This window comes from Mesorhizobium shangrilense (assembly GCF_028826155.1).
In the GTDB taxonomy this organism is placed as follows: domain Bacteria; phylum Pseudomonadota; class Alphaproteobacteria; order Rhizobiales; family Rhizobiaceae; genus Arvimicrobium; species Arvimicrobium flavum.
Genome location: NZ_JAQGPN010000002.1, coordinates 1 through 55,912 on the forward strand (window position 1 = coordinate 1; position 55,912 = coordinate 55,912).

Below are 55,912 nucleotides of genomic sequence, written 5' to 3' on the forward strand. Positions count from 1 at the left end.
ATGATGGATGAGATGCAGCACAGGCGGATTGCGGATGAGTTCAGCGAAGTCGTCGTTCACCTGAAGGGCGGGCCTTCGCTTCTCGGCCTGGTCGGGCTTTGGCGGGATGGTGATCTGTCGGATGGCGAGCTGGCCGATCTGCTGAACGTCTGGAACCAAGCCGTGCGGCGGCGTGATCCTGTGGCATGGATTAAATATGAGCGCGCCAAGGCGGTGTATTTTGAGCGGCGCGACTGGCACTCGGAATAGGGCGAGCATGCACGATTTTTCCGTTGCCCGAGATCATGTATCCGCTGGTCATCGATACGCTCGGCATACATCTGGCGCTTGGCTACGGCATTCACGCCTATTGTGAGACGCAGGGCGGCAGGCGCAATGCCAGGGTGAACCTCGTCCGCTTGGGGCGGCGGGTCGGGCGCGACTACGAGCTGAGCAGCGAGAATCTGCAGAAGCATCTGGCCTGCGCGGCGTGTCGGTGGGCCGGTCGCGACGCGAACAATGTGAGCTTTCGGCTGCACGGCTGTACGCTGCCGTACAGCGATGTCGCCAGCCGCGCCTCTTTCCTTGCCGGGCAGCGCTAATCGTCGCGGCTCGGACCGCCGCGGCCGAGGCCTTTGTCGCCGCGGTCGACTTTGAAGTCATCGGCAGTGTCGGGCTTTTGGCCGTCGTCGCTCTTGGTCGTGCTCTGGCCTTTGTCGGGATGGCCGTAGATGTTGGGATCATCGGTGGGTGTGACCTCCGGCGCCGGCTTGTTTTCGGGTTGGGCGGCGGGGTCTTTGTTGGCGGGTGATGCGGACTCGTCGGGGGAACGCTGGCGCTCGCCGATGCGGTCGAGGAAGCTGCGCTCGGGCTCTTTTTTCGGACCGACGCCCTTGGCCGCCTGATCGAATTCGAATGCGGAACGGTCTTTGCCTTGACGGGTGATGCGCGCCTGGTCGTCGCGCTGCTGTTGTTGGGTCCGGGTCTGCTCCTGTCGTGGGGCGAGCTGGCGAACGGCGAGTTCCTTGCGCGCCTGATCGTGCCGGGCCTTCAGCGGCGCGCTTGGCGGCAGCAGGTGGTCAGGCATCGAGGTGGCGAGGAAGAGCAGGCCGATTTCGTCGCGCGCGATGCCGGCAGCCTCGAGCGCCATCTCGCCGTCCTTGGCCGCGAGTTCCGACAGTGTGTCGCTTGGCTCTGCCCAGAAGCGCGAACGGATACCGGTGCGGCCTTCGATCCAGCCGGCCTTAAGACCGAGATTCGCCTCGATCTCGTCGTTGTCTACCCTGCGGCTCGGGACATGATGGCCGAAGCCGCTATGCGCGCGGTGCGGCTCATCCGGTGCCCGCCAATTCGGCGGCCTCATCGACAGCATCGTAGAGCCGGTCGAGTTCGCCTGATGTCACGCAGTAGAGCGGCAATACATAGATGACGTTGCCGAGCGGCCTGACCAGCAGCCCGCGTTCGAGGAAGAACGCCCTCAACTTCGGGCCAACTTCGGCGAGATAGCCTGATTTGCCGACGCGCAGGTCGAGCGCGGCGATGGTGCCCGCGGTGCGCAGATTCTCGAAGGGTGGATCGTCGCGGAACCGAGCGACCTTTTGCGCTTACATCCGCGACAGTGCCGCCATGCGCCCGGCCACCGGTTTGTCGCGCCAGATCGCGACATTGGCGAGCGCGGCCGCACAGGCGATACGATTCGCCGTGTAGGAGCTCGAATGGAAGAAGGCTTGGCGCGGTCGCTGGAGAAATACGCGCGGAATACCGCGTCGGGTGCCAGCGTCGCCGCCAGCGGCATCGAGCCGCCGGTCAGGTCCTTCTACGTGCAGAGGATGTCCGGTGATATCCCTGCCTGTTCCCAGGCGAACATCGTCCCGATGCGCCCCAGCCGGTCATCACCTCGTCGGCTATGAGCAGCGTTCCCGATTTCTCGGCGATGCGTTTGAGCTCGATCAGGACCCAGGTCGGGTACATCAGCATGCCGCCGGCGCCGAGCACCAGCGGCTCGATGATCAGTGCCGCGGCGTTTTCGTCGCGCGTCAACGCCTCGAAGCTGTCGAGCGTTTCCTGCTCGCGTCCCGCCGCGGGGAACGGGATGGTGTCGACCTCGAAGAGCAGCGGGTCGTAGGCGGCGTTGAACCCCGCGCGCGCCGACGCTCATCGTGCCAATGGTGTCGCCGTGGTAGCTGTGCTCCATGACGACGACGCGCGAGCGTGGCAACCCATTGTTGCGGTGGAAGCCGAGCCATCTTCAGCGCCACCTCGACGCTAGTCGAGCCGCTGTCGGAATAGAACACGCAGTCGAGGCCAGCAGGCGCCATCTCGACCAGCGCCGTCGCCAGCTGCTCTGCCGGCTCGTGGGTCAGGCCGGCGAAGATCACCTGGTCGAGCGTTTCGGTGGGGTCACGGATCGCCTCGACGATTTGCGGATGCCTGTGGCCGTGGGTGATGACCCACCAGGACGAGATCGCATCGAGGGTGCGCTTGCCGTCAGACGTCCCGACATAAGAACCCTCGGTGCGCGCGATCATGGGTGGCACAGACTCGGTGGCATGCTGGATGAAGGGATGCCATGCCATTTATCGGCAAAGCCGCTGGCGGATCGACGACGAATGCGCCGTTCATATTCTCGCCCGAACTTGGAGGCCTACTCCGACACCGTCTGGAACGAGACATCGATCCCGCGTTCGGCGAGCAACTTCGACATGGCGCAGGCTGAGCGGAAACCGGAAATTCAGCCACACCGCATACGAAATGATCTCGGCCGGTGGCGCCTGTAGTGCAGGGCAGCGAGGTCATTTGCGGCTATGCTCATGCCGATTACCGAAGGCAACTTCATGAGTCCTAAGGCGACGCTATCTTGGATCGAACCCACTGAAATCGTGGGGTTTTCGCTATCACATTTCGCGACGACTGGCAAAGTCGGCTTTTCCGCTCGAACGTGTTGCCTGCCTAGTAGGAGACGATTCGTCCTTACGAGGTATGAGTTTGTATTGGATGCTTAGAAAATTCGCCGGTTGATTGTCACTCGTTAGCGTCGGTCAAACTGGAATCGACATTTGTCGTCACCCGCAGCCAATGTGGTGGGTCGTGTGAAGTCCAGATTGTACCGCTTATGGGTCACCTCCTGTGCCCACACTATGTCCATAGCGCAAAAGACAGGGATGACCTGCGGGTATCCAGCTGCTCTCAATAGGTCGTTGAATAGGCAGCGTGTTATGCCGAAATGCGCGCGTTTGTCGTCCGCCACGTCAACCTGATAGCGAAACTGGCTGCCAAAACGCGCTTCTCCTCGCGTCTTGAAATTCGCCCGTGCGTTTTCGAATGCTTGGTCGGGCTGATCTCGCCTAATGCCCAGCCGCGCCTCGGCGTAGCTTTCTGCGTTCTCACGAACCCAGATCGAAAGCGCGCCCACTAGCGCGTCGCGCACAGCACCATCATCCAGACCTTTATCTTTCAGAGCCAACCAGCTTCCCAAAACCTCGCCGACATACTCGACAATTCCCGCGGAGGCCTGATCGGCTCCAAAGCCGGAGTGCTTCTCGGCGAACTGAACAGCCATCTTGTCGATGGCTGCGTCGAATGCCCCGGAATCGACTTCAGATCGAAATCCGGCTCCGGATGCAAACTCTCGAACTTCCCTGCGGAGAATCCGGGAACGCTCTTCGGGCGTGTCACTACTCATGAGGCGAGTTCCTTGTCGCGCAGAATGGTATTGAAGGCCTCGGCGTAGGCGAATACCCCTGGAATGCCTCCCGTGTGAACGAACACGATGGTGCCATCGTTATCGTGCCGTCCCTCCGCAATGCGGGCTAAAAGGCAGTGCATCGCCTTGCCTGTGTACACCGGATCAAGAAGGGTTCCGGTCTGCCTTGCAAAGTGGGCTATTGTCTCAAGCATGGCGTCGTAGGTCAGTCCATAGCCTGCACCCACAAACCGATCGTCGCATTCTAGCCGCGGGTGGTTTCCGGCGATTCCAAGTGCCTGGAACGCTTGAGCACAAAGGGGTGCAACGATTTCCCTCAAGTTTGGACTCCGGTGCAAAATGCTGACGCCTACAACGGTGGTCGTCGCTGAGCTCATCGCACTTCCGACAACCAGGCCGGCCTGCGTCGAGCCGCTTCCACTAGCTGTAATGATCGAGCCGGGAGAAATCTCCTGCGCGCCCAACTGCTTGTGGATTTCCACTGCTACGCGTGCAATCCCTATCGCGCCGTCTCGGTCTGAGCCGCCAAAGGGGATAATGCGCACATTCCGGCCGGAATCTCGCAATCGTAGGGATAGCTGCTCGCTGTATGCCAGCACATCGAGGCCAGCGTCGAGACGATGTATCGTGGCACCGAAAAGTTCCGCGAGTAGCAAATTGCCGCTGATCTCATACGAAGGGCCCTGCCCAGTTACACGCTCGGAGAGTATGAGTTCGCACCTTAGTCCTAGCTTCGCGGCTGCCGCGGCGGTCAGCCTTGCATGATTGGATTGAAGGGCACCGAAAGTAACAACGGTATCAACGCCCGCATTTCGCGCGGATGCCAGCGCAACCTCCAGCTTACGAAGTTTGTTGCCTCCTCCCCCGAGAGGACCAAGGTCTTCTCTCTTGAGAAAAAGCCGCAGGCCACGCCTACCCAACTCAGGCAAGGAAACTTCTATCAGTGGGGTCGGCGCTTCGACAAACTCAATCCTGTCGAACTTGTCCAGCCGACCCATTGCATCGGTCGTCGACATCATTTTCTGAGGTCTCCGAGCGCGACTGAATCAAACATGTCGTTCAGGGCATCCATGACGACACGTTCTGAGTTCTGGAGCTGACGGAGCGCGATCTCTGCCGCCTTTTCGCCGTCACCATCGGTCAGCGCTGCGATCAGATCCCGGTGTCCGTGCTGCCAGTTTCTGCTCCAGTTGGTGTAGCGCATGCCAACTCGCAAAATGCGCTGGCTTTCATCATGGAGCTTCTCTATCAGCATGGCGGCCCGTGCATTGCCGGCCGCGCGCGCAATGGCAACGTGAAGTTTCGCGTTCGCCTTGAAGAACTCCGCTTCTTCCGAAGGATCGTTGGGGTTGTAGTTGCCGGCCGTCTGATCATCCAATTGGTTTAGCAGATCGGCGTCGACTCGGCCTGCAGCGCGTCTGGCCGCCTCGGGTTCAAGCTGCATTCTCAGATCAAACACTTCGCGTACGTCGCGCAGGGTGATGGGACGTACGACAATTCTGCGTCTGGACTGAGCCACCAGCCAGCCCTCCTGAACGAGACGCGAAACTGCCGCGCGTGCCGGAGCACGTGTCAGTCCAAAACGCTCGACCAATTCGATTTCGACGACCGACGTACCAGGTTGGAGTTCTCCACCAAGAATCGCAGCATGCAACCGAGCAAAAGCCCGATCGGTGAGCCCCTCCGCGACAGCCGGCCCACTTTCACCATCCAAATTTTCCATCCTTGACATTTTCTTTTGACACCTCGTCGCATTTGGATATGTTGTAATGGATAAATGTAGAGAAGTCACATGTCAATTGGAGTGGTTGCATGCGAATAGCCATCGGTGGATTTATCCACGAAACCAATACCTTCGCGCCGGCTCCGACGGTATTCGAGGACTTCGGTGATTGGCTTGGCAACGGAATTCCCGTTGGCAAAGAGATATTCGAGCGCACTCCGAAGACCATAGCGCTGAGAGGCGTAAGCGCGCGGGCCCGAGATGACGGGCATGAGCTTGTCCCGCTGATTCATGCGCCGGCTTCGCCAGCGAACAAGCTCACTGAGGATTGCTTCGAACGCATTTCGGCGATGCTAATCGAGCGGATTGGGGATCCTACGCGCCTCGATGGAGTCATCCTGGATCTTCACGGTGCGATGGTTGCTAAGCATCACTCTGATGCCGACGCGGAGATTCTTCGTCGCGTACGAAGTCATGTCGGTCCGAATGTACCCGTGGTTGCATCCCTCGATCTGCACGGCAACGTAACCCCGGAAATGATCACGATTGCTGACGGTCTGGTCGGCTACCGGACCTATCCACACGTCGACATGTACCAGACAGGCGAACGGGCATACGAACTATTCCTGGCACTAAAGTCGGACGCTCCTCCCAAGGCGCGCGGCTTCAGGAGCATTCCCTTTCTAATGCCGATCCACCGTCAGACCACGATGAATTCCCCCTGCAGCGAGCTTTATGCCAGCCTCGCGCGCCACGAGGCCGAGTGTGGCGACGGTGCGAAGCTCTCCTTCATGATGGGTTTCACGTTAGCTGATGTGAACCAGTGCAGGCCGAGCCTGTATGGCTTTGGAGCCGACCAACAAAAACTCGACCGTGCTCTTGATGCGATGCTCGAGGAGATTCTTGACTGCGAAGCAGAGTTTCACGCAGCCCTCCCGAGCGCTGACGAAGCTGTGGCCGAAGCACTGAGGCAGCCGGAGGGCGTTACTGTTCTCGCCGACGTTCAAGACAATGCGGGCGGAGGCGGGACATCCGACACCATTTGGGTTTTGGAGAGCCTCCTGAAGGCAAAGGCTAAGGACGCCGTGGTTGGGCTTATGTTCGACCCTGAAGCCGCCAAGGCGGCTCACGCTGCAGGCCTTGGAGCTGACATTGAGATACCGCTCGGTGGCAAAGGCATGCCTGGACACGCGCCATTGGTGCGGTCGTTCCGTGTGGCCGGCCTTCACGATGGGGTCTTTCGGCTCAAAGGTCCCATGATGGCGGGCTCCGATCAAAACCTCGGCAAAATGGCCTGGCTCGTCTGCGACGGCGTTGGCGTGGTCGTGACCAGCGTTCGGACTTGGTACGTCGAGCGTGAGAGCTTTGCAATTACTGGCGCGGTGCCCGAAGAGCACCGCATCGTATCGGTCAAAAGCACAAACCACTACCGCGCCGACTTCACGGAACTGTCTTCACGGATCATCGAACTGGGGGCCCCAGGCGCTGTCACGCTCGACCCTTCGAAGCTTTCCTACAAAAACCTGCAGCCCGGAACGCGTTTGTACGGAACCGGCCCGGCATTTCAGCCGGCAAAGGTGTAACGTCATGAAACTAGCAAGAATGGGAGACCATGCCGCAGCGATTGGCGTGGTCGCCGGGATCGCGGCAACGCAGTCGCAAGCCGCGGAGAGGTCGGGCTTTGTGGAACGCGACGGCTATCGGCTCAATTTCAGCGTCGAGGGTGAAGGTGACATCCGTCTGCTCATCATCGGTAGTATTCCCTACTATCAGCGAACTTTCGCACCCGAATTGCGGAAGAAAATGCAAATCGCCTTCATCGACCATCGTGGTTTTGTCGAGGCGCCCGCCGGTCAAACTGTCGATGATGTGAAGCTGGCAAAAGTACTCGGAGATATCGAGGCCTTGCGCACCGAAATCGGCTGGGAAGCGCCCATTGTGTTGGGGCATTCGGGCCACGGATTCATGGCAATCGAATACGCGAAGCTCCACGCTGACAACGTTTCCGGTGTCGTGTTGATGAATCACGGCCCGAGCAATAGCGAAGAAGATCGGGCTGTAACGGAACGTAATTGGTCGGAACTAGTTGCGCCGGCACGCCAGGCCATCGAGGCCGGCCAAATGGCTCAGCTCGGAATGAGAATTGAGAAGAATCCGCAGGATCGCTTCCTCCTCTTCACGCTTGCGATGGGAGCACGAAGCTGGGCCGATGCGAGCTATGACGCGAGGCCGCTCTGGGAAGGTGTGCCTATCAACCTTCCGGCAATCGATCAGATGTGGGGTATCGAATTCGCGGAACTGAATATCGCGGCCGGCCTTGGTTCGTTCGACAGGCCGGTGCTCATGCTTGCAGGCAAGTGGGACTATCTCGTCCCCGCACTGTCCACCTGGGATCGCGTTCGCGGAGACTTCAGAGATTTAACTGTCCGGGTCTTCGCCAACAGCGGACACACGCCGATGCTCGAAGAGCCCGAAGCATTTGAACAGGTACTTTTCAGTTGGATCAGCGAGAAGGTCGGCAACTGAGACAAGATAGCTTCTGACAGGCCCCTTGTTCTGAGACCCCGAAAGATTGAGTCCATGGTCGCATCCGCAGTTCTTAAGCCCGACTTGTCCGAGCCCATACTGACGCTCGATGGCGTCAGCATAGGTCTGGTGATCGGTGGACATACAAAACGTCTCGTCGAAGACATCTCTCTGACGCTTCACAGAAACGAAATTCTGTGTCTGGTTGGTGAGTCAGGATCGGGCAAAACCCTCACCGCGCGCGCGCCAATTGCACTGTATTCGTCGCAGGCGCTCTCCGTCACCGGCGGCCGCATACTCTACGACGGGGAAGAGCTTACTCGACTCACAAAAGGCCGCATGCGCTCGATCCGCGGCGCAAAAATCGCAATGATTTTTCAGGAGCCAATGACCGCGCTCAATCCGCTAATGCGAGTTGGCGAACAGGTCGAAGAGATAATGATCGCTCACGGCCGAGGTTCGCAGGGTGAACGCAGGAAGCGGGTCCTTGAACTGTTCGAGGAGGTTCGGCTACCAAATCCCGAAAAGGCACTCGACGCCTTTCCGCACCAGCTTTCCGGTGGTCAGCGTCAGCGTGTCATGATCGCGATGGCGTTGGCATTGGACCCCGATGTGCTGCTGGCTGATGAACCAACGACGGCGCTCGATGTGACGACGCAGAAGCAGATTCTCTCGCTGATCAAGTCCCTGCAGGCGCGACACGGGACGGGGATACTGTTCATTACGCACGACTTCGGCGTTGTCTCCGAAATCGCCGATCGTGTGATCGTCATGCAGCACGGCAAACTGATTGAGCAAGGGGCATGTGATCAGGTTCTGAAAGCGCCGACGCATGCCTACACGAGACACCTCATCGCTGCGATACCACATGCGCACGGGGCCGGCAAGGAGCGCCCGTCGGGACCGAGCATTCTTGAGGCCAGCAATATTAGAAAGACGTATGTGTCGCAAGGAACGTTCTCGAACAAGTCTATCGAAAAACATGTCCTGTTCGATGTCTCCACGGAGGTGCGACAGGGGGAAACCTTTGGAATTGTCGGAGAATCCGGCTCTGGTAAGACGACGCTCGGGCGCATACTGGCCGGCCTCCTGCCGCATGATGCCGGGCAGGTTTTGTTTTGCGGCAAGGAGATCGGCACATCTAATGCTGAACGACGCGAGTTCAGGAAGAAGGTTCAGATCATCTTCCAGGATCCATATGGATCGTTGAACCCACGACGTCGCGCTTGCGAACTGATCGCCGCCGGACCTGTTGCGATGGGCGCAAGTCGTGACGAGGGTCGCAACATCGCGACCCGAATGCTCGACATGGTCGGGTTGCCGCCGGAGGCGATCGATCGCTGGCCGCACGAGTTTTCAGGGGGGCAGCGGCAGCGCATTGCCATAGCGCGTGCTTTGGCCATGAAGCCCGAGCTCATCATCGCAGATGAAGCGACTTCGGCACTTGATGTCTCGGTACAGGCGCAAGTTCTTGAGCTTCTAAAAGACCTGAAGAAACAGCTGGGCCTGACACTTGTGCTCATAACTCACGACTTGCGGCTCGCAGCCGGCATCTGCGAAGGCGTCGCCGTCATGAAGGACGGACGCATTGTCGAACAGGGCAGCATAGCGTCCGTATTCGGAAACCCGGAGCATGCCTACACCCGGGAACTTCTGTCGGCGGTGCCGGGCAGGGATAGGCCGCTCAGATCCACAATCCAAAGACAAGACGATTAGGAGGAGAAACCGATGACTTACAGAATTGCCAGAAGATCACTTTTGCTGGGCGCTTCCTCGATCGCCACGCTGACTGCCTTCGGCTCACGCCCGTCCCTCGCAAGGCTGGGCGGGGAGATTACCGTTGTACACAACATCGAACCGCGCTCACTGGTCGGTGCGCTGGGCGGCGGCTCGACCGTGGCAGAACATTCGGCCAAGTTGCACGATTCACTTTTTTTTCACAACGGCACCGACATCGAGCCGCGCCTCGGAACCGAGGTGAGAAACACTGCAGACGCCTTGGAGTTCACCGTCAGACTCCAAGAAGGCGTGACTTGGCATGATGGTCAGCCCTTTACGTCGGCCGATGTTGCATTCACGGCTTTGGAAATCTGGAAGCCCCTGTCGGGCAATGTCGCGTACCGGCGGATCGCATCGGTTGAAACACCTGACGATCTGACGGTGGTGTTCAAGATGAGCGAACCCGTTTCGCCGGAGTTTTTCATGAACTCCATTAGCTCCGGCTTTGGTCAGGTAATACCCAAGCACATCTATGAAGGAACCGACTATCATGCCAATCCGGCAAATAAGGCGCCGGTCGGTACCGGGCCGTTTATGTTCAAGGAGTGGAAAGCCGGCCAGTACCTAATATATGAACGTAATCCGAGATATTACCGCGACGGATTCCCCTACGCCGACCGTATTCTCTATCGTTTCGAGAAGAGTGAAGCCAACGTCGCCGCCGTTCTGGAAAGTGGCGAAGCAGATGTCTCGGTGCGCAATGCGGTACCGTTGAGCGACATCGAGCGGCTTAAGACCATGGAAGGGCTTTCGGTCACGTCTGAAGGAAACGATGCGGTCGCCGGGTTCTTGCACATGGAGTTGAACACCCGCCGAGAGGCGACCGGGAAATCGGAGGTGCGCCAGGCCATCGCACATGCGCTCGACATGCGGGCGCTAATCGACATTGTCTATCTCGGCTATGCTCGGCCAGTATCAGGCCCACTGCCCAATGGCTCGGTCTATCGCAAGCGTGGGCTGCCGGCCTATGAGTTCGACCCGGCCAAGGCCGAGGCAATGCTCGACGTGGCCGGTTATCCGCGCGGTGCCAACGGCATACGGTTAACGCTCGATTTCGTATGCGCCACCTGGTACCCGGCGACGCGCCAGGCCGGCGATGTCGTACGCCAGCAGCTGTCCGACGTCGGTATCGAGACAAATCTCGTGACACCAGATTTTGGCGGCATGGTTACACGTGTTTACAAGGACTACGACTACGACATCGCGTTGTCGAATTCGGCACATTTTTCTGACCCCGGTCTCACAACCTTCGATTGGTACTGGTCAAAGGCCGCCATCCCTGGCGTACCTTTCCGCAATACGATGGGATACATGAACCCGGAGCTAGATGCAGCGATTGAAACCGCGCTATCGACGGGAGATGCAGATGCCCGCCGGGCAGCGATCGACAAGTTCCAGGATCTAGCCGTGCAGGATCTGCCGCTGATTCCGCTCGCGGAAACGACGATCTTCACCGTATACCGCTCGGACCTGCAGAATGTTGCAGACAACCCGCAGTGGAGCCAAACGAGCTGGGACAACGTTGGCCGCGACATCTAGCTGAGGACAGACAATACGCGCGGATGGAGAGCTTTGCTCCACCGTGCACTTTCTGAAAAACCAACATGATCCGAATCGTAAATGCACTTTTATTGCGCGTTTTCAACGCGCTCCCGGTACTTATCGGTGTGGTTACACTGACCTTTTTCCTGCTGCAGCTCGCTCCAGGCGACATTGTCGACGTTTATGCAGCTGAGACCAATCTTGCGGACCCAGGTGAGCTTGAACGCCTGCGCAGGGAATACGGTCTGTATCAACCCATCTGGCTGCAGTATTTATCATATCTGGCTGGAAGCCTGACGTTCGACTTCGGTTTCTCGCTCCGCGAAGGTGCGCCCGTAATCGAGATGATTCTTGATCGCCTTCCGGCCACCTTGCTGCTGAATTTCCTGGCCCTGACTTTCGCCTTCATAGTTGGCGTGACGCTGGGCACTCTGGCGGCATTGCGCGTTGGTACCTGGGCTGACGCTGCTCTGTCCGTCCTCATGATAGTGTTTTTTGCAGCGCCGAGCTTCTGGGTCGGCCTGATGTTCATCGTTGTCTTTTCGGTCAACTTTGGCTGGCTCCCGGTTTCAGGGATGGTCACCGTTGGCGCGGAGTATGGCATGCTCGGCTATTTGTGCGACGTGGCGCTTCACCTCATCCTTCCGACTCTCGCGCTGGGGCTATTCTATGCATCGATGTTTGCTCGCGTAATGCGAGCATCAGTTCTCGAAGTGCACGGAATGGACTTCGTGCAGACCGCAGAGGCGAAAGGACTACGCGGCGGGCGGATTGTGCTGAAGCACATCCTGCCGAATGCGATCCTGCCAGTCGTCACGCTGTTGGGTTTGAATGTGGGCACCGCACTCGCGGGCTCGGTCGTGATCGAAAGCGTATTCTCATGGCCAGGCATCGGATCAATGCTGTTCAGTGCCGTTCAGGCGCGCGACATACCGATCGTTACCGGCATCCTGTTCCTTTCAACATTCCTCGTCATCGTAGCCAACATTCTGGTCGATCTTTTCTATGTCTGGATCGATCCCAGGATCGAAGTCTGAAAGAGCGCGAACGAAATGAACCAACTGTTCCTCGCCTTCTCCAGAAACCGCGCCGCACTATTCGGGTGCGGCATCGTAGCGCTCGTTGTCGTGACCGCGCTGCTTGCGCCGGTGATTTATCCCAGCGATCCCCTTCGCATCGTCACCCGGCCGGGCCTTTGGCCATTCACGGATCCGCGCTATCCGCTCGGAAGTGACGCGCTTGGCCGGGACATCGCTGCCGTCATGGCCTACGGGGCACAAAATGTACTCTTCATTTCGATGGGTGCGAGCCTGCTGGCGACGCTCATTGGTGTGGTGATAGGGGCAATTGCAGGCTACAATGGCGGTGTGGTCGATAAGGTGCTGATGCGCCTCACCGAGATTTTTCAGACCATCCCAAACTTGATCTTCTTAATTGTGATTGTCACTGTCCTGGGACCCAAGATGCACAACGTCCTAATCGGCATCGGTTTGGTGACGTGGACCGGCATTGCACGGCAAACACGCGGCCAGTTTCTTGCAATCAAAGCTCGCGACTTCGTTCAGGCAAGCCGGGCCGTCGGAATGTCCGATTTTGCAATTGCCACTCGGGAAATGTTGCCGAACGCCCTGCCGCCGGTGGTTATTCTCAGTTCGCTTCTGGTAGCCGGCGCCGTGTTGTTCGAAAGTGCGCTGTCATTTCTCGGTCTGACCGATCCAGATGTAGCAACCTGGGGGCGACTTATTGGCGAGGGGCGCTCACTCCTTCGAACATCGTGGTACGTCACGGCTATTCCCGGCATCGCCATATTCTTTACCGTCCTTGCCCTGAACCTGATTGGAGATGGGCTCAATGACGCGATGAACCCAAGGCTTCGCAAGCGCCAATAGCGTCCACGATCGAACAAACCAGGCGCACCAGGAGGTGCGCCTGCCCGGCTAACCTACGCTCTTCCCCTCAGCAAGTCGCCGACCGACAAAATAGTCGGTGAGACCCGCTGAGCAGCGAGTTTCATCAAGAGCACATTGGATCAACGCAGAGCCGGTTGAAGACGAGCAGCGCTACGGGTCATCTTTTTTCAGTGCTAGAGCGGCGGGCTTGTAGTCGGACGCATAGCCTGGGGCCGCGTGCCTACGATCGATCTCGATAGTTTGACGGTCCAAAAGGTGGATGGCGTAAGCCTCTAATGCCACACGCTCGTTTCGATAGGAATCGCTTGCGCATGACCGCATCTAGACAAGGAAACAGGACCGCTTAGTGACCGACTCGAGCGCGATTGCGTGCATGACTAGCAAACCGATCGCGAAGAGGGCCGCACGTGCGATCGCCTTTTTTTGCTCTCGGCCTAGCGCGAATCCTGCGCACTCGCGCGCCACCTGGATCGCCTCTTCCTGGAACAGCTTGCGCAGGTGTTGCTATTGGGTGCTTTGCGCACGAGGTACGCAGGGAAGTATTCGCCGTGCTGAAGTGCGGGCAACGGTGCGGTAGCCATTGGAGACACCAAATGAAGATAATTGGCTCGCGCCAGCTTGTAGGGCGTCTAACACTGTTTGCCGCACTTGCATCATTTTTTGCACTAAGCCAGGCGTTTCGCACGCTGCCGAGCATCATTTTGCCCGCGCTCGCCGACGAGTTTGACGCCAGCCCAGCCGCGCTGGCGAAAATCGGAATGATATTCCACATTTCATTCGCTTTGCTTCAGCTGCCCTGCGGGATTGCATTGGACCGCTTTGCACTGAGATCGGTATTCACGCTTGCTCTGACGATAGTCGTCCTGGGAGCGTTGGTTTCGGCATACGCAGGCTCTATTGAAGAGCTGTATGCCGGACAACTGTTGCTTGGGGCAGGGTGTGCGCCCGCATTGGTGGGCGCGATGGTGCAGATCGCCCGTACGGAGCCTCCACAGTCGTTCCCGTTCCTTATCGGTATGGTCATGAGCGTTGGCAGCGTTGGAATCCTAGCTACGTCGGCTCCCTTTGCGTGGCTCGTATCAGTCTGCTCATGGTCCGCGACATTCTTCGTTTTAGGTTCTGCCACCGTAGTGGTCCTCATCCTTTCCACGGCGATCTTACCGGCGTGCAATGCCAACCAACGGCCCAACGCATTGTCACAAGCAAAGGGGTCTCGTCGGCTTCTCCGTGAACCTGCGCTTTGGGGCCTCTTGACCGTTGCCTTTGTGAGCTATTCAAGTGTGCTGACGATCCGCGCGTTGTGGATAGTACCGCTTTTCAGAGATCGGTACGAGTTATCGCTTAACGCAACTGGTGGCATCGCGTTTGTGTTTTCCCTGGCAATCGCGTTTTCCCCCATGTTTATGGGCTGGATCGCCCGTCGTGGTGCAAACCTGAACGTGGCGGTCCTCACAGCTGGAATTGCGATCGCGGCATCAAGCGCCCTGCTTGGCGCTCAACTACCCCTTGGGATGGCCGCTGACATCGCATTGGTGTTGCTGCTGGGTCTGATGTCGGCAATCAACATTCAGATCTATTCCATTGCAAAAAGCACAACGATTCGCAGTGGCGAGGGTCGGCTGCTCTCCTTGGTGAACCTTGCTACCTTTGCCGGAATCGCCTTCGCGCAGTGGGGAAGCGGTGTGGTTGGTGACGCCGCGCTCTCGGCCGGGATGAACTACGCTAATGTGATCTGTCTTGCGATCGCCTCCTTTTGTCTAATCGGCGTGTCGATTTTTGCCTTTCTGCCAAAGCTCCGAAACGAGACCAACGGTCCCAAGAACTGAGCATTCCCGCAATCGTGTGTGTTTCTGCCATCGCCGATGCGGCCATGGCGTTGGTCCATTCGCGCACCAGCTGCCCCGAATGACTATTCGAGCCCAATTCGCCCATCTTCGAACCGCTCCTGACTACCTGACTGCCCCGTCTTGCGCGACACTGATGTGACAGCATAGATCGAGGTAAGCGCGTTGGAGCAGCATTTTAGGAACCGGTCGGAGCTTGGTTCGCTTGCATTTCCGCGGACCAGATTGGCTCATCTCCCCACGCCATTTGAGCGGCTCGATAGACTTCGCGATGCACTTGGACCGCACGCACCGGAGATATGGATCAAACGTGACGATTGCACTGGGCTTGCCACCGGAGGAAACAAGACGCGCAAGCTCGAATTCCTGATCGGACAAGCGCTCTCCGAAGGAGCCGATACGGTTATCACGGTTGGAGCGGTGCAATCGAATCATGTCCGACAGACAGCTGCAGCTGCTGCCCGGACAGGCCTCCGCTGCGAGGCAATACTGATGACGGCCGTGGCGCGAAACGATGTCGCCTATACAAGCTGCGGAAATATTCTTTTGGATCGCCTGTTCGGCGCCAACATTCACAGCGTCGAACCTGCCCAGGTGGACGTATTCGCCTCTGATCTTGTCGAGCGTCTGAAATCTGCGGGGCGTACTCCCTACCTCGTGCCATATGGTGGATCTTCGGCGATTGGCGCCTTGGGATATGTCGAGGCCTTTTGCGAGATAGCTTGCGAGAACAAGGGTAAGCCGGTTGCTGCAATCGTGCACGCATCGTCGTCTGGTGCCACGCAAGCTGGGCTTAGTGTCGGCGCTGAGCGCGAAGGCAGCGACACGCGCATCCTGGGCGTGAATGTCTTGAAGCCGCGCGTGCACGACCTGCACGAGGATGTAAGAAGGCAGGTCCGCGAGCTCGCACAAATCCTCTCGGTCAACGAGGATAGCGCTGCCAACCGGGTCGAGATGGTCGATGGATATCTCGGATCGGCATATGGCGAACCAACCCCGTTGATGGTGGAGGCCCTCACGCTTGCTGCGAGGACCGAGGGCTTGGTGCTTGATCCCGTCTATTCCGCTAAAGCGTTTGCAGGGCTGCTCGGCGAAGTCCGGCGTGGCCGCTTCGCGTCAGATGAAAAGGTCATCTTCCTGCATACCGGCGGTGCAGTTGCGCTGCACGCCTACCCGGACCTCTTTCCATCAACCGAATCCACCGCGTTCTCGTAAGAGTCAGGCGAGATGCCTGAAGGTATCGTGGCGCAGGCACGACTTTGCCTGGACAATGTAGAAGCGGTGTTGAAAGCACGAAACGCGTCTGTGGAAGAAGCTATCAAAGTGGTGCTGTTTCTCAACGATTATTGCGCACTTCGCCGCCGTCAACGAGAGTTATGCTCGTCGATTCCAGGAGCCCTATCCGGTGCGTACGCTAATCAGCTGGCCTGTTTGCCAAAGAGGGCCACTCATTGAGATCGAAGTAACGCGAGCCAATCATAGACCCGCTTTCTTGCGTGCGTCGTTCTAGGTGTGAAGCGGTCCCGTCCGTGCCGAGCGGCGTCAACAATGATCACCTGGAATTAAGCTGCACCTGCACCGCACGAGATCGCGACGCTTCCGAGTGACCGTCCTCGTGTTTTGTTTTGGCACTGTGACGGTTCTGCTAATCTGCTTTGATGGAACCGACCCGAAGCGTACCAGTGCTTATTGATCAATCTGAGTGCCTCGCGGCAGGTTCAGCGCGGCTTGGCGGTCGTGTCGAGTTTGATATCATGCACGCGCGGGATCTGGGCGCGGTATCGGTTCTCACGCTGGCCTATAGGTCCCCCCGGCCGCAGTTGCTTTCTTTCCAGCACCAGCCCGGATTGCATGTGCATTTTCGGTTGGCGGGTACCGGTCGTTACAGGGTAAACGGGTCGGACACCATAAACGGCGGTCGAACCCAGTTGCAGGTCTTTTACGCAAGAAACAGCTGGACAAAAGAGGTCTTCGAGCGCGGAGGCAGTAATTCGCTTTCCGTTCTGTTCAGTGTACCAGCAATACGCACGCAAGGTTTCCTTAAGGATCACGATCTCGGCCCCCTCGATACGCTGAGCAACGGGTTTGTCCATCTTCACCGCGCCCTGGGCCCGGAGCTTGCGCGCGAGCTGAGCCAGGCTACACAGATGTGCGATGACGGGGTCGATGGCCTGCTCAAACAAGCCCGGTTGCTGAAGGCATTGGCCGAGAGCTTCTCTGCGATACGCAGAATTGATGATGTCGTGGCCGGCACCTACCGCGTGCGGCGCGCCGACCGGGAGCGTATTGCTGACGTGAGGATATATTTAGAGCGCACGCTCGACGCAGATCATAAGGTGGAGCTTCTGGCACAGCGTGCCAACATGAGCGCAAGCCGCTTCAAAGGCGTCTTTCGTGCAGTGACCGGTCAGCCGGTGCGATCGTGGCTTCGGCAGCGCCGTATGGAGAAAGCGGCCGAACTTCTTGCCCAAAACGTAACCGTGGCCGAGGTTGCCACTGCGGTGGGCTACGCGCATTTCGGTCATTTTGCACGCGTGTTTCGTGACACTTATGGCCTAAATCCCGGCGACTACCGGTGCGGTACCAAAGGCACCGATGACGCTGGCTCACATAACTACGACCTTTAGAAAGCACATCCTTCTCCTTTAAGACCAAAGCGACGAATGTTGGTCCGTTTGTGACTTCGTGCTCGCGACAGTTTGGGGAACTCTGTGCCGTTCAACGAGACGGCAATTTGAGAGCGCTGCAACGACGCGGCGATGTTCCCGCAACGCGGCTGGACAAAGAACCAGCTGCGAGCAATTCAATCGGAGGCTAAGGATGCTTGAGGGAAACCTGCTGAACCGGGACGATCTGCTTGAGCTGACCGTTCTTCGACGTGACCTTCACAGGCATCCGGAACTTCTTTACGACCTGCCGCGCACGTCGGGAAAAGTAGCCGACGAACTGTCAGCGATCGGATGTGACGAGATTCGCCGCGAATTCGGTGAAACGGGCGTTGTCGCGACTATCCGGGGAAGTAAAGGCGGCGGTCGCATGATTGGTTTGAGGGCCGATATGGATGCGCTACCTATCTCCGAAACGACAGGAGCCGAATGGCAGTCGGAAAGGCAGGGACTCATGCACGCGTGCGGGCATGACGGACATACGTCAACCCTCCTTGGTGCTGCGAGGGTTCTAGCCCGACATCGCGACTTCGAGGGGACCGTGGTACTGATCTTTCAACCGGCAGAAGAGGGCGGCGCCGGTGCAAAACGAATGATCGACGACGGCTTTCTCGACGCATTTCCACTGAATGAAGTTTACGGGATGCACAATCTGCCGGGGCTGGACGTCGGCTCGTTCGCAATAACGGCAGGCCCAGCGATGGCTTCGATTGATTCGATTTCTGTAACCTTGAAAGGGCGAGGTGGACACGCAGCCTCTCCTCATCTTTGCGACGATGTGATCGTCGCGATGGGAGCCTTGGTTCAGGGCCTGCAAACGATCGTGGCACGGAGGAAGGAAGCGATCCGCCCGGCTCTTCTCTCGCTTACTAGCCTTAGCGGCGGGAACGCATTCAACGTGATGCCTGAGGCCGTCACGGTCGTTGGAACCAGTCGTTGCCTTGATGAGGGCGTTAGAGGGCTGATCGAGCAGCGGTTGCGCCTCATGGCTGAATCCGTCGCGGCTGCACATGAAATAGCGGCTGAGGTTGTCTACGAGCGGCTTTACCCTGTTACCGTGAACGAGCTTGCCTGCACGGCAAATGCCGTGAGGGCTGCAAGTGCGGTATCGGGGCAAGGACGGGTCAATGCGGAGCTACCGCCAACAATGGCGGGAGAAGATTTCGCCTTTTTTCTTCAGCATGTTCCTGGTGCCATGATCCGATCCGGAAATGGGCCGAGCAAACCCCTTCACAATCCCGGCTATGATTTCAACGACGCTGCACTAGAGCCTGGTATCGCCTTCTGGAACGCCCTAGTTGCAGATCGTCTGGGAGGAAATGCGTGAGCTGAGAAGTCGTTCTCCTTCAGAATCCAAACGACGCCGCCCACATCCGCGAAGCCGGTCCATTCATACAGTTCCCTCAACAGGGCCAGAACCTCGACCATCGGATACATATCGCTGATTTCGAGTTTAGTTCCTCGGCTGCAGCGGGAACCTCACGGGCGGCGGCGTGACAACGAAGGTACCGGCCTCGAGGCGAACACCTTCGAGCTTTCCGGACCGTGCTCTGTGCGCCAGGCGCTTCAGGTTGAAGCCGAGCATCTGGCGAGCGCCCGCGAGCCAGGCCGCGCCGTCTCCTTGAACCCGAACGGAGGGGCGAGTTGCCAGTCGATGGCGAGGTCGTCCTGGATGGCGGTGAGCAGCGGCGCATAGGCGGCGCTGTACTTCGGATCGCTTTTCGGCGCGTTCATCTGATGATTATAGCAGAGGTCGAAGATGTCTTCCGGCGTTTGCGCCCGGAACGCTTCGGTGGCGACGAAATACAGGAAGAACGGAAGTGTGATGAAAAAAAGGATCGTGAGGGTGCGGTCGGCTTCCTTCCAGATCTTTCGCCACATGTTTGCCCCCGACGTTTGTTGGTCCAGGCTGGCCTAGAATGCGGGGGATTTTGCCTGCCGTCTAGTAGCGGCGTTTGCTGGCGCTGACGACGCGTATCGTGTCTGCTTGCGAGAGCGACCGGTGCTGCGGTTCCGCATGGTGCATGATCTAGGCGAGGTCCCGCGTGTCGTAGCCTGGGCCGCAGATGGGGCAGGGCTCGAACTATTTGCTTTCGTCCAGCACCAGTGCATCCGGGGTGCCGATGATGTCGAGATCGCTTTTGATCATGACTGCTTGATCAGCGTGGCGATCCTGTGTCATCGGCGGAGGATGAGCGCGCCAAGGCTGTGTATTTTGAGCGGCGGGATTGGCAGGCGGAATAGGGCGGGCATGCACGACATTTTTCCCTTGCCCGAAATCACCTATTCGCTGGTCATCGATACGCTCGGCATACATCTGGCGCTTGGCTACGGCATTCACGCGTACTGTGAGACGCAGGACTGCAGGCACAATGCCAGGGTGAACCTCGTTCGCTTGGGGCGGCGGGTAGGTCGCGACTACGAGCTGAGCAGCGAGAATCTGAAGAGGCATCTGGCGTGCGCGGCATGTCGGCGGGCCGGGCGCGACGCGAACAATGTGAGCTTTCGGCTCCATCCCTGTACGCTGCCCTATAGCGATGTCGCCAGCCGCCGCTCCTTCCTTTGCCGGGGAGCGCTAGTCGTCGCGGCTTGGACCGCCACGGCCGAGGCCCTTGTCGCCGCGTTCGACTTTGAAGTCATCGGCAGTGTCGGGTTTCTGATTTGGGCTGTCGTCGTTCCTGGTCGTGCTCTGGCCCTTGTCGCGTTGGCCGTAGATGTTGGGATCATCGGTGGGCGGGACCTCCGGCGCGGGCTTGTTTTCGGGCTGGGCGGCGGGGTCTTTGTCGGCGGGTGATGGGGACTGGTCGGGGGTACGCTGGCGCTCGCCGATGCGGTCGAGGAAGCTGCGTTGCGGGTCGTTTTTCGGGGCGGCGTCCTTGGCGGCCTGTTCGAAGCCGGCGGAGACGTCTTTGCCCTTCGGACTGCGTTCGCCGATGCGGTCGAGAAAGTTGCGCTCCGGCTCCTTTTTCGGGACGACGCCCTTGGCCGCCTGATCGAATTCGAAAGCGGAACGGTCGTTGCCTTGGCGCGCGATGCGCGCCTGGCCGTCGCGCTGCTGTTGTTGGGTCCGCGTTTGCTCCTGTCGTGCGGCGAGCTGCCGATCGGCAAGCTCCTTGCGCGCTTGATCGTGCTGCGCGGCGAGCGGCTTGATCTTGGTCTCGGTCATCGCTTTCAACTTGACCGCGAGTTCGCGGCGTTCGCGGACCTCCTTGGCGGCGACCTGATCGCGCATGATGTTGCCGTCAGACAGCACCTGGAATGCCCGCGTGACCATCGCCGGACGCTCCTCGCCGGCCTGGCCCCACCGATCGATTTCGCGGTTGTTGAGCCAGTAGCGGAGCCGGCCGAACGGCGTCTGCTGCGCTTTCTCGAATGCGTCGCGTTCCTTCTTCTGCTGTTTGTAGAGATCGGTCCAGTCGGCGCGCTGCACCTCCTTTTGCGTCTTGCGTAGCGTTTCGATCTCGTCGCGGGCTTTGCGCTCGAGTTCGTCGCGCTCGCGCTTTTGTGCCTCGGTCAGATCCTGCTGCTGGCGGCGCCGCTGTTCTTCCGCGGCGCGCTCGCGCTGTTTCTGCCAGCGGCGGTAGGCGGCGGTGTCATCGCTGTCCTTGTCTTTCATGAAGCGCCCCCTGCGGCGTTCCTCGTTGTTGTCGACGCGGCGTTGGATGCGGATCAGGCCCTGTGCCTTTTCGTAGGCTTCGGCCCATTCAGACAACACCAGATGGTCTTTGGAAAGGGGGGCGGCGAGTCCGGTCGCCGGATGGACGCGGTTGGCGATGATGTGGATGTGCGGGTGCGGTGTGTCGTTGTGGGCGATCAGCACCGCCTCGTGGCTGGCGAGGCCGAGCTTGTGCATCGAAGCAAAGGCTGCCTCGAGCATTTCTTCCTTGGTCGGCGTCTCGTCCGGCGCCCAGGCGAGGCTGTAGGAGTAGACCGAGTTGACGAGCTTGCGGCCGGTGGCGACCGCGCCGGCGGCGCGCTTGATCTCGTCCTGGCGCAGGGCGGTATAGGCCATCCAGCCGAAGGCCTTGTCGGGATTGTCGGTCGGCAGATTGACGGTCATCGTGAACAGCACGCGGTCGCGCGTCTGGGCTCGTCTGTCGTGCAGGTAGTAGAGGCCGGCGCCTTTGAAGCTGCGGCCGCGTTTGGCGACTCTAGGGACCACCGAGATCGACCTCCCGCATGAGGATGTCCTCGACATAGGCGGCGATGCGGGCGAGCTCCGGCGGGATCTCGCCGGTGGCGTTGGCGACGTGCACGGCCTGGTTCAGGTTGATGCCGATCTTGCGGACTTGCTCGAGTGCGAGTGCGTCGAGCGCGCGCGATTTTTTCACGACAACACGGACACGCATGGAGCGGCGGCGGACGAGGTCGGTGACCGACAGGCCGGCGCGATCCGCGGCGGCGTGGATGCGGCGCATCTCGTCGAAGGTGAAGCGGACGTTGACCTGGTGGTCGCGGCGTTGGCGGTCGGGCATGGAAGGGCGAGCCATGGCGAGTGTGCTCCGATCCGGGGAATCCAAAGGGGGCGGGGCCCCCGTGGCGAGAGAGTTTTTGCTAGCAAAAACATATCTCGCTACCCGCTCCTGACGTCACGGGTAAGGTGCCTCCGTTCGGCGGTGGTTACAAGAGCCAAAGCAACGCGTATGATGAGAAATCCGTGAGCAAGGGGGGCTTCTTTGGCGCGTGGGGTTCCGACAGTTGTTGGCCGTTTCGTAGCGGGCTTTTTACTGGTCGGCCTGATGCGTAACGGCATTATTTTGCTTGTCGCCGGCGTCGTTGCAGCGGCATTCGGACTGGCGTTGCGCGGCCTGTTCGGTCCTTATTTTCCGACCGATGACACCATCTTCGTCGCCGACTGGTTTCCGTTTCTTGGCGACCGCAACAGTGTCTTCGGCGGCACCCCCGTATGGGTGGCGGTCGTCCTGGGCGTCCCGGGTTTTTGGCTGGTGTCGCGTCTGGTCGACTGGTCGGAGAGCGACGACTTCAAGATGATGATGGCCGAAAGCAGCAAGACGTCGCGGCTGTGGAGTCGGTCGGAAAAATTCGGCAAGGGCGGTTCGGCGGCGTTCGGCGGATTGCTCGACGAATGGGACGATCTCTATAAGCCGGGCGACGTGTTTCTGGGCCGGTCGATGTATGACCGCTCGCGGATTGGCAGCAGCGATCCGCGCGGCGTTCTGACCATCGCCTCGTCGCGTAGCGGCAAGGGGCGAAGCGCCATCATGCCCAATCTTCTGATGTGGCCGGGGTCGGCGTTGATCATCGATCCGAAGGGCACGAATGCTGCGGTCACCGCGTTGGCCAGAGGTCAAGGCGGAGGACGCCTGACGCACTGGCTGGGTCAGGACGTTCATGTCGTCGACCCGTTCGGCATCGTCAAAGACGTCGAAGGCGCGGGCTTCAATCCGCTTGCGGATATCGATATCGACAGCCTGACCGCCAACGAGGACATCGAGCTGCTTGCCGAGGCGCTGGTGGAGCCGGAGCGGGAGGGCGGCAGCAACACCAAGCATTTCGAGGAATCGGCGCGCATCATCATTGGCGGGGTGATCGCCTTCGTGCTCGAGACGTTCAACAATCCGACCTTGATGGATGTCCGGGCGGGTTTGGTGCAGCCCGATGACAGGCGTGCCGAGATGTTCAAGCGGATGATGGACAGCACCGCCGCGGGGGGTATGCCGCGCAATGCGGCGACGCTCGTGCGGTCGGCCGGCAATCAGGAGCTGGGTGGGATGATGACCACGGTCCTGCGTCATACCGCGTGGCTCGACGCGCCGGCTATGCGGCAGGTGCTGACGCGGTCGAGCTTTGTGATGGGTGACCTCAAGAAGCGGCCGACGTCGGTCTATCTGGTGTTGCCGCCCGAGATGCTGAAGATCCATGGCCGCTTTCTGCGCATGTTCGTCAACATGACCTTGAGCGCGGTGCCGCGGGGCGGCCGCAGCGAGACTCCGATCCTCATGCTGATGGACGAGTTCTATGCGCTCGGCCGTCTGGACTCGCTGGTCAAGGCGTCGGGGGCGCTTGCCGGTTACAATCTGCGGCTGTGGCCGATGCTGCAGAATATCAGCCAGCTGAAGGAGCTCTATCCGCAAAACTGGCAGAGCTTTTTCGCCAATGCCGGGGCGGTGCAGGTGTTCGGCGTCAACGACACCGAGACGGCCCGTGAGGTCGCCAGGATGCTTGGGCGCCGGGCGGTGGAGGAGGTGCGGGACGGCAAGACGTTCCGCACCATGGTCAACCTGATCGAGGAGGAGGAGCTGGGTGAGGCGCTGTCGATCGACGATGGCCGCCAGCTGATCTTGCGCTCGGGCAGGACGCCGCTGCTCCTGAAGAAGCTGAACTACGACCGGGCGTTCAAGCGCAGCGAGTACATGCCGGATCCGGACTACCGCGAGGAGGTCGGGTGGTGGGAGTATTGGAAATAGAGGTCGACGACGACGTCGCGGCCGAGCTCGAGGCGCTGTTCGCCGCGCATCCGGAGTGGAGCGAGGCTGAACGCTGGCGGGCGGTGTTGTGGGACGGCATCGACCGGCTGACGCGCGAGCCGCCTGAGTTGGATGATGACGATCGCATGCCGACCGAGGCGGAGGTGCGGGCCGCCGAAGCCGAGCGGCGCGCCGCACGCGAGCAGAAGCTGGGCGCTGACCTCGCGTGGGCGGTGGATGTGTTTTTGGGCCGTCGCCCGGGCGAGCGTCGAAAGCGTGAGCCGCGCTTTGTCGATATGCGTCTGGATGTGTCGGTGGCGGCCGACTTGGCCGTCGTCGCGGTCTGGCTCGAGAAGGCGCGCCGTCTGCGTTATGGCGCCGATCCGGAGGCTGTCGACGTGTCGATCGACATGAGCGAGCGCGATGATCTGCGGCTGGCGCGCCAGCATGTGCGCGACATCGTGCGCCGCAGTCTGACGGATCGCCTGGCGTGGCTGCACTGGGGTTGGCATCCGGGGTCGGGGAGGGAGAGCGACGATGCCCGTGTATAAGGTAGAGGTCGACGACGAGACCGCCGAGGCCGTGACTCAGTTGCGGGCCCGGAGCAATCGTGCCGGCGCGCGTGATTTCTGGCGGACGACGTTGCATGAGGGCCTCGATTTTGCGCTGGTGTTTCCGGAGGCGACGGTCGAGGAGGCCGCCCGAGACGCTGCACGATGGGCAGCGGAAGAGGCCGCCGGGGCGGCGGCGAAGGCCAGGCGCCGCGCGCAGGTCGAGCGGTTCCTGCCGCAGCTGAAAGCGTGGGCGGCGGCGATGCCGGAGCCGGCGGGCGACGCGCGTGTCGTCGCCAGCGTTCATCTGCGGTCGCACGAGGCGCGGCTGGCGGGATTTCTCGGCTGTGTCAGCGCGCTGCAGGCGCGCGGCTTACCGGTCGGACGGCTCGAAGTTGATCTTGGTAGCGCCGCCGACCGCCGCGCCGCGCGGGACTACGTCCGGCATCTTGTCGTGGATGAACTGCGCGGCGAGCAGGCGAAGCTGCGTGACGGCAGTCATTCCTTTCTTCAGCCCGGCGAATGGGAGGACGACGAGGAGCTGCCGTTCTGAGCGCAAAAAAAGAACGGCCCGGTTTGACCCGGGCCGTTCGGCGATCAGTCGTAGAGGGCTTCGTCAGGCAGCCCGTCGGCGGTGTCGATGCCGAACAGGCGCGTCAGCGCCGCATCGACGTCTGACCAGTAGGCCGGGTGTTCCGTGCCGGTGAAGCGTTCGTCGCAAGCCATGTCATTCTCCTTGGTTTTTGTTTTGAGACTGCGGCCATCGCAGCCTCCTTGCCGATTGTTTGCGGCAGGCCGATCCGGCCCGCAGCCGAAGGCCCGCAACGTCAGTGGAGGATGACCGACGGCGATTTTTTCCGTGGTGGTGCGGCGCGGCACGCGCCTGCCGGAAAAAATCGACGGGTCATTGCGGGATGGAGGAACGGAGGCCTTGGCCGGCCTGCCGCATGATCGGCAAGGGTGAAGGCGTCGATGGCGTGCAGGTTCAAGGAGAGGAAAAACCGGGGAGAATGGCGCGGTGACAGAGCGGACCGGCGCTGAGGCGGCATGGTGGTCGCGTTGTTCTGCGGCGACGGAAAGATTGTGCAGGTTTTCGGCAACATTGTTCCGGCTGTGCCGGCGCGTGCGTATGTCGGCGGAGAAGAGCGATGCGGAAAGCAAAAAAGAAACCGCCCCGCCGACAAGGCGGGGCGGTGGGTCAGCGGGATCTCACTTGGGCTGCGAGCGGCTCCAGATGAGATTGTGCTGGTCCTGCTCGTCTTCGACCAGGGTGGCGTAGATGGGAGCCGGGAGGCTCGGGTCGTCCAGCTTGACCGAGACGTAGGGGCGGTCCTGCTGCGAGGTGCGCTTCCAGGCGGCGCCGATTTCGACGTTGCCCGCGTAGACGCGGTAGTCGGGGCCGTTGGCGGTCGCCTCGATGGGGACGAACTTCGCCTTGGTGTTCAGCGCCAGGGTCTTGATCGCGCCGCTGAAAACGCCGTCTTCTGCCTTTGCGAAAGTGCCGATGTTAGCCATTGTCATTCTCCTTTGTTTGTTCAGGGACCGCGACCATCGCAGCCTCTATGGCGATCGGTTGCAGCAGGCCGCTCCGGCCCTCACTCGCCCGCAACGCAGTGGAGGATGACGAAGGGCGATTTTTTTTTGTGGTGAAGCGGCGCGGCACGCGCCTGCCAAAAAAAATCGAACCGTCATTGAGGGCCAAGGAGCGGAGGCCGCTTGCGGCCGGTCTGCGGCATGATCCGCCATAGTTTTGAGGCAGCGATGCTGTCGCTGGTGCCTGTTCATCGACAAACAAACGGGGAATGAGCGGTGGCTGTTCTGACATCGGGGGCAACGCGGCAAGGCAGTCGGCGGTGAAGGAATGTGGCGGGATGGTCCTGAGCGTCGTGCTGAACATAGGCGATGGGCGCGCGGTCGCGTGGCGGCGGTAATGGTATTCGATGTGCCGGACGGGGTCCGGGCAACGGCTTCGGAGCCGGTGAGAGAAAGGGCGCACTTTGCGGCAGGTCGCGACACCGCAACTGTCTTGGTCGAGCGCGAGGCGCAGGTCTTGCCTGCGTTCATCAGCCTCCGGTCGGGAGAGCAGGGGCGTGCCGATCAGGTCGGAGTGGGGTGTCGCACCAGCGATGACGTCGCCAAATGTCGTGCCGACAAGGCGGGGTGGTTTTGTGCGTGAGGCGCTTGATCTATGGGAGATCAGCGAGCGGGCGTTGGGTCGAGGCGCAGTGATGGCGGGAGATGGAAAGTTCTGCACATGGTGCCGGAAACCTCCTTGCCCTGCTCGGTTTTGGCGGTGAATTTGGTTCTCCACATGTCGCCGGCGTTGCAGCCGAACCAGGAATAGCCGCGGGGCTGGACGTCGGTGAGGCCATGCTGGGTGGCTGTGTCGATGGTGCCCTGTGGATCGACCCAGAGCGGATTCCAGACAGCGGCAACGATTCCGACCATGAGCCCGATGGAGACAAGATTAAATTTGGTTTTTACATCCATGAATCGCCTGCTTATTCTGCGCCTTTTCTATAACCATCCATACTCGCAATGTAATTCATTGACCCGATGCAACGCAAACTTTATGTGCGCTGCATGTTATCTTGTTGAAGTGGCCTAGTTTTTCCTGGGTGACGCGAACGGGTGTTCTATTTGTCGTTGTCGGTTTCCGCCTTCGGCTCGCGCAGCACGATGCGGCCGCCGCTGGCCGGCAGCAGTTCGAGGTCGAGCGTCATGCCCTTGCCGTCCTCGTGGCTGAAGGCCGCGCCGATCTTGGTCCAGTACGGCTTTTCGCGGTCGGGGACGTAGTAGGCAAGCAGCGCGGGCTGTTTCTTGGTTTTTGGCGCGGGCGCGGTCGTCGGTTTTTTGTCGGCGGCGGCGTCGGTTGTCTTCTTGCGTGGCATGGTCTGTCCTCTCTGGTTGTCGGTTGTTCAGCTGTTCGGTCGTTTCGTCGGGCGGCTGGGGTCTTGCGGGTCGGACGGCGGCGGCTCGACGGGCGCGGCGTCGCGGGGCATCGTCAGTTTGGCGTTGCGGATCAGGTCGACGGCGCTGTGGTGGGTCGCGCTGAGTTGCGGCGCGCGCGTGTCGCGGGCCGCGTTCGGGCTTTCCCGGCGGGTGACGATGTCGGTTGCGTTGACTGTGAAAGCCTGTCGTTTGTGGCCGCGGGTGTCGTGGTTGGATTTGACGGCCGGCGTGTGCTGGTCGGTGATGTCGTGGCCGTTCTGGCGGCAGTGACGATACCATTCGCGGGGGTTGAGCCGGTCGGGGTTGACGAGGTCGGTAATGTCGTCGGGCGTCATGTGCCCGGCCGCCAGGGCGGCGCGGTTGGCGACAGCCGCCATGCGCATGGCTCGGCTCATCGTCCGGAAGGCCTGGGCGCGGTCTTCGCGCTGCTCGAGTTTTCTGCGGTAGGCGTCGGTGATGTCGTCGCGGCAGGCGCGGAGTTCCTGCTGGCGGCGGAGCGCCTCGGCTTCCTCGCGCTGGCGGCGCAGGAGATCGAGGTCGGTCTGGCGTTCGTAGTAGCGGATGATGGCGGCAACGGCGGGAAGGCGTCGCAGCATGCGGCGTAAGGGTCGGTCGCGGAGCCGCATTAGGTGTTCGAATTCGGCCTTGTGCCTGGCCTTGAGGGCGAGCCGCTCCTCGATGTTCCGCAGCTCCTGTTTGAGGCGGGCGAGAAGCAGCATCAGGGCGTGTTTGCGACGGCGCTTGTCGGTTGCGGCGCGCAGTCGGGCGGCGTCGGTTTCGGCCTGCTGGTGGAGACGGGCAAGGCGGACGGCGGCGCGTTCCTTGAGGATGGCTTTGGCTTTCTGCACGTCGGGGACGCCGGCGAGGCTGGTCAGTTTGGCCTTGACGTCGCGGCTGCTGGCCCCGTCGATCTGGCGGGCCAGGCTGAAGATCTCGGCGTTGTCGTCGAGCACGACGAAGGCGCGCTTGTCGCCGATCGCCAGCGTGAAGCCGGCCGCCTCGAGCGCGGCGCGGAAGGCGTCGGCCGTGTCGGAGCCGCGGAACGCCTCGGTCAGGATCTGGCGGCGTTCCTTGACGGTCATGCCGGTCGCTTCCGACTGGATCTTTTCGGCGCGGGTGTAGTCCTGCCCGGGACGGGTGTGGCGGTCCGGATTCTTGGCCGCCCACGCCTGGAGGCCGAAGGGCAGGGGAACCTCGAGCTCGCGGAAGAACTGCACCGATAGGTCGGTCAGCTTGGCATGGTCGTGGCTCATGTGAACCGACTTGAGGCGGTCGCCGTCGGCATAGATGCGAGACCAGACGACATGGCAGTGCTCGCGGCCGTCCTTGACGTGGAAGATGACGGCACGCGGCTGCCCGGACAGCTTGAGCGTCTGCTCGATGCGCTCGATGGCGGCGAAATAGGCGGCCCGGTCGACGCGCACGGGCGGGTTGATCGACAGGCTGTAGAACGGCTCCTTGCAGCGGGTGCCGGCCGCCGTCGCTTCATATTCGGCGAACGCCCCGAACAGGTCGGCCGCGGTGGTGCCGCGCAGCTCGGCGATCGACACGTCTTCGTTGTCGACGCCGTTCATCAGATGGGCGGCAAGGTCGGTGGCGCCGGTGCGCTGTGAGCCTTTGAGGATCATGGCGAGGCCATCCGGTTGGGGCTGGGTGTGTCGGTTGACGCGGCCGGCATCGACGCGTCGGTTGGCGCGGTCGGTTCGGGCCAGGCCTCGGGCGGGTTGGCGGCCGGTTGCCAGATGGCGACGAGCGGTTCGGCAAGAACGACGGGCTGAGGCGCGGGCCGGACTGGCCGGGGGGTGCGGCCCATCGCCTGCAGGCAGAGGAAGCTCATGTCGGCGAGGTGATCGAGGGCGGCGGACAGGCGGGCATCGTCGGGATGCTTGGCGTCGGGGTGGGCTGCGATGAGGCGCAGCTGGTCAGCGACGGGGCCGAGGTCGCGGATCAGCCGGGCGACAAGCGTGGTGTCGGCCGCCGGCCGGCGGGTCGCCCGCGCCCTGGGTTCGTCGAGCAGCGCCATGCGGATCAGCGAGGCGACGGAGACGCCGGCCTGGTCGGCGTTGTCGCGCACCAGCGCGGCTTCCTCGTCGCTGAAGCGGGCCGAGAGCGAAATGCTGCGTTGCCGTGTGTCCGTGCCGCTCGTCATGTCCCCTCCTTGGTCGGGCGGTGGGTCTGGTGGCCCCTGCCACGCGCCAGTGCCATCTGTGCAAGAGGGCGGGAGCGCAGCAGGGGCCACCAGAAAGACAGAGAGATACGCGCGCGAAGGGCCAGGCAACGGGCGAAGGTTCAGGGGAGCGCCATCCCCTGACCAGGTATCCAAAGGGCTCGGAGGCCCTTGGCCCGCGTCCAGCCCGGGCAGGGCTGGTGCATGGGTCGGTCCAGATGGGAGAGGCAAATCTCCCGGCTCTGGTCGATGGGGTCCATGGGGAGCGCGAATGCTCCCCTGGTCCGGTGCAGCGGGATACGCTGCCGGCGCCTGCCCCTGCCCTCGACGGGCTGGGCGGGGCGCCCTGCGGGGATGCAACGGGGCCGGCTACGGAGGCCCCTTGCCAAGATGGCGCGGCGAGTCCGCGCACATCTTGAAACCCCCCCTATCGTGAAACTAGCACGCAGAGGTTAGAAAAAGATGAACCTACGGTTGCGGCGGGCATAAGCCTTTCAACCGAATATGGAAAGTTCCAACAGGCCAGAACAGGGCGCAGGTCAAGAGACGCCGGTCGGAGCCGGACTCCTGCCCTTGAAGGGGGAGCTAAGGGAAGAAATGGGGGAAGGCATGCCGGGGTGTGTCGGGGCAATTCTGCTGGTGGAGGGGCGGCGTTCGGGCATGATGTGGGGAAGGGGAAAGGGAGGGCGGATGGAGAAGGATCGGGAGAAGACAAGGACAGGGGAGAAAGGCGCCGAGGATCTGGAAGATCCTCGGGTGAACGAGGTCGGGTTGTGGGCCTTGGCGGGCCTGGCCTGTGTCGACGAAGGCGGTCGGTTGGTGACGTGCTGGGCTGTCAGCCGCGCGACCGTTCATTGATCCGGGCGCGACTGATAGAATAAAAGTTTGCTGTCTTTCCGTAATACTTGTATCTTGCGGGTGCCGGACTTGCCGACATTGCGGCCTGGCAGAAATATTGCGTGGGTTACAACGTATTTGATGACGGTTCTATAAGATCTTTTCTTCTGCAATGTTGTGACGGCGATGCCGCCCTGACGGAGCTGCTCGTCACTTGTCTGGAGCGCCCGTTGCGCAAGGGGCCTGACGGGCTGGTTCCGTTGAGGTCATTGCCCGTCGATGCGCCGACCTGGCTGGTCGAGCAGTTGAAGGCCGGGGTGGGGGTGCATCGTTTTCGTCCCGACGCCAGGCTGGCGGACCGGGTTGGCCGTGTTGCGTGCTGGATCATGACGGCGATGGCTCACGACGAGGCGTGGCTGCGCGATGTGGATGCGCAGGGCCGGCCGAGGAAGCTCCTGAAGATCGGGTCGCTGGCGCAGGCCGAAGCGGAGGCGGATAAGGCCATGCGGCGGTTTGCCTTCAACGCGGCGGCCGCGCCTTATGTTGACGGCGAGGGCGAGGCGACGGTGCAGACCTTTGCGAATGGCTACCGGATCGTCCAGCTGCTGACGCCGGCGGCGCTTGATCGTGAGAGCGCTGCGATGGGCAGTTGTGCTGGTGGGGGCGGCTATGATCGAGGCGTGGAAACGCAATACAAGCTCATCTATTCGCTGCGTGACGCCAAGGGCCTGTCGCATGTGACGCTGGAGGTGGATCCGGCGGAGAACAGCCTGGTGCAGTGTCTGGGCAAGCAGAACGTGGCGCCAGTTGCCCGGTATCTGCCGATGGTGCGGAGCTTTGTTAGACAGTGGCAGTTGCAGGTGACGGCGGCGGCGGCGCGGTGCGGGTTTGTCCAGGACGCGCTGACTCACGAACTGCATTCGCTATCGGCGTTGCCGCGGGGGTTGCATGTCGGGAAAGGCGGGCTCTGGTTGCATGACACGAAGATCGACGCGCTGCCCGAGGATCTGCGGGTGGACGGCAATTTGTATCTGGGCGGATCGGCGATTAAGCGGCTGCCGCGGGGGCTGATCGTCAGCGGCGGTATTGATCTGAGACGGAGTGCGGTCCGCGAGCTGCCGGCGCATTTGTCGGCGGAATGGTTGAGTCTGGAGGGAACGGCGATCGCTGCGTTGCCGCGCGGGCTGAGGATCGGCGGGGCGGCGGATTTGAGGGGGACGGAGATCACGGCTTTGCCGGATGACCTGCAGGTCGGCGGCGATCTGAATCTGTGGGGGACCGATGTCGCGGCGCTGCCCGAAGGGCTGCGCGTCGGCGGTCGGTTGGTTCTGGCTTGCACCAAGGTGATGAAGCTGCCGAGCGGCTTGTCGGCGCGGTCGCTGGATCTCCGGGGAACGCAGATTAGGGAGTTGCCGGACGACCTGAAGGTTTTGGGCGGGATCAGGCTGCCGAATGGCGAGGAAGGCGGGACGGTTGAGATGGCGCGGGCGGCGTTGGCGGCGCCCGCGACGTCTGGGGCGCGGCCTGGATTGCTGCGGCCGCGGGTGGGTTAGTTTTATCAATAGAGGAGTGACGCAGGAGGGCGTGATGGGACAAAGGCTGAACTATGAGGGGATTGTGAATGTAGGTGCCGTGACGTGGCTGGCAGTGACTTTTGCGACGCTGGCGAGCGCCGGGATCGGGGTGATGAATCATGCCAAGCAGCAATGGGTCGATGCGGTCAAGGCGACGATCGATGCGCCGGTGGTGGGCCGCGGTCAGAGCGAGCTGCGCATGGGCCCGTTGAAATACTTGTTCGATTTCGAGTCGGGCGTCGTCTTCATCGAAAACGGCGGTCACCAGGCCACGGTCGGGATGGACGATTTCGACAATCAGACGCTGCTCGAGGCGGTCAGGCAGCGCGGTTGTGCGGCGCCGGCGGCGGGTGCGCGGGCACTGGATCAGCTCGTGTGCGAGTGAGCTAGCAGGGGCTGAAGCGGCTGAGCACCATGTTGAGTGCCGGGGTCACGTCGAGGGCGCGGCCGACGGTGTCTTCGACCCAGTCATGCGCGGCGGGATGCACGTCGTGGGCGGCGGCAAGCGTGTGCTTCATCATCGCCAGGTTCTGGACTTCGGGACTGTCGGTGCGCTGCCGGATTTCAGGTGCGCCGAGGTCGAGTAGGTTGTTGGTGGCATAGACGAGTTTGGCCCCGTCGAGATCCGGCTCCTGGAGCCGGGTCAGGAATTCGTTGACCAGGCGCTGTGTGTCGGGGTGCTTGTCGAGTAGGTCGAGCGCCGCCTGTTCCATATGATCGCGCGCGTCGGCGATTTGTGTCGGGTCGAATGGGATGTTGCGATTGCGCAGTTCCTGCAGGCGCTCGTTGTTTATCTTGTCGGCGCAACTCGGCGTGTTCTCGGTCATGCAATCCCCCCTGATGATCGTCAGTTATACTTGCATTGTACCGGACGTGATTTAAGCAACGCTTAAGTTTATTTTCGGCGTACACTTTATTAACAGCCTACATTTTCCCTGCTTTATGCGTTTTGCAATTATCGTTCATTGCATTATGCAGATCAGACTTTGCTAATATTAGGTAATACCGCCGTAATATATTCTTGCTATAGTTGCAATGTTACAGAAAGGATTTTCATGTCGGGGAATGTTGCAGCGGAGAATGGGGCTAGCGCCCTGAGCGGGGAGTTTGCGCGGGGCGGTCTGCCGCAGGTGGATGGATTGAGCGACGAGCAGTTGCGCGAGCTGGCGGATGAGTGCGCAGCGCTGTTGAGCCAGCGTGACAAGGTACGCAAGCGCGAGGCGCTGGAGCAGATCCGGGCGCTGGCGCGGGCGCATCAGCTGGAGATCGAGGTAAAGCCGCCGGGGCGGGTGAGACGCAAGGGCGGTGACGAGGCAGACGCCGGCAGGGGGGCCGGATGAAACGGCGGCGGAGCTATCCGGCCAAGGCGCCGCGGCCGACGGATGCCGACGGGGCTGCGCCGATCGTGCGCAAGTTCATGATCGACCTGTTCGATCGCGAGGACGGTCGCGCTGCCGACTGGGGGCTGCTGGCCGAGACGGTGTTTCGGGTCGGTTTCGAAATGGCCGACGAGGTGGCCGGGTCGGAGCGGGCGACGGCGCTGATGCGGGTGGTGCACGACCACGCCTATAACCGGTTGGTGGGCAATGAGAGCGAGGCGGGCGGCGCTAGCCGGGGACCGGCGCAGTCGCCGCCGCCGGGACGCAGCCCGGCGACGGCGCCGCAGCTGAAGCCGTAGTCAGGGCGCTGGCCGGGGGGTGGTCGGCTTCGGGGGCTTCGGCCCCTTTTCGGCTTCATCGAGAGAGGCGATGGCCTGGTCGAGGAGTTTCTTGATTTCGGCAATTCGCGGATCGTGGGGGAAGAGCCTGTCGAAAACAGCCTTGAGGATCATGGCGCGGGCCCGGGTGGCGCGGGTTTGCCTTTTCCGATCGTGGCCCAGTTCGGAGCCGGCGCGCCATATTGGTAGTAATGTTCATCGGTCTCGCCGGTGGCTGGGTTTTGGTGGATGATGGCCGGGCCGCCGTCGCGGTGGACGCGGTCGTTCTGGTACCAGACCATGCGCGAGACGCTGCCGAGCGCTGGCTCGTGAACGGTGAAGGCCGGTCCGCCGTCGCGGTGAATCTGGCCGTGACGGAGCCATAGCTCAGAAAGGGTTCGCCCGGCTGCGTCGCGCAAGGTGTGAGCAGGACCGTCGTCGCGGTGGAGCCGGTCGTTCTTGTACCAGCGTTCGTCGATGATCGCCTCTGTGCTGGGGTTCCACTGTATGATGGCGGGGCCGTCGGCGCGGTGACGTTGGCCGCGGCGATACCATTCCACGGTGAGAGGGAGGGAGCCCTTTTTGGGGGCGTGCCAAGTGATTTTGGCCGGTGCGTCGTCGCGGTGCAATCGGCCGGCTTTTGTCCATGTGTCGTAAATCATCCCCGTTTCGGGATCCTTGACGGTCGTGCGCCATTGCGGGCACAGGCTTTCGAATATGGCGATGAGCAGGCTCATGGCGCAGGTCCGTTGATAGCGGGCGGTTTCGACGGGCTGTTGGTGACCTTGTCGAGATGGCCGCGCGTGAACCACTGCTCCGACAGGAGCTCGCCGTCGGATCGGGTCAGGATCTTGGCCGGAGCGTCCTTGCGGTGAAACTGGCCGGCCTCGGCCCAAGCTTGATAGGTGGTGGTGCCGTTGGGATCGCGGACGATCGCGGCGGGGCCGCCGTCGGTGCGGTGCAGGACGCCGTTGGCGTACCAGCCTTCGGTGGTGACGACGCCGGTGGTCGCGTCGCGCAGGAGGAAGGCGGGAGCGCCTTCGCGATGGCGATCCCCATGGCGATACCAGCTCTCATAGAGAACGACGCCGTTGCGGTCATGTTCGATGTAGGCGGGACCGTCTTCGCGATGGTACTGGCCGGCTTGCGTCCAGATTTCGCGGGTGACGCCGGTGGCCGCGTCGGTGTTTTTGCTGTGGACCTTCCGGAGGAAGATGTCTGCCGGGCTTTTCATGTCCGCTCCCTAAGTCGTCGTATGTATATCTACGCGGATATTATCGAAAATAGGGCTGTTTTCGCAAGGTTTTCGTATTTCTCGTTGTAATTACTGGAATATTCGCCGCTTTTCGAGGTAAGATGATCATAGGGGGTTTATGCTTTAGAATGTTTTTGAGGGGTATTGCGCATGCGTCGTTTGTTTCTTTTCGGGTTACTGGGCATCTGTTTGACTCTGCCGCGGGCCGGGTGGGGGGAGGGTGCTGCTGGCATGGCTGCTGATGGCGGCAAGCCGGGGAGCGTCGAGATCGTCGAAGACCAGGAGGCGAAGGCGTTCCGGTTCATGATCGACGGGCGCGAGGTCGCGCGCATTGACGCGATCGGTCTGCAGGTGCGGGATAGTATTGGCTACGGCGGGGCGATTACCGATGTCGGCCCGGGCCGGCTGGATCCGGCTGCCGACGGTGCGGAGAGCCACCATGAGTAATGTGCGTGGCTTTCTCGCAGTGGCGGTGTCGATTATCGCGTTGGTGGCGGCGCTGCCGGCGGCGGGGCAGGAAACGCTGCCTGGCGACGCCTGCGTCGCCGGACAGCTCGACCATATCCGGCTCAGCGGCGGTCCCGAAACCTCCGGCGTCGCCGACATCCTTCGCTGCAACGGCGCCACCTGGCAGTCGCAAATCCGCTTCATGTCCACCGGATCGGTCGGCGTCGGCAACCTCGCCCCGACAGCCGCGTTCGACGTAACCAAGGGCTTTGCGGCCGGCTCGACCGGCTGGGGCGAAAACGCCCAGTTCCTGGCCTACAGCACGGGCAACTCGGCCAGCTATCTCGGCGTCTCCGCGCTGACGGCGACGGCCAACGCCGGCGCCACCGGCGCCGCGCACGAGGCCTACGGCATTAGCGCCAACGTGCGGACCGGCAACGACGCCACCGCGCAAAAGGCGTTCGGCGTTACGTCCCAGCTGCGTCTGTTCAACACCGACACCGGCTACGGCGTCGTCGTCGACGACGACAACGCCTCCGCCGCGGGCGGCACCGCATACGGTGTCTACATCAACCTCGACGACGCCGATCTGACGCGCTACGGCATCTACCAGATCTCGGCCAATCCGAACTACTTCGCCGGGACTGTCGGCGTCGGAACGCCCAGCCCGCAGGCCCCGCTGCATGTCGCCGGCGAGGCCATCATCGGCAAAGGGACGCTTGCCTGCGGCGCCGCCCAGGATGGCGCGCTGCGCTTCACCTCCTCGACCGATGCCTGGGAATTCTGCAATGGGTCAGCGTGGGTCCCTTTTGAGCAAAATCTCTCCGGTCCGCCCGGCTGCGTCAGTATCGGCGACCTCTGCGCCGACGGCACAGTCTTCGCCGGCTGGCACCCGATTACCCATGAAAATTTATTCATCGCAACGACGGATCAGGGCACGACCAGCCAATGGAAGACGACGGTCGGCGCGAACGACATTGCAACGGATTCCGTCGATGACGGGCGAGCCAACACCAATCAGGTGGCGAACAGCACGACCTTTCCGGCTTTTAAACTGTGCAAGGATTTAGCAACGGGCGGGCATAGCGATTGGTATCTGCCCTCGCGAGTGGAAGCATATTATCTTTGGTCTGTTCGGGACACGATCGACGCAGCAGGGAATATCACCGATTTCCAGAACGCTTATTATTGGTCTTCGAGTGAGCAAAATAATAACCTTGTGTGGACCCAGCAATTTTCCGGCGGCAATCAGGACGTCAATAGTAAGACCAACGCGTACAGGGTGAGGTGTGTCAGGCGATGAACAACCCGCCAATACCTAACGATCAAATGCAGGCATAGAAGGTGGACGACAATGCAATCATGCTTGCATGATTGCATGTAAAGTCGGCGAGGTTGGTGGGCGGGCCGCTGGCGGACCCTGCCTTCTCAAAAAAATGAGAGAGATCTAGGGTGCGACGCACTTGGCCCGCATGACGCGGTTGGTGCCGCTGCGGGCGACGCCGACGAAGGTGTTGTCGCCGTAACCGATGGCCTCCCATGCGTTGGCCTCGGTGCCGGTCATCGGCGTCCAGGTGATGCCGTCGGGCGATTTGATGACCGCCGTGGTGCCGGAATCGACGGCGATGAACTGGCCGCCGCCGAAGCTGATGGTGTCCCAGCCGTTGGCCGCTGGCGGCGTCTGTGCCGTCCAGGTGATGCCGTCTGGTGAGGTCATGGCGCGGTCGGTGCTGTTGGGGGCGACGGCGACGAAGGTGTTGTTGCCGAAGGCGATGCCCTGCCATTGGCGCGCGTGGGAGGCGGCGCGGGCGGTCCAGGTGATGCCGTCCGGCGAGGTCATGACCTGGTTGGTGCCGGTGGTGGTGACGGCGGCAAAGACGCCGTTGCCGTAAGCGACGGCAAACCAGTCGTTGGCCTCGGCCGCCGGGTGGGCGGTCCAGGTGACGCCGTCGGTCGAGCGCATGGTGCGGTTGGTGCCGTCATGGGCGACGGCGACGTAGATGCCGTTGCCGTAGGTGACGGAGGACCAGCCGCTGGCCTCGGGGATCGTATGGCCGGTCCAGGTGATGCCGTCGGGCGAAGTGGCGACGCGGTTGTGCTGGTAGGCGATGGCGACGAACTGACCATTGCCGAAGGTGACGGCGTTCCAGGAGCCGGCTTCGATCGTGCGGAGGGTCCAAATGATGCCATCGGGCGAGGTCATGACGTGGCCGTCGTCGGCGACGGCGACGAAAGTGCCGTTGCCGTAGGCGATGCCGGTCCACCAATGGCTGGGGGTGGCGTGGGCGGTCCATGTGCCTGAAGCGCAGGCGCAGGGGCTGGAGGAACCAACGCCGCGCCAGACGGTGCCGTCGCAATACTGCAGCTGGCAGTGAGCGTCGTTGAAGAGGGTGTAGCCTGCGTCTCTGGTGGGATTGGTGCAGCCGGTGTTGGGGCCGCCGGGATCGACCGGACCGGCGGCGTGCCAGGTGGCGCCGTCGCACCATTGCAGGACGCGGTGATCGCCATTGTAGAGGACGTGCCCTGCTTCGCGGGTCGGGTTGCTGCAGCCGGGGCCGAGACACAGCGCGGTCATGACGCGGTTGGTGCCGGTGCGCGCGAGGGCGACGAACGAGCCCCCGCCATAGGCGAGGCTTTTCCAGTCATTGGCTTCGGTGCCGGTCCGGGTGGTCCAGCTGATGCCGTCGGCCGAATACATGGTGGCGGTGGAGCCGGTGTCGGTGGCGACGAACAGGCCGTTGCCGAAGGTGATCCTGTCCCAGCCGCCGCCCGGTACGACGCGCGGCGTCCAGGTGGCGCCGTCCGGCGAGGTCATGACGTTGTTGGGGCCGTTGGGCGCGACGGCGACGAAAGTGTTGTTGCCGAAGGCGATGCCCTGCCACTGCTTGGCGGTCACCGCGTGGGGCGTCCAGGTGATGCCGTCCGGGGAGGTCATGACCTGGTTGGTGCCGGTGGTGGTGACGGCAGCGAAGACGCCGTTGCCGAAGGCGATGCCGAACCAGTCGTTGGCCTCGGGCGACGAATGGGTCGTCCAGGTGATGCCGTCGGTCGAGCGGGTGATGTTGTTGGTCGGCTCGCGGGTGACGCCGACATAGGCGCCGTTGCCGTAGGTGAGCGAATACGCCCCGTTGGGGTTGCTGCCGGTGAAGACGGTCCAGTTGATGCCGTCGGGGGAGCGCAGCATGCGGTTGCTGGCGTTGGCGGCGACGATGAACTGGCCGTTGGCGTAGGTGATGGCGGCCCAGTTGCGGTTTTCGGGCGCGAGACGCGGTGTCCAGGTTTTGCCGCCGTCGGCGGAGGTCATGATCTGGTGGGTGCCGTCCTCGGCGACGGCGACGAAGACGCCGTTGCCGTAGGCGACGCCGGTCCAGAGGTTCTGCTGCGCGGCCGCGCGCGCTGTCCAGGGGCTGATGGTCGTGCAGACCGGCGCGGTGCCGCCGTGGCGCGGAAAACCGACCCACTGGCTGCCGTTGCAATATGCGAGGACGGCGGTGTCGGCGCCGAAGGCGATCATGCCGGCGTCGCCGGCCGGGGCGGTGCAGGCGGCGCGGGCCGGGGCGGCGAGAAGGAGAGCCGCCGCCACGGTTGCTAAAACAACAATTTTGGTAATACTTCTCATGTATTATGAGTGTAACTTATATTCATTAAGCTTTGGTAGAGAGCTTTTTTCGGTATATTTGACGTAATATTGCTGTTGTTATAACATATCCTGACGGCCTTATACATATCGGGGGGTATGGGATGGCGCTGACGATTTTCGACGAGTTCAATGTCAAGGCGCTGTCGCCGCAGGCGCTGGCGACGCTGGTGGCGCGCCAGGCGACGACGCGGTCCTACGCGGTGCAGAAGAACGAGGCGGACAATATCCGTCGCCGGGATGACGAGAGACGCCGGCGCGAGGAGGGTCAGGACGCCGAGGACATCGTGTTCCTGATGGCCGCCGTCTATCACGAGACGCAGATGCGGATGATCGCGCGCTTCGACGAGGACGCGGAGGCGTCGCGTCTGGCGATGGCGAAGATCGACAAGCGCCTGGCCGAGCTGGAGCAGGAGCGGCTGGCGATGGTCGAGCGTGCGGTGAAGCTGCCGGACGGCCGGGCCGTGTTCCTCAGCGAGGACGGGAAATCGATCTTTACCGAAGATGGGGAGAAGCTGCCGGAGGCAGAAGCGGAGAGGTTGCTGGAGGAGCGGGGGGATGAGCTCAGGGCTGGATATAGCTCGGAACGCTGGAAGGCGGTCGGAGATGAGCGAGGGGCCCTTGTGGCGGAGAAGGCGGCGCTGGCGGAGTGGGACGCGTACCGCGAAGAGCTGAAGGCCAGGGTCGCGGGCGGAGAGATGACGCAGGACGAGTTGGAAGAGGCAGAGCGGGATTACGAGGAAAGCGTGCCCGAAACGGTGAAAGAGATGCGCGCGAAACGCGACGCGGCGGAGCTGTTGTCGGAGAAGCAGACCGCTACGCGCGACGACGGAATCGCGAAGCAAGCGCACGCGGCGCCGGCGGACGACGCGATCGATCTGACAGGTACGAGCGTGGAAAGAGAGGCCCCGGCTGCGGGAGCACCGCGCGGGGTGCCTAAATTCGGTATGTAGCCGCTATTTGTATTCGCCACAGCGCTTTTTCATCAGCGCCTCCATCACCGCAGCGGCTTGTATGTTGGGGTTTTTCTGCATGGCGAAATCGACGTCTTTGACGCTGTCAGCTGTCTCGAGCCAACGGATAATGCAGTCGGCGCGTTCAGGATCGCCCATGCGGATGAACAGCTGGGCGGCCATATCGGCAATGCCGATGCTGTAGGCGGTTTGCTCAGTTGGGGTTCGGGCGGTGTACTCGCTGCCGGTGATGGCGTAAGCGGGCTGGGCCGCAATGAACAACCCGGCGGCAATCGCAGCAATGGCGGCGGCTTTCAGCGTGTGCATCGAAATTCTCCCTTGTTGAATCACGACAGGCGAAAAGCAACAACGGTGATGCGGGAAGGAGAGAGCCGTACAGATGTAGAAGCTTTGCCGTTATACTCTCTCGGCTCGCATACGTCATCCGATGAACGGACTTTTCCTCTCACTCTTGACGCCGGCGGGGCGCGCCAGCGCCGGCGATGATCAGCCGGTGTCCTGTTCGGCCGACTGGACGAGGAGGAGATGGGCGGCGAGGAACAGCATCGCGACGCCGTGTTGTTCTTCGCGCGACTGGCGCGGGTTGGTGAAGGCGATGGCTTCGCCGTCGAGATAGATGGTGAAGGCCGGGATTTCCTCGCCGTGGTTGCCGGTGGCCGGCTCGTAGACGAAATAGCAGAGCGACATGACGGTCTCCTTTGTGTCGGGCGGTTGGGGCGAAAGGGCCCGGCTGCGCCCGGGGCGCAGCCGGTAGAGGGGCCATCAGGCGTACGGATCGTATTCGCAGATGACGCTGGCGGGATCGCCGTCGAACTCGTCCGACGTCACGACGCTGAACCCCAGTTCACTGCGAAAGAGCGTGACGCAGGTCATCAGCGTGAGGGCGAGCGTGTAGGCGTACTGCTGCGCCAGGGCGAGGTTCTGTGACATCTTCCGGCTCCCATTCTGGGCGGGGAACCATTCCCCGCTTGACGGGACCCGAGTTGTTTGGGGCGGGACGCGATCACCGAAGCGTTTCAGCGCACGGCCGCACGCTTGCGTAGCGGACCCTTCACGGGTTGATCGAAAGGCCAGATCCCAAACCGAGGATCGGTCCCATGAAAGCGGGGGTTTTCTCGCAGAGTCGCTTGGAGCCGGGGGTGGCGCAGATCGCCGTTGTTGGCGCAGCAATGCCGGGTCGTTGTCGCAGGCGCCGTGATGATCGTGTCTGTGTCGCGCTCGCGGTGAACGGACTGGGTTTTTGCGCAGGCGTAGCTGGTTCAGACGAGTTTGATGGCGTGGCGGGGTGTTGGTCAGCCGAACGGGCCAATTAAGCTGATGGCGGCTCTTCCTTTGTGCGGGTCGGGTGCAGGCGCTTCGCGTCAACCGTCGAAAGGAGGGAGAGGGTGGAGGATCCGTTTACGGCGACGGGCCTGGATTCAGAGACGAGCGAAGGCGAAAAGTCGCGGTCTACCGGCGCGCCTGAATGCCAGTAATGATCTTATTGCATTCGTGCGTGCGGACGCCCTGCGCCCGTCAGAATGCGATGCGATTTCGTATCGTGTTCGGCGTCCAGATGCTGGATCACCACATATGCGAATCCACTGTCGGCAGGAACCTCGGGGAAGAATCTCTGGAGTGCGGCTATGCCGCCCGCCGAAGCCCCTTTGCCGATCATCGGATGGTTGGCGTCCCGTCTCTCGACATCCCCGGGTGACTCAGTGGGCGACTCCGGTTCCGTCGTCTTTTTTTCGATCGCGCCATTGTCTGCTACCGTCACCCCCTGCTTTCCGGGATGCGTTCGATCACATCTGCGTCTGTTTGATGCTCCGCAGCCCGTTCGCGCAACATCGCGGCAAGCTCGGAGCGATTCATGCCTCTTTCCCGCTCCGCCATCCGGTGCAAAAATGCGGCGCGTTGCTGATGTGCGCGCAGTGAGCAGCGCGGCGCGGAAAACTCCTTCTTCGACAAGGGGGACGGCGAACTCCGCGGGGACGTAGCGCAGTGTTGATAGGTGTGCTCGTCGCGCACGCCGCGCCTGCCGACATGCGTTTCGACCAAACGATGTCTGGCGTGTTTCCAGTCGAGCATCGCCCTTCGGCAGCAGTTGAAGCATCGTCTGGGACCGGGCTATGGCGATCATGGTGTCCGAGTTGCGGTCTGCGACCTAATCGCGGAAAGTGTCTGCGCAGGGGTCAAGGCCTCAGGATCGACGATCACATGCAAAAGTGCCGGGCGACCGGCATCCATTGCACGCGTCAGAGCGGGAAAAAACTGATCGGTCGACACGACGGTTTCCCCGAAACATCCGTATGCTTTCGCAATCATCGCGAAATCGGGGTTTTCGAGACCCGTGGCCTGAACGCGGCCCGGATACTCCCTCTCCTGATGCATCCGGATGGTGCCGTACATGGCATTATCCACGACGACACAGATGATGTTCGCCCCGGCCTGTGCGGCGGTGCCAAACTCCTGACAGGTCATCTGAAAATCGCCGTCGCCGGCGACGCAGACAACGGTCCGATCCTTGAATCGAAGTTTCGCGGCCACCGCGGCCGGCAGGCCATACCCCATCGAACCACTGGTCGGCGCAAGCTGGCTGCCCAACGCCTCGAAGCGGTGAAAACGGTGCACCCACGTCGCGAAATTCCCTGCACCGTTCGTGATGATTGCATCGTGCGGGAGTTGCTTGCGGAACTCACTGACGATTTCGGACATGTTTACTGTCCCAGGAGCAGGCAAAGGTTGCTGCCACTTTTCATAGGACGCGCGAAGTCTCGCGGTCTCAGTCGCCCTGGAAAGCTTCCCGGCGCCGCTGTTTGGCAGCATAGCGGCAAAACCCCGCGGTGTCGCGACGATCGCGAGATTGGTGCGGTAGACCTTGCCCAGTTCCTCGGCGCTTGGAAATACGTGGACGATCTTCTGTCCTGGCGTCGGAACGGCGAGCCTCGAATAGCCGGCGGTCGTCAGATCGTCCAGCCGCGCGCCGACAACAACCAGGAGATCGACCGAGGCCAGGTAGGCCAGAAGATCGGGGTTGGTCCCGATTCCCATATCACCGACATAGCAAGGGTTGGTGTTGTCAAAGCGATCCTGCCGCCTGAAGGCGGTAACCACCGGAAGCTCGCGGGCCGCGGCCCATAGCTGCAGAGACTCGCGAGCCGACGCATCCCAGCGAGATCCTCCCACAAGCAGCAAAGGCCTCTCGGAGACTTCGATCATGCGGTCGAGTTCCGCCAGTTGATCCAGCGAGGGATAAATCTCGACGGGCGCATTCGGCAGCAAATCAACTGCCTCTACGCTCTCCTCCAGCATGTCCTCGGGCAGGACGATGACGACCGGGCCGGGCCGGCCTGATGTCGCAGTTCGAAAGGCGCGACCGACAATCTCGGGAACCCGTTCGGCGCTGTCGATCTCTATCGTCAGTTTCGACAGTTGCCCGAGCATTCGCCTGTAATCTAGCTCCTGGAATGCTTCGCGTTCGCGCGAAGCGCGTGCAATCTGGCCGATGAAGAGAACCATGGGTGTCGAATCCTGCATCGCCACGTGCAAGCCCGCCGTTGCGTTTGTCGCTCCGGGTCCGCGTGTCACGAAGGCGATGCCGGGACGACCGGTGAGCTTGCCATCAGCCTCGGCCATCATGGCAACGCCGCCCTCGTGGCGGCAGACGACGGTCTCTATCTCCCGCGTGTCATGGAGCGCGTCCAGGACGGCGAGATAGCTCTCCCCCGGCACGCAGAACACGCGGTCCACACCGTTCGCCGTCAGCACGTCGACAAGCAGCTGAGCGCCTGACTTGAACGTCATCTCAATCACTCCAGTTTGAATATCGGTCAGGTCTTGCGCAGCAAACGGCGCAGCAGAACCAGGTCGTCGGGTTTGGGTGTTCCGGGGTTGTATCGGGGCCAGGCCGCTGCCGCGACCTCACCGACGTAGATGGTGCCCCGTGAGTCGACCGCTATGCCATGTGGCGCGATGAAATGTTCAGGCCCTCGCCCCGGGACACCCTTGCCAAAGCGTTCTATGGTATTGCCGTCTTGATCGAGGACGCTTACCCGCAGACCGAGATTTGGCGTCCTCACGTTGACCGGCATGGATGGTCCAAGCTCGCCCACGATAAACACCGGATTGCTCCCTCGCGTCGCGCACAACGCGCAGGGCCGGTGGATATTGTTCCATTGCCCGAGATAGCGGCCATTGCCATCGAACCGCTGGACGCGGTGGTTTTCGCGATCGGCGACGTAAACGATGCCGAGATCGTCGCACACGATGTTGTGGGCAACATTGAAATTGCCGGGCTCGATCCCTGGAGCCCCCCAAGAGAAGAGGTGCTTTCCCTCCTGGGCGTATTTGTGGACGCACGCATTGCCATAACCGTCGGAGACATAGATATCACCTTCCGGTGAGAGTGCTGTATGCGTGCAGCGGTTGAACGGAAGACCGCTCATGTGGGGCGAAGGCTGGTTCGGAAGCCCTATCTCGAGCAGCACGCGGCCTTCCGGTGTGCACTTGCGAACCGTGTGGTCGCCCTCGTCGGTACAGTACACCATGCCATCATGGCCGACATGCAGCCCATGTGGCCTCGAAAAAACGCCCTCGCCCCACGACCGCAGGAAATTTCCCTCTCGGTCAAAGACGATGACGGGATGTTCGCCGCGGTTGAAGACGTAGACATTGTCGGCCACATCGACGCCGACGCCGGCCACCTCGACATAGTCCCAGCCGTCGGGAAGACGGCCCCAGTTCGTATCAGCGACCAGAGGTTCGGTCGCATCCCAAGTCCGGCTCACGATTGTCTCCAGGTTTCGAATGGCAGTGGATGGCAGCGCCGGTCAGGCGTCCTGCCGACGTGCCGAAATCAGCTGCAGGGGTATGACGAATGCCATCATGGCCACCACGAGCAGGACGGCCAGCGCGGCTGCGCCAGGGAGATCCGGATAGTCCCACATCGTCCAGATCGCCGACGCAGCGACCACGTTGCTTGTACTGAGCATGATCAGGGGGAAGGTCAGATCACGGGCGCTGTGGGCGAGCACCCAGAGCCATCCGTTCATGACTTGGCCCTTCAACAGCGGAAACACCACCGTCCTGAGACTGGTCAGCCATCCCGCACCGCTGATCAGCGCGGCGTCCTCCAGTTCCTTGTGCAACTGGAGCATGGCGCTCGTCATGGTCCGCGATCCAAAGGCGATGTAGACGGAAACGTGACCGATCAGCAGGATCCATATCGTCCCGTAGAGGGGTGTCCGCAGATAGAGCAGCAAGACGGCGATCGCCATCACGATTGGCGGCACGGCGACAGGCGCGAACGAAAGCGTGTCGATCCAACGACTCCCCGCGCTGCGACGGCGTACGGAGAACCAACTCACGAAGAAGCAGATCACCATCACGGCCGTCGCGCTGAGGATCATCAGTACCGCTGTGTTGGCGATGGATCGCAACACCATCGAACTCGACAGGATCCGCTCGTACGATGCCAGGGAGACCTTCTCCAAGGCAGCCATCGACGGTGCTTGATAGAAGGGCAGCAAGCTTGCCCACAATAGGGTCAGCACCGGCATCAGCATCACCAGCACATAGGCAAGCACGAGTGCGAGGGCGGCGTAGCGGAAGCCGCCCAGCCTGACCGGCCGCGGTCGGTATGCCTTGCCGGTGACCACGCGGAAACGTTCGCTGATACGGGTCGCCCGGAAGTAGAACAGCATCATGATCATCGCGATCACGAGCAGGAAGACACCGAAAGCCGCAGCCAGCCCATAGTTTGGCAGTGTTCCGACTTCTGGCGAGGCAAGCGTATAGATGCGGGTGCTGAGCACCGGAATCCGTGCCGACAGGCCGATGATCAGCGGCAGGTCGAATGTCTGCACCATGCCCATGATGAGGTACATTCCCACGGCCAGCATGCCGGGCGTCATCAGCGGCAAGGTGATCGTGCGCAGAACCGTCCAGCGCTTCGCACCCAAGACCTGGCCCGCCTGCTCCAGCACGGGGTCCATGTTACGCAGCAAGCCGCTTATCATCACGAACGCGGTGGGCGTCAGTCCAAGCGCGCTGATGACGATGAGCGCAGACATCGAATAGGGCGAGAACGGAGACCAGGTAATGTCGAACAGCGCTTTGGCGACGTTGTTGGCAACGCCGTTGCTCGGATTGATGCTGAGGACCCAGCCGTAGCCGAAGACCAGCGGCGGGATCGCCATCCACGAGAACATGATCACCCGGATCGTCGTCTTGAACGGCATATCCGTTCGCTCGGTGAGCCAGGCGATGCAGAGCGCGATCAATCCGCCGAGTAGCACGCTCCCCAGAGCGAACTGCAGGGTGTTGAGTACGATCTTCCAAGTATCCGAAAGCGCGAGAATATCACGGAAGTTCTGGAGGGTGAGATTCCATTCGGTGAGCGGTACGCTTCCCGGCGGACTGACGCTGGTTATGAGGAGCACCAGCAAAGGACCCAAGACGAGGACCAACAGCAAGGCGAGCAGCCCGTACTGGAAGACATCCTGGATCGATGTGCCGCTCCTGGGAGAAGTGGCCCCGCTCAACGCCCCGCTCCATCTTCACGAGGCACGACCACCAGCCTTTCGCCGGGGATCCGGAGACACAAGTCCTGCCCAGGCAGGAACTCGCCATAGGGGTCGAGAAGAAGCCGATAGTCCACACCGTTCGTCGTCACGTCGAGTTCGACGTTGTCTCCCAGGAAGTGCACTTCCCTCACCTTGCAGGAGAAGGTGTTCGCCGCGGGCATGGATTGCGGGCCGAGGAGTTCTGCGGCCTGCTGGCGGAAAACCAGGTAGGCCGAGTGTCCCGGCAAAAGCGCCGGATCGATCTCGCATTCGAACTCTCCGAGCGGCGATCGGACGATGCGCCCGTTCGCGCCGGCGACAATTTCTGCAGGAACAAGATTGCTCCGTCCCATGAACGCGGCGGTAAAGGCATCTCTCGGAGAAAGATAAAGTTCCCGCGGCGTGCCGCGCTGGACGATCTTGCCAGAGCGCATGAGGACGATCTGATCGGACATCGCCATCGCCTCGATCTGATCATGCGTGACAAAGATCGTGGTAATGCCGAGTTCCTTGACCAGACGCCGGAGTTCGACCCGCATCTCATCGCGAAGTTTCGCATCGAGGTTGCTCAGCGGCTCGTCGAGCAAGAGGAGGCGCGGCCTGTGCACCACGGCGCGCGCTAGCGCCACGCGCTGCTGCTGCCCGCCGCTCAGGAAGGGTGACGGTCGATCCGCAAGGTCTGCGAGTTTCACTAAGTCCAGCGCGTCCATCACACGACGACGCACCTCCTCACGACCGACCCGCTGCTGACCGTGAACGAGGGGAAATGCCACATTCTCGAAAACGGTCTTGTGCGGCCAGATCGCGTAGGACTGGAAGATCATGCCCAGATTGCGACGGTTCGGCGCCACGATCGTCCGGCTCGCCGAACTGTAGACGACGTCGCCGCCCATCAGGATTTCGCCGCCCGTTGGCTGCTCCAACCCCGCGATACACTGCAGGGTGGTCGTCTTCCCGCAGCCGCTTGGCCCCAGGAGGGTGAAAAAATCACCCTTCGCCACGTCGAACGAGATCGTGTCTATGGCCTTCATCACCGGTCGGGAACTGCTCGACGGGTAATGCTTCTCGAGATTGCGGATTTGTAGCATCGCCTGGTCCAGAAATACGGGCCACGGCGTTGCCGCGGCCCGCCGAATTGCGTGGGAGCCTATTGGGCTGCGGTCATGAGCGACTGCAGTTCCTTGCGAAGCTCCATGACATCCGCAATGCCCTTGGCCGAGTCCGGCTTGGAGACCTTGGCCCCTGTCTCAGCCAGATGGTCGCTTACCGCCTTCGCAAAGTCAGAATCCTTGTTTCTCAGCGACGGAATGGGCTCGTGCTCTGCGGCGATGGCTAGACCCTCGGTGACGAACCACGCCGAGAACAGGCGCGCCGTATTCGGATTGGACGATTTTTCGACAACGTAGAGGCACAGGGGCGAATGCGGGATGATGTCGGAAAAGAACTTGAACTTCACCGGCTCGCCATTGTTGATGGCTCGCATCGCGTGATGGTAGCCCGACACACCAAAGGGGACGGTGCCCGCCGAGACGGCCATCGCCACCGCCGGGGTACCGTTTTCGAGCCGCGGCTTGTTCGCGAGAAGCTTCTTTGCAAGTTCCAGCGTCTCTGCGGTGCCCCGCACATAGGCGGTCTGGTCCAAAGGCGTAAGCAGGAGTGCGTTCATCCCGACCTGGCCCTGGTATTTCGGGTCGGCCAGTTCGCCCCAGGTGCTCGGAACGTCGCCATCGGCAATCAGGCCGGTATTCCAGGCAATCCCCGACATGCCGTCGAGGTAGGTCAGGGCAGCCCCATCGAGTTCGGGAACGCCAAAATACGACGCCTCGATGTTCCCAAGCTTTTCCCCGAACACCTGCTGCCAAGGATAAGGCTTGATGTGGCCCGACTGGACCAGCAGCATCGAACCGTCCGCCGATTCACCCATCACAATGTCGACCGAGACCTTACCTGCGGCCGACTCGGCGATGATCCGGGGTCTCGCCTTGGCACCATTGATGGGGAGGAACTCCGCCTGGATATCGAGGCCAAACCGTTTGTTGAAAGCGTCGAAGAGCGCCTGATAGGTCTCGGGCTTGTTCGGCGACGAACCCCATACGATGAGCTTGCCCTCCTCCTTTGCCCCGGCGAGGACCTGGTCGAAGGTCGGAGCTTCCTGCGCGACCGCTGCGCCTACCGCCGCTCCGACCACCATTGCCACAGACAGTGCCAACTGCTTGAACATCATCTCTCCCTATGTGTGTTTGGTTATTTCTGTCGGATCAGCCGAAGTGCCCGGCATCTCTCATCGCTGACATTGCCTGGAACCCCGCCTCGACAGTCGATGAGACGATGTTCTCGTCGTGCTCGGTCGAAATATAGACTTTGCCGCCAACGACGAGGTTCTGTCCGCGCTTGATCATCTCGACGCCAAAGCGCCTTGCGAGCTGGAAATCGGCTGCCGCGAAATCCGCGTAGTTCCGAATGCGGCCCTCACGGAAGACGGGCTGCGCGAAGGTGGGGTGGCCGACCATCTGGAATGGGATCGACAACTTGCGGGCATTCTCCTCCAACCCGCGCCGCAATGCCTCGCCGGTCTTTGCAATCTTCTCTTGGGCTCCGATCTGCTGGAGGGTGTCGAGGGTAGCAATGCCCGCGGCGGCGCAGAGGGGATTCCCGTTCAACGTTCCGCTGAGGAAGATCGACCGGCCATCTGCAGCGCGATAGGGGACGCTCAGCTCGATGAGATCGCGTCGACCGGCGACAGCGGCAATCGGGAGACCGCCCCCAAGAATCTTGCCGAGTGCGCAGAGGTCGGGCGTCACTCCGTAAAGTTCCTGAGCGCCACCGGGCGCCACTCGAAAGCCGGTAACGATCTCATCGAAGACGAGGATCGATCCATTCTGGTCGCACAAATCCCGCAGTCCCTGCAGGAAGCCGCCCTCCGGCAGAAGGGCCCGCTGTATCGGCTCGACGATGATCGCCGCCAGATCGGGTCCATACTCTGCCACCAGTCTCCTCGCCGCCTCCAAATCGTTGAAGGGCGAAAGGAGCACGTCCTCCGAGATGGCCTGGGGAATACCCGCATTGTCCGGGCCCAGAGACAGGCCCGATCGGCCCGATGCGTCGAACACCCCCTGCTGGACGTAGTCATGATGACCGTGGTAGCCGCCGGCAAACTTGAGGATCTTGCTGCGCCCCGTGAACGCCCTCGCCAGCCGAAGGGAGTAGAAGGTCGCTTCAGCGCCATCCCCCACGAACTTGACGGTTTCCGCACACGGAACGAGGCGACAGACACGCCTCGCAAGTTCAGGTGCAACCTCGTTCATGAGATAGAACTGCGTTCCTCGCGCCGCCTGCGCGGTAATCGCATCTACGACAGCAGGATGGGCATGACCCAGCACCATCGGACCCGATCCAAGAACATAGTCGGTGTATTCATGCCCCGAACTCGACCAGAGCTTCGCACCCTTGCCATGGCTGACGACGAACGATGCCTCGTCCGGATTCTTGCTTGAGCCAAGAACGCCACCCACGATGATTTCGTCGATAGTCGTCATAGTCTGCAGCATGAGTGTCATCCTCTCCCACTCGGCAGCGCGGCCGCTAGCACCAAGCGCTTGACCGAGTGCCCTAGTTGGCAACTCTATTGAACGTTGTCAGCGGCCAACGAAAGACCAATTTTTCGCTCCCAGACATCTTGGAATTCGATAGAACTCGTCCTGATCCCACCTTCAGATCAACAAAACGTCACGAATCCAACGAACCCATTCATACGATCGATGTTCGCCATCTAAAAACACGCTGACATCCAACGCAAAATTGTGTTGGCCTCGGTGGAGACGTCTCGAATAGCAAAATTGGCGAAGCGACAGCCAGCAAATGACCGCTGTCGGCATGCGATCCTAGAATGCGGAGGCCCGAGTGCTCAATCGTCGCCATGATGACCAACAAGCGGATTTCGAGTTGGTGGACATTCCTCTTTTCAAGCCGGGCTTGCGAGACAAGAGCGTTCTCATTCTCGGGGGAGGCAGCGGGATCGGGTTCGCAACCGCTAGAATTGCGCATGCCCTGGGCGCCAATGTCCTGGTCGCAGGACGCACACGCGAAGCGCTGGAGCGGGCAAGTATCGAGATCGGCGGTTGCGACTTCGCGGTCGCTGATGTCACTCGCAGCGAGGACCTTCAGGCTGTTTTCGAAAGCCGTCAAAAATTCGATCACATTCTGTTGGCGGCCGGAACACACCTCTTCGGAAAACTCGCAGAATTGACGCGCGCCGAGATTTCCGTGCTCGTCGAGGAGCGACTTTGGGCTCCGATCAATATCGGCAAACTTGCCGCCAAACATATGACTGAAGGGTCCATCACTTTCCTATCGGGCGGGCTGGGATCACGTCCGGTGCCTGGCGCGGCTCTCAAGCATGCCGTCCTTTGCGCGACGGAAGGGTTGACACGAGGCCTTGCGCTGGATCTCGCACCCATCCGTGTAAATGCCGTCGCGCCAGGCTACACACGAACACCGCTCTTCGAATCCCTTCTCGGTCCCGATCCGTCTTCCAAGATGAAACAGATGGCGGCGACGATCCCAGTCAAGCGGTTGGGAGACGCGATGGACGCCGCGTACGCCGCAATTCACCTGATGACGAATGGCTTCATGAGCGGCGAAGTCATGCATGTGGATGGCGGCGGTCGATTTGTTCCCCCAAGCCTCGCATTCGTGGACAATACCAAGTAGCCACCCTGACGCGAAACCTCGGCCCGTGCGACGCTCATCGTTCGGGCGGGGCGCGTCTGAGGCCCCGTCCAGCGAGGCGAATGGCTGCCGCGCGCGACACTCTGTGGAGTTCCGGTCCGCTCCGGATGCCGAACGCCAGCCGGTCCGGAAGCCTGAGCGCAGTTACATGGCTGAAGTCAGTTGTTTCGAAGGGATTCCATTTCGAGCTTTGCCACCTCTTCGGAGATGATCCGCTGAAGTTCTCGTGACGCGACGGAAACGGGTCGGTTGGCCGCTCTCACAAGGTTCAGGGTGACGGGTATGCGGAGCCCCGCAAGCGCCATCGCCCATACTTCGCCGCTTGCAAGCTCGGGATACAATACCGATTGCGGCAGTATGGAATACGCGAAATTCCGCCTGACGAGTTCCCGAATGGTGGCGAGCGAATTCACTTCGGCGCTCACGTTCAGCCGGATCTGCCGATCCGCCAACGCCCTCTCCACCGTCAGGCGCCATTCATAGCTTCGCTCGGTGAGAACCAGGGGCAGCGCCAGGATTTCCTCGATCGACGCGCCTTCCGGGGGACGGCTGGCACCTGCGGCGCCGACAAAGTGCATTTCCTCCGTAAGGAGCACAACGGCGTTCGTCTTCTCGCCGATGGCGAAATCATACAGTAGTCCTACGTCGATGGTGCCGCTTGCCAGCCAGTCGCGAACCGCTCCCGACGGCCCCTCGCGCACGACCAGCCGCACGTTGGGAAATTGCTGTCGGAACCGTTCGACCACTTGCGGGACGACCAGCTTTGCGGGTGTCGGCGGCGCCGCAAAAGTGACGGTCCCGGAAGGAAACCGACTGCTCGCGCTAACTTCGCTGCGCAGCGCGTTTATCTCGCTGATGATGACGCTCGCACGCTCCAGAACGGCCCTGCCGGCTTCGGTCAGCGATACACCCTGGCGATGACGGACGAGCAATTGCGCGTGTAGCGCGGCTTCCATCTCACGCACCTGGTAGCTCAAGGCCGATTGCGCAATTCCGAGATCCACCGAAGCCTTTGAAAACGATCCCGTCTCGACGATCCGCACAAAGTAACGAAGCTGGCGGATATCGACGTTCAAGATACTTGCCATACGAGGTCTCGCGAATTGAGGCGGCGGTTGGAGAGCAGCCCACCCATACCATCAGATTTCTAGATGGCGCGTATCTGGTAATTGTTATTTTTTTGGCCCCTCCGGTGCCCTACCAGTGATGCCGAGAACATCGGAGGACTCCCAAGTGTCGATCAAGCCCAATCCGCGAGTCGTTGTCAGCAGCCTGCTGGGAAGCGAGTTCAAGACGCATACTCATCGTCCGAATCTCGCAATGCGCGATCTCGGCATCGGGGACGCCACGAACGGTGCGATCGGGATCCATATCGTTCGGGCCATCAAACCATATGACAAGGCGGACGATATCGGCGAGCATCACCACATCGCCGAGTTCCAGTACTTCTTTGTGCTCAAAGGCTGGCAACGGATGCACATCGACGATGTGGGCGAAGTCACGGTGCACGCCGGTGAAGGCTGGTTGCAATCGGGAGAGGTAGACCACGAAGTTTTGGACTACTCCGACGATCTGGAAGTCCTGTGCATCAACATGCCCCAGAAGTTCCAGACGGTTTCCTCGTCCCGATCGGCTGAGAGCTGACATGCATCGCGACGTTCCTGCCGCCATTCCATCGCGAATTCGGCCCGGCGCTCGCAAAAGCGAGGCGGTTGTGGCTGGCGGGCTTGTCTTCATCTCCGGGCAGGTTTGCCCGGACGCTGAATGCAAGGGGACGGAGCAACAGACCGTCGCAATCCTGGCGATTATCGACCAGATCCTGTCGGAGGCCGGAACCGACAAATCCCTCCTCGTCTCGAGCACGGTCTGGCTTCGTGACATAGGGGAGATCGCCGAGATGAATCGCGCCTGGCAGGCTTGGGTCACGCCCGAGAATGCCCCTGCACGCGCGACCGTCCAGGCAACGCTCGGCGGACCGCACTATCGGATCGAGATTGCGGCCGTCGCAGCGGCCCGCACGTGAACACACAGCTGTGATCTCACATGAAATTCGACTTCTGTGTCATAGGGGGCGGCATCGTCGGCCTTTCAACGGCTTGCGCGTTGGTGGATCGCTTCCCCGGCAGGTCGATCCTTCTGCTCGAAAAGGAGGAGAAGGTCGCCATTCATCAAACCAGCCACAACAGCGGCGTCATTCATGCCGGCATCTACTACAAGGCGGGAAGCCTGAAAGCCCGCTTCTGCCGGGAGGGCGCGATAGCCCTTCACCAATTCTGCACCGAGAACGAAATCCCCTTCGAGACGCGCGGCAAGCTGGTCGTGGCGACGCGTCAGGAAGAGGTCGATCGTCTTCCCGCGCTTCAGCGCAATGCGGCCGAGAATCAAATTGACAGCCGATTGCTCGACGCTGGGGAACTCCGCTCGCGAGAACCGAATATCGCCGGTCTGGCTGCGCTCCTCGTGCCCGATAGCGGCATCGTCGACTATAGTCGCGTCGCCGAGGCGCTGGCGGCGCGCTTCATCGCGGCGGGCGGCGCAATAGAGACTGGCGCCCGGATCCACGGACTGCGCGAAACAACCGATTCCGTCGTGATCAGCGGAGCAGCGCGGAATTGGGAGGCCCGTCAGCTTGTCGCTTGCGCCGGCCTTCAATCCGATCGCCTGGCGCGGTTGGCGGGACTCGACCCAAAGGGTCGTATCGTTCCCTTTCGCGGCGAGTACTATCTGCTACCGCGCTCGCGCAGCGATGTCGTGCACCACATGATCTATCCGGTTCCCGATCCGAACCTCCCGTTCCTGGGTATCCATCTCACTCCGACCATCGGCGGTGACATGACGGTCGGTCCCAACGCGGTTCTCGGCTTCGCCCGTGAGGGTTACAAGCGCCGGTCCTTCACACCCAGCGATGCGCTCGAGATCATCGGCCATGCTGGACTCTGGAGGCTTGCCCGGAAGCATTGGCGCTCCGGTCTCGCGGAGATGGCGAACTCCCTCTCGAGGACGCGCTACCTTCAGGAATGCCGTCGCTATTGCCCTTCGCTCAATATCGACGACCTGTTGCCGAAAGAGGCCGGGATCCGCGCCCAGTTCGTTACCGACGAAGGTGAACTGTTCCACGATTTTCTCTTTCTCCGCACCAGGCGAATGCTCCACGTCTGCAATGCACCGTCGCCAGCGGCGACATCATCCCTTCCCATAGGGGTCTACATCGCGGATCAGCTTTCCCGACAGCAAGTCTAAACGCTGGGATATGTGTTCGGGGGGCTTGCTCGGAATTTGGTAGGGAGAATGAGCATGGACGGTGGCGCTGCATTGATCACGGGCGCCTCATCGGGGTTGGGCGCGCATTTCGCGCGGCTGCTTGCGAAGAGGGGCTGGCATGTCGTGCTTGCGGCCCGACGGTTGGAAGCACTGGTCGCACTGACAGCCGACATGGAAGGCGCCGGCGGACGAGCTGAAACGCTTGCACTGGACGTCGTTGATGAGGCCTCGGTGGATGCAGCGTTTGCCGAGATGGATCGGCGTGAAGTTCGCCTCGACCTGGTCATCAACAATGCCGGCGTTTCGGATGCACGTCCCGCGCTCGATATCGAACCCGGCGACTGGGACCGTGTCCTCGATACCAACCTCAGGGGCGTGTTCCTGGTTGCGCAGGCTGCGGCGCGGCGGATGAAGGGCGAGGGTAAGGGCGGATCGATCGTCAACGTGGCTTCGATCCTCGGCCACCGGATTGCCGGAGGCGTCGCCTCCTATGCCGCGAGCAAGGCCGGTGTCGTGCGGCTGACGGAAGCGCTGGCGCTCGAATGGGCGCGCTACGGCATCCGCGTCAACGCACTCTGCCCGGGCTACATCCGAACCGACCTCAACCAGGATTTCTTCGAGACCGACGCAGGGATGGCGCTCGTCAAGCGCATCCCACAGCGGCGGCTCGGCCGGCCGGAGGAGCTCGACGGTGCACTCCTGCTGCTCGCCTCGGATGCCGGCAGCTACATCACTGGCGCCTCGCTCGTCGTCGACGGCGGCCATCTCGTCTCCTCGCTCTAGGGGTTTTACCATGGACTTCACCATCTCCTCGCGCATCGAAGGTTTTCGCGCCCGCATCGCTGACTTCGTGAATGAACGGGTGCTGCCCCTCGAGGCGGATCCCGCCAGCTACGACGCGCACGAGAACATCCGCCTGGATCTCGCGGCCAGCCTGCGGGCGGAGGCGCGTGCTGCCGGCCTGTGGTGCCTGCAGCTCAAGCCCGAGAACGGCGGCCAGGGGCTCGGCAAGGTCGGCATGGCCGCCTGCTACGAGGCGATGAACCGCTCGATCTTCGGACCCGTCATCTTCAACTCGGCGCCGCCGGACGACGGCAACATGATGCTCTTGGAGGCGGTTGCCACCGCCGAGCAGAAGGCGCGCTGGCTGGAGCCGATCGCCTCCGGCAAGGTGCGCTCCGCCTTCGT

Annotated in this window: 57 protein-coding genes and 4 pseudogenes (1 of these 61 cut by a window edge); 28 read left to right on the plus strand and 33 right to left on the minus strand. The window is 61.5% G+C overall.

Translation table 11 applies throughout. The annotated features are described in order from the left end of the window. Together PD284_RS23275 and PD284_RS23280 are read left to right on the plus strand one after the other, a co-directional pair. A partial coding sequence (locus PD284_RS23275; protein WP_274630745.1) for a hypothetical protein occupies positions 1-249 on the plus strand: 249 nt, incomplete at its 5' end. Between the two features lie 23 nt (positions 250-272). Next, complete coding sequence (locus tag PD284_RS23280) at positions 273-581, plus strand: hypothetical protein (RefSeq protein ID WP_274630746.1); 309 nt, start codon at positions 273-275, stop codon at positions 579-581. Positions 582-1,024: 443 nt separating this feature from the next. Here PD284_RS23280 and PD284_RS23285 read toward each other — a convergent pair. From PD284_RS23285 to PD284_RS23310, 6 genes and pseudogenes are all read right to left on the minus strand, one after another. Next, positions 1,025-1,314, minus strand: a pseudogene (locus tag PD284_RS23285) (3-oxoacyl-ACP synthase); the annotation flags it as partial. Further along, positions 1,311-2,555 (minus strand): annotated as a pseudogene (locus tag PD284_RS23290) (adenosylmethionine--8-amino-7-oxononanoate transaminase). The pseudogenes PD284_RS23290 and PD284_RS23285, both read right to left, overlap by 4 nt. Further along, positions 2,549-2,735, minus strand: a pseudogene (locus PD284_RS26960) (IS6 family transposase); the annotation flags it as partial. The pseudogenes PD284_RS26960 and PD284_RS23290, both read right to left, overlap by 7 nt. Before the next feature lie 272 nt (positions 2,736-3,007). Beyond that, positions 3,008-3,661, minus strand: a complete 654-nt coding sequence (locus PD284_RS23300) for an L-2-amino-thiazoline-4-carboxylic acid hydrolase (protein WP_274630747.1) — start codon at positions 3,659-3,661, stop codon at positions 3,008-3,010. Continuing rightward, complete coding sequence (locus PD284_RS23305) at positions 3,658-4,701, minus strand: D-cysteine desulfhydrase family protein (protein ID WP_274630748.1); 1,044 nt, start codon at positions 4,699-4,701, stop codon at positions 3,658-3,660. Before PD284_RS23305 ends, PD284_RS23300 begins: the two co-directional genes overlap by 4 nt. Continuing rightward, positions 4,698-5,405, minus strand: a complete 708-nt coding sequence (locus PD284_RS23310; protein ID WP_274630749.1) for a GntR family transcriptional regulator — start codon at positions 5,403-5,405, stop codon at positions 4,698-4,700. The genes PD284_RS23305 and PD284_RS23310 overlap by 4 nt, the downstream gene beginning before the upstream one ends. Before the next feature lie 89 nt (positions 5,406-5,494). Between PD284_RS23310 and PD284_RS23315 the strand changes: the two genes are divergently transcribed. The 10 genes from PD284_RS23315 (at position 5,495) to PD284_RS23360 (ending at position 18,999) form a co-directional block, all read left to right on the plus strand. Next, positions 5,495-6,988 carry a M81 family metallopeptidase gene (locus tag PD284_RS23315; protein WP_274630750.1) on the plus strand — a complete coding sequence of 498 codons (1,494 nt, stop codon included), beginning with the start codon at positions 5,495-5,497 and terminating at the stop codon, positions 6,986-6,988. 4 nt (positions 6,989-6,992) lie between these two features. Beyond that, positions 6,993-7,931, plus strand: a complete 939-nt coding sequence (locus tag PD284_RS23320) for an alpha/beta fold hydrolase (protein WP_274630751.1) — start codon at positions 6,993-6,995, stop codon at positions 7,929-7,931. Positions 7,932-7,985: 54 nt separating this feature from the next. Beyond that, positions 7,986-9,647: an ABC transporter ATP-binding protein gene (locus tag PD284_RS23325; RefSeq protein WP_274630752.1), complete on the plus strand. Its 1,662-nt coding sequence runs from the start codon at positions 7,986-7,988 to the stop codon at positions 9,645-9,647. A gap of 12 nt (positions 9,648-9,659) precedes the next feature. After that, positions 9,660-11,249 carry an ABC transporter substrate-binding protein gene (locus PD284_RS23330; RefSeq protein ID WP_274630753.1) on the plus strand — a complete coding sequence of 530 codons (1,590 nt, stop codon included), beginning with the start codon at positions 9,660-9,662 and terminating at the stop codon, positions 11,247-11,249. Between the two features lie 65 nt (positions 11,250-11,314). After that, entirely contained in the window at positions 11,315-12,289 is a 975-nt protein-coding gene (locus PD284_RS23335) for an ABC transporter permease (protein WP_274630754.1), read from the plus strand. Between the two features lie 15 nt (positions 12,290-12,304). Beyond that, on the plus strand, positions 12,305-13,141 hold the full coding sequence (locus tag PD284_RS23340; protein ID WP_274630755.1) for an ABC transporter permease: 837 nt from the start codon (positions 12,305-12,307) through the stop codon (positions 13,139-13,141). A 614-nt stretch (positions 13,142-13,755) separates the two neighbouring features. Beyond that, positions 13,756-14,988, plus strand: coding sequence for an MFS transporter (locus PD284_RS23345; protein WP_274630756.1), 1,233 nt, complete (start codon positions 13,756-13,758; stop codon positions 14,986-14,988). Between the two features lie 243 nt (positions 14,989-15,231). Next, positions 15,232-16,221, plus strand: a complete 990-nt coding sequence (locus PD284_RS23350) for a D-cysteine desulfhydrase family protein (RefSeq protein ID WP_274630757.1) — start codon at positions 15,232-15,234, stop codon at positions 16,219-16,221. Positions 16,222-16,688: 467 nt separating this feature from the next. Beyond that, positions 16,689-17,633 carry a helix-turn-helix transcriptional regulator gene (locus tag PD284_RS23355; protein WP_274630758.1) on the plus strand — a complete coding sequence of 315 codons (945 nt, stop codon included), beginning with the start codon at positions 16,689-16,691 and terminating at the stop codon, positions 17,631-17,633. Between the two features lie 193 nt (positions 17,634-17,826). Then, entirely contained in the window at positions 17,827-18,999 is a 1,173-nt protein-coding gene (locus tag PD284_RS23360) for an amidohydrolase (protein ID WP_274630759.1), read from the plus strand. A 44-nt stretch (positions 19,000-19,043) separates the two neighbouring features. On the opposite strand, the pseudogene PD284_RS23365 reads toward PD284_RS23360, so the two are convergent. From PD284_RS23365 to PD284_RS23385, 5 genes and pseudogenes are all read right to left on the minus strand, one after another. Next, positions 19,044-19,299: pseudogene (locus PD284_RS23365) on the minus strand (hypothetical protein); the annotation flags it as partial. After that, positions 19,239-19,553, minus strand: coding sequence for a hypothetical protein (locus tag PD284_RS23370; RefSeq protein WP_274630760.1), 315 nt, complete (start codon positions 19,551-19,553; stop codon positions 19,239-19,241). The pseudogene PD284_RS23365 and the gene PD284_RS23370, both read right to left, overlap by 61 nt. A gap of 202 nt (positions 19,554-19,755) precedes the next feature. Further along, on the minus strand, positions 19,756-20,187 hold the full coding sequence (locus tag PD284_RS23375) for a hypothetical protein (RefSeq protein WP_274630761.1): 432 nt from the start codon (positions 20,185-20,187) through the stop codon (positions 19,756-19,758). Positions 20,188-20,247: 60 nt separating this feature from the next. Continuing rightward, complete coding sequence (locus PD284_RS23380; RefSeq protein WP_274630762.1) at positions 20,248-21,744, minus strand: relaxase/mobilization nuclease domain-containing protein; 1,497 nt, start codon at positions 21,742-21,744, stop codon at positions 20,248-20,250. Between the two features lie 79 nt (positions 21,745-21,823). Beyond that, positions 21,824-22,162 carry a plasmid mobilization protein gene (locus PD284_RS23385; protein WP_274630763.1) on the minus strand — a complete coding sequence of 113 codons (339 nt, stop codon included), beginning with the start codon at positions 22,160-22,162 and terminating at the stop codon, positions 21,824-21,826. 249 nt (positions 22,163-22,411) lie between these two features. Here PD284_RS23385 and PD284_RS23390 point away from each other — a divergent pair, with 249 nt between their 5' ends. Genes PD284_RS23390 through PD284_RS23400 form a run of 3 tightly spaced genes read left to right on the plus strand, consistent with a single transcriptional unit; the run spans position 22,412 to position 25,204 of the window. Beyond that, the gene (locus PD284_RS23390) at positions 22,412-24,100 is read left to right on the plus strand and encodes a type IV secretory system conjugative DNA transfer family protein (protein WP_274630764.1); all 1,689 of its coding nucleotides are present in this window, start codon (positions 22,412-22,414) and stop codon (positions 24,098-24,100) included. Next, positions 24,082-24,651: a hypothetical protein gene (locus PD284_RS23395; RefSeq protein ID WP_274630765.1), complete on the plus strand. Its 570-nt coding sequence runs from the start codon at positions 24,082-24,084 to the stop codon at positions 24,649-24,651. Before PD284_RS23390 ends, PD284_RS23395 begins: the two co-directional genes overlap by 19 nt. Then, entirely contained in the window at positions 24,638-25,204 is a 567-nt protein-coding gene (locus tag PD284_RS23400) for a hypothetical protein (protein ID WP_274630766.1), read from the plus strand. Before PD284_RS23395 ends, PD284_RS23400 begins: the two co-directional genes overlap by 14 nt. Before the next feature lie 44 nt (positions 25,205-25,248). Here the strand turns inward: PD284_RS23400 and PD284_RS23405 are convergent, their stop codons facing one another. The 6 genes from PD284_RS23405 to PD284_RS23430 all read right to left on the minus strand — a co-directional run bounded on the left by PD284_RS23405 (position 25,249) and on the right by PD284_RS23430 (position 29,752). Beyond that, positions 25,249-25,377: a hypothetical protein gene (locus tag PD284_RS23405; RefSeq protein WP_274630767.1), complete on the minus strand. Its 129-nt coding sequence runs from the start codon at positions 25,375-25,377 to the stop codon at positions 25,249-25,251. Between the two features lie 483 nt (positions 25,378-25,860). Further along, positions 25,861-26,166: a DUF736 domain-containing protein gene (locus PD284_RS23410; RefSeq protein WP_274630768.1), complete on the minus strand. Its 306-nt coding sequence runs from the start codon at positions 26,164-26,166 to the stop codon at positions 25,861-25,863. Between the two features lie 681 nt (positions 26,167-26,847). Next, complete coding sequence (locus PD284_RS23415) at positions 26,848-27,141, minus strand: hypothetical protein (RefSeq protein ID WP_274630769.1); 294 nt, start codon at positions 27,139-27,141, stop codon at positions 26,848-26,850. 146 nt (positions 27,142-27,287) lie between these two features. Beyond that, positions 27,288-27,542, minus strand: coding sequence for a hypothetical protein (locus PD284_RS23420; RefSeq protein ID WP_274630770.1), 255 nt, complete (start codon positions 27,540-27,542; stop codon positions 27,288-27,290). Between the two features lie 27 nt (positions 27,543-27,569). After that, on the minus strand, positions 27,570-29,231 hold the full coding sequence (locus PD284_RS23425; RefSeq protein WP_274630771.1) for a relaxase/mobilization nuclease domain-containing protein: 1,662 nt from the start codon (positions 29,229-29,231) through the stop codon (positions 27,570-27,572). After that, complete coding sequence (locus PD284_RS23430) at positions 29,228-29,752, minus strand: plasmid mobilization protein (protein ID WP_274630772.1); 525 nt, start codon at positions 29,750-29,752, stop codon at positions 29,228-29,230. The genes PD284_RS23425 and PD284_RS23430 overlap by 4 nt, the downstream gene beginning before the upstream one ends. A gap of 977 nt (positions 29,753-30,729) precedes the next feature. On the opposite strand from PD284_RS23430, the gene PD284_RS23435 reads away from it, so the two are divergent. Together PD284_RS23435 and PD284_RS23440 are read left to right on the plus strand one after the other, a co-directional pair. Beyond that, a complete protein-coding gene (locus PD284_RS23435) occupies positions 30,730-32,160 on the plus strand; it encodes a leucine-rich repeat domain-containing protein (protein WP_274630773.1) in 1,431 nt (476 codons plus the stop codon). Positions 32,161-32,194: 34 nt separating this feature from the next. Continuing rightward, the gene (locus tag PD284_RS23440) at positions 32,195-32,566 is read left to right on the plus strand and encodes a hypothetical protein (RefSeq protein ID WP_274630774.1); all 372 of its coding nucleotides are present in this window, start codon (positions 32,195-32,197) and stop codon (positions 32,564-32,566) included. 1 nt (position 32,567) lies between these two features. On the opposite strand, the gene PD284_RS23445 is transcribed toward PD284_RS23440, so the two are convergent. Beyond that, positions 32,568-33,008 (minus strand): hypothetical protein, encoded by a 441-nt coding sequence (locus PD284_RS23445; protein ID WP_274630775.1) that lies wholly within the window; start codon positions 33,006-33,008, stop codon positions 32,568-32,570. 228 nt (positions 33,009-33,236) lie between these two features. Here PD284_RS23445 and PD284_RS23450 point away from each other — a divergent pair, with 228 nt between their 5' ends. Continuing rightward, positions 33,237-33,521, plus strand: a complete 285-nt coding sequence (locus PD284_RS23450) for a hypothetical protein (RefSeq protein WP_274630776.1) — start codon at positions 33,237-33,239, stop codon at positions 33,519-33,521. Beyond that, positions 33,518-33,859, plus strand: coding sequence for a hypothetical protein (locus PD284_RS23455; RefSeq protein WP_274630777.1), 342 nt, complete (start codon positions 33,518-33,520; stop codon positions 33,857-33,859). Before PD284_RS23450 ends, PD284_RS23455 begins: the two co-directional genes overlap by 4 nt. A gap of 149 nt (positions 33,860-34,008) precedes the next feature. On the opposite strand, the gene PD284_RS23460 is transcribed toward PD284_RS23455, so the two are convergent. Together PD284_RS23460 and PD284_RS23465 are read right to left on the minus strand one after the other, a co-directional pair. Beyond that, positions 34,009-34,614, minus strand: coding sequence for a hypothetical protein (locus tag PD284_RS23460; RefSeq protein ID WP_274630778.1), 606 nt, complete (start codon positions 34,612-34,614; stop codon positions 34,009-34,011). Beyond that, the gene (locus PD284_RS23465) at positions 34,611-35,111 is read right to left on the minus strand and encodes a hypothetical protein (RefSeq protein ID WP_274630779.1); all 501 of its coding nucleotides are present in this window, start codon (positions 35,109-35,111) and stop codon (positions 34,611-34,613) included. Before PD284_RS23465 ends, PD284_RS23460 begins: the two co-directional genes overlap by 4 nt. A gap of 252 nt (positions 35,112-35,363) precedes the next feature. Here PD284_RS23465 and PD284_RS23470 point away from each other — a divergent pair, with 252 nt between their 5' ends. Then, the gene (locus PD284_RS23470; protein WP_274630780.1) at positions 35,364-35,579 is read left to right on the plus strand and encodes a hypothetical protein; all 216 of its coding nucleotides are present in this window, start codon (positions 35,364-35,366) and stop codon (positions 35,577-35,579) included. Continuing rightward, positions 35,572-36,882 (plus strand): Lcl C-terminal domain-containing protein, encoded by a 1,311-nt coding sequence (locus PD284_RS23475; RefSeq protein WP_274630781.1) that lies wholly within the window; start codon positions 35,572-35,574, stop codon positions 36,880-36,882. The genes PD284_RS23470 and PD284_RS23475 overlap by 8 nt, the downstream gene beginning before the upstream one ends. A gap of 144 nt (positions 36,883-37,026) precedes the next feature. Here PD284_RS23475 and PD284_RS23480 read toward each other — a convergent pair whose 3' ends face one another. After that, on the minus strand, positions 37,027-39,162 hold the full coding sequence (locus PD284_RS23480; protein ID WP_274630782.1) for a sialidase family protein: 2,136 nt from the start codon (positions 39,160-39,162) through the stop codon (positions 37,027-37,029). 158 nt (positions 39,163-39,320) lie between these two features. Between PD284_RS23480 and PD284_RS23485 the strand changes: the two genes are divergently transcribed. Continuing rightward, positions 39,321-40,169 (plus strand): hypothetical protein, encoded by an 849-nt coding sequence (locus PD284_RS23485; protein ID WP_274630783.1) that lies wholly within the window; start codon positions 39,321-39,323, stop codon positions 40,167-40,169. Positions 40,170-40,172: 3 nt separating this feature from the next. Here PD284_RS23485 and PD284_RS23490 read toward each other — a convergent pair whose 3' ends face one another. From PD284_RS23490 to PD284_RS23540, 11 genes are all read right to left on the minus strand, one after another. Then, positions 40,173-40,496 carry a hypothetical protein gene (locus tag PD284_RS23490; protein ID WP_274630784.1) on the minus strand — a complete coding sequence of 108 codons (324 nt, stop codon included), beginning with the start codon at positions 40,494-40,496 and terminating at the stop codon, positions 40,173-40,175. Between the two features lie 180 nt (positions 40,497-40,676). Continuing rightward, on the minus strand, positions 40,677-40,877 hold the full coding sequence (locus tag PD284_RS23495) for a hypothetical protein (RefSeq protein ID WP_274630785.1): 201 nt from the start codon (positions 40,875-40,877) through the stop codon (positions 40,677-40,679). A 75-nt stretch (positions 40,878-40,952) separates the two neighbouring features. Then, positions 40,953-41,120 carry a hypothetical protein gene (locus tag PD284_RS23500; protein ID WP_274630786.1) on the minus strand — a complete coding sequence of 56 codons (168 nt, stop codon included), beginning with the start codon at positions 41,118-41,120 and terminating at the stop codon, positions 40,953-40,955. A gap of 550 nt (positions 41,121-41,670) precedes the next feature. Beyond that, the gene (locus PD284_RS23505; protein ID WP_274630787.1) at positions 41,671-41,949 is read right to left on the minus strand and encodes a chemotaxis protein CheB; all 279 of its coding nucleotides are present in this window, start codon (positions 41,947-41,949) and stop codon (positions 41,671-41,673) included. Beyond that, positions 41,946-42,140, minus strand: coding sequence for a hypothetical protein (locus tag PD284_RS23510; RefSeq protein ID WP_274630788.1), 195 nt, complete (start codon positions 42,138-42,140; stop codon positions 41,946-41,948). The genes PD284_RS23505 and PD284_RS23510 overlap by 4 nt, the downstream gene beginning before the upstream one ends. A gap of 168 nt (positions 42,141-42,308) precedes the next feature. Beyond that, positions 42,309-43,976 carry a thiamine pyrophosphate-binding protein gene (locus tag PD284_RS23515; RefSeq protein WP_274630789.1) on the minus strand — a complete coding sequence of 556 codons (1,668 nt, stop codon included), beginning with the start codon at positions 43,974-43,976 and terminating at the stop codon, positions 42,309-42,311. A 26-nt stretch (positions 43,977-44,002) separates the two neighbouring features. After that, positions 44,003-44,959 carry a peptidyl-alpha-hydroxyglycine alpha-amidating lyase family protein gene (locus PD284_RS23520; RefSeq protein WP_274630790.1) on the minus strand — a complete coding sequence of 319 codons (957 nt, stop codon included), beginning with the start codon at positions 44,957-44,959 and terminating at the stop codon, positions 44,003-44,005. A gap of 42 nt (positions 44,960-45,001) precedes the next feature. Further along, the gene (locus PD284_RS23525; RefSeq protein WP_274630791.1) at positions 45,002-46,645 is read right to left on the minus strand and encodes an ABC transporter permease; all 1,644 of its coding nucleotides are present in this window, start codon (positions 46,643-46,645) and stop codon (positions 45,002-45,004) included. Positions 46,646-46,710: 65 nt separating this feature from the next. Then, the gene (locus PD284_RS23530; protein WP_274630792.1) at positions 46,711-47,823 is read right to left on the minus strand and encodes an ABC transporter ATP-binding protein; all 1,113 of its coding nucleotides are present in this window, start codon (positions 47,821-47,823) and stop codon (positions 46,711-46,713) included. Positions 47,824-47,882: 59 nt separating this feature from the next. Continuing rightward, the gene (locus PD284_RS23535) at positions 47,883-48,956 is read right to left on the minus strand and encodes an ABC transporter substrate-binding protein (protein WP_274630793.1); all 1,074 of its coding nucleotides are present in this window, start codon (positions 48,954-48,956) and stop codon (positions 47,883-47,885) included. A 37-nt stretch (positions 48,957-48,993) separates the two neighbouring features. Next, positions 48,994-50,283 carry an aspartate aminotransferase family protein gene (locus PD284_RS23540; protein WP_274630794.1) on the minus strand — a complete coding sequence of 430 codons (1,290 nt, stop codon included), beginning with the start codon at positions 50,281-50,283 and terminating at the stop codon, positions 48,994-48,996. A gap of 352 nt (positions 50,284-50,635) precedes the next feature. On the opposite strand from PD284_RS23540, the gene PD284_RS23545 reads away from it, so the two are divergent. Next, entirely contained in the window at positions 50,636-51,445 is an 810-nt protein-coding gene (locus tag PD284_RS23545) for an SDR family oxidoreductase (protein ID WP_274630795.1), read from the plus strand. A gap of 176 nt (positions 51,446-51,621) precedes the next feature. Here the strand turns inward: PD284_RS23545 and PD284_RS23550 are convergent, their stop codons facing one another. Further along, positions 51,622-52,539: a LysR family transcriptional regulator gene (locus PD284_RS23550; RefSeq protein ID WP_274630796.1), complete on the minus strand. Its 918-nt coding sequence runs from the start codon at positions 52,537-52,539 to the stop codon at positions 51,622-51,624. A 157-nt stretch (positions 52,540-52,696) separates the two neighbouring features. On the opposite strand from PD284_RS23550, the gene PD284_RS23555 reads away from it, so the two are divergent. The 5 genes in view from PD284_RS23555 to PD284_RS23575 are tightly spaced (at most 54 nt apart) and all read left to right on the plus strand, a layout consistent with a single transcriptional unit that may run on beyond the window. Then, positions 52,697-53,107: a cupin domain-containing protein gene (locus PD284_RS23555; protein WP_274630797.1), complete on the plus strand. Its 411-nt coding sequence runs from the start codon at positions 52,697-52,699 to the stop codon at positions 53,105-53,107. A gap of 1 nt (position 53,108) precedes the next feature. Beyond that, positions 53,109-53,486: a RidA family protein gene (locus PD284_RS23560; RefSeq protein WP_274630798.1), complete on the plus strand. Its 378-nt coding sequence runs from the start codon at positions 53,109-53,111 to the stop codon at positions 53,484-53,486. A 20-nt stretch (positions 53,487-53,506) separates the two neighbouring features. Then, positions 53,507-54,703, plus strand: coding sequence for an L-2-hydroxyglutarate oxidase (lhgO, locus tag PD284_RS23565; protein WP_274630799.1), 1,197 nt, complete (start codon positions 53,507-53,509; stop codon positions 54,701-54,703). A gap of 54 nt (positions 54,704-54,757) precedes the next feature. Next, positions 54,758-55,507: an SDR family NAD(P)-dependent oxidoreductase gene (locus PD284_RS23570; protein ID WP_338036690.1), complete on the plus strand. Its 750-nt coding sequence runs from the start codon at positions 54,758-54,760 to the stop codon at positions 55,505-55,507. 10 nt (positions 55,508-55,517) lie between these two features. Continuing rightward, a protein-coding gene (locus PD284_RS23575; protein WP_274630801.1) for an acyl-CoA dehydrogenase family protein crosses the window boundary here: on the plus strand, positions 55,518-55,912 show its start. 811 nt of this gene lie beyond the right edge of the window; 395 of the gene's 1,206 nt are visible here — the first part of the coding sequence; the start codon lies at positions 55,518-55,520; its stop codon lies off the right edge, out of view.

What these genes read in the sequence shown, in the direction of transcription:
- PD284_RS23300 (WP_274630747.1), bottom strand. Translation starts at nt 3,661, where the DNA reads ATGAGTAGTGACACGCCCGAAGAGCGTTCCCGGATTCTCCGCAGGGAA.
- PD284_RS23305 (WP_274630748.1), bottom strand. Translation starts at nt 4,701, where the DNA reads ATGATGTCGACGACCGATGCAATGGGTCGGCTGGACAAGTTCGACAGG.
- PD284_RS23310 (WP_274630749.1), bottom strand. Translation starts at nt 5,405, where the DNA reads ATGGAAAATTTGGATGGTGAAAGTGGGCCGGCTGTCGCGGAGGGGCTC.
- PD284_RS23315 (WP_274630750.1), top strand. Translation starts at nt 5,495, where the DNA reads ATGCGAATAGCCATCGGTGGATTTATCCACGAAACCAATACCTTCGCG.
- PD284_RS23320 (WP_274630751.1), top strand. Translation starts at nt 6,993, where the DNA reads ATGAAACTAGCAAGAATGGGAGACCATGCCGCAGCGATTGGCGTGGTC.
- PD284_RS23325 (WP_274630752.1), top strand. Translation starts at nt 7,986, where the DNA reads ATGGTCGCATCCGCAGTTCTTAAGCCCGACTTGTCCGAGCCCATACTG.
- PD284_RS23330 (WP_274630753.1), top strand. Translation starts at nt 9,660, where the DNA reads ATGACTTACAGAATTGCCAGAAGATCACTTTTGCTGGGCGCTTCCTCG.
- PD284_RS23335 (WP_274630754.1), top strand. Translation starts at nt 11,315, where the DNA reads ATGATCCGAATCGTAAATGCACTTTTATTGCGCGTTTTCAACGCGCTC.
- PD284_RS23340 (WP_274630755.1), top strand. Translation starts at nt 12,305, where the DNA reads ATGAACCAACTGTTCCTCGCCTTCTCCAGAAACCGCGCCGCACTATTC.
- PD284_RS23345 (WP_274630756.1), top strand. Translation starts at nt 13,756, where the DNA reads ATGAAGATAATTGGCTCGCGCCAGCTTGTAGGGCGTCTAACACTGTTT.
- PD284_RS23360 (WP_274630759.1), top strand. Translation starts at nt 17,827, where the DNA reads ATGCTTGAGGGAAACCTGCTGAACCGGGACGATCTGCTTGAGCTGACC.
- PD284_RS23370 (WP_274630760.1), bottom strand. Translation starts at nt 19,553, where the DNA reads ATGTGGCGAAAGATCTGGAAGGAAGCCGACCGCACCCTCACGATCCTT.
- PD284_RS23375 (WP_274630761.1), bottom strand. Translation starts at nt 20,187, where the DNA reads ATGGAGCCGAAAGCTCACATTGTTCGCGTCGCGCCCGGCCCGCCGACA.
- PD284_RS23385 (WP_274630763.1), bottom strand. Translation starts at nt 22,162, where the DNA reads ATGGCTCGCCCTTCCATGCCCGACCGCCAACGCCGCGACCACCAGGTC.
- PD284_RS23390 (WP_274630764.1), top strand. Translation starts at nt 22,412, where the DNA reads ATGCGTAACGGCATTATTTTGCTTGTCGCCGGCGTCGTTGCAGCGGCA.
- PD284_RS23400 (WP_274630766.1), top strand. Translation starts at nt 24,638, where the DNA reads ATGCCCGTGTATAAGGTAGAGGTCGACGACGAGACCGCCGAGGCCGTG.
- PD284_RS23405 (WP_274630767.1), bottom strand. Translation starts at nt 25,377, where the DNA reads ATGGCTTGCGACGAACGCTTCACCGGCACGGAACACCCGGCCTACTGG.
- PD284_RS23410 (WP_274630768.1), bottom strand. Translation starts at nt 26,166, where the DNA reads ATGGCTAACATCGGCACTTTCGCAAAGGCAGAAGACGGCGTTTTCAGC.
- PD284_RS23415 (WP_274630769.1), bottom strand. Translation starts at nt 27,141, where the DNA reads ATGGATGTAAAAACCAAATTTAATCTTGTCTCCATCGGGCTCATGGTC.
- PD284_RS23420 (WP_274630770.1), bottom strand. Translation starts at nt 27,542, where the DNA reads ATGCCACGCAAGAAGACAACCGACGCCGCCGCCGACAAAAAACCGACG.
- PD284_RS23425 (WP_274630771.1), bottom strand. Translation starts at nt 29,231, where the DNA reads ATGATCCTCAAAGGCTCACAGCGCACCGGCGCCACCGACCTTGCCGCC.
- PD284_RS23430 (WP_274630772.1), bottom strand. Translation starts at nt 29,752, where the DNA reads ATGACGAGCGGCACGGACACACGGCAACGCAGCATTTCGCTCTCGGCC.
- PD284_RS23440 (WP_274630774.1), top strand. Translation starts at nt 32,195, where the DNA reads ATGGGACAAAGGCTGAACTATGAGGGGATTGTGAATGTAGGTGCCGTG.
- PD284_RS23445 (WP_274630775.1), bottom strand. Translation starts at nt 33,008, where the DNA reads ATGACCGAGAACACGCCGAGTTGCGCCGACAAGATAAACAACGAGCGC.
- PD284_RS23450 (WP_274630776.1), top strand. Translation starts at nt 33,237, where the DNA reads ATGTCGGGGAATGTTGCAGCGGAGAATGGGGCTAGCGCCCTGAGCGGG.
- PD284_RS23455 (WP_274630777.1), top strand. Translation starts at nt 33,518, where the DNA reads ATGAAACGGCGGCGGAGCTATCCGGCCAAGGCGCCGCGGCCGACGGAT.
- PD284_RS23460 (WP_274630778.1), bottom strand. Translation starts at nt 34,614, where the DNA reads ATGAGCCTGCTCATCGCCATATTCGAAAGCCTGTGCCCGCAATGGCGC.
- PD284_RS23465 (WP_274630779.1), bottom strand. Translation starts at nt 35,111, where the DNA reads ATGAAAAGCCCGGCAGACATCTTCCTCCGGAAGGTCCACAGCAAAAAC.
- PD284_RS23470 (WP_274630780.1), top strand. Translation starts at nt 35,364, where the DNA reads ATGGCTGCTGATGGCGGCAAGCCGGGGAGCGTCGAGATCGTCGAAGAC.
- PD284_RS23475 (WP_274630781.1), top strand. Translation starts at nt 35,572, where the DNA reads ATGAGTAATGTGCGTGGCTTTCTCGCAGTGGCGGTGTCGATTATCGCG.
- PD284_RS23485 (WP_274630783.1), top strand. Translation starts at nt 39,321, where the DNA reads ATGGCGCTGACGATTTTCGACGAGTTCAATGTCAAGGCGCTGTCGCCG.
- PD284_RS23490 (WP_274630784.1), bottom strand. Translation starts at nt 40,496, where the DNA reads ATGCACACGCTGAAAGCCGCCGCCATTGCTGCGATTGCCGCCGGGTTG.
- PD284_RS23495 (WP_274630785.1), bottom strand. Translation starts at nt 40,877, where the DNA reads ATGTCGCTCTGCTATTTCGTCTACGAGCCGGCCACCGGCAACCACGGC.
- PD284_RS23500 (WP_274630786.1), bottom strand. Translation starts at nt 41,120, where the DNA reads ATGTCACAGAACCTCGCCCTGGCGCAGCAGTACGCCTACACGCTCGCC.
- PD284_RS23515 (WP_274630789.1), bottom strand. Translation starts at nt 43,976, where the DNA reads ATGACGTTCAAGTCAGGCGCTCAGCTGCTTGTCGACGTGCTGACGGCG.
- PD284_RS23530 (WP_274630792.1), bottom strand. Translation starts at nt 47,823, where the DNA reads ATGCTACAAATCCGCAATCTCGAGAAGCATTACCCGTCGAGCAGTTCC.
- PD284_RS23535 (WP_274630793.1), bottom strand. Translation starts at nt 48,956, where the DNA reads ATGTTCAAGCAGTTGGCACTGTCTGTGGCAATGGTGGTCGGAGCGGCG.
- PD284_RS23540 (WP_274630794.1), bottom strand. Translation starts at nt 50,283, where the DNA reads ATGCTGCAGACTATGACGACTATCGACGAAATCATCGTGGGTGGCGTT.
- PD284_RS23560 (WP_274630798.1), top strand. Translation starts at nt 53,109, where the DNA reads ATGCATCGCGACGTTCCTGCCGCCATTCCATCGCGAATTCGGCCCGGC.
- lhgO (WP_274630799.1), top strand. Translation starts at nt 53,507, where the DNA reads ATGAAATTCGACTTCTGTGTCATAGGGGGCGGCATCGTCGGCCTTTCA.
- PD284_RS23570 (WP_338036690.1), top strand. Translation starts at nt 54,758, where the DNA reads ATGGACGGTGGCGCTGCATTGATCACGGGCGCCTCATCGGGGTTGGGC.